This window comes from Nonomuraea sp. NPDC049269 (assembly GCF_043197155.1).
GTDB lineage: Bacteria > Actinomycetota > Actinomycetes > Streptosporangiales > Streptosporangiaceae > Nonomuraea.
The window spans coordinates 1-55,170 of the sequence record NZ_JBICSO010000001.1; the positions used below are offsets into that span (position 1 = coordinate 1).

Genomic DNA, 55,170 nt, shown 5'->3' on the forward strand with positions numbered 1-55,170 from the left:
GGGGGGGTTGTGCGGGGTCTCACCTTCGCTGCGCGTCGCCCCCCCCACTCTCTCGGCGGGGGGCGCGACCCCTCGCGGGGGGGCGGGGGCCCCCCCCCCCCCCCCCCCCCCGACGGTCTGCGGTGTCCCGTACCCGTCGTACGGCACCGAGCTTCTCCAGTTCGTCGAGCATGTCGACGACCACACTGGCGGTCACCCCGACGGCCTTGGCCAGTTCCAGTTGTGCCCGGGGCCCGCCGGACAGGAACTCCAGGACAGCACAGTGCCGCGGGCGCAGGCCGAGCGGGGCCAGGCGATCCGCGAACTGCCCATTTGCTTGCTGGCCCAGCTTGCCCAGCAAGAACCCCACCGTGTTGATCAGCGACCCTTCCACCGTCACACCACCAATGCTACCCTAACCATATGATTAGGCATCCGAATGATATGGCTACCTCACTAAATGCGCGTCGATTCAGCGCACTTGTCGCGCTCCTCACCGTGGTCACATCTGGCTACTTCGCGGTTTCCAGCCTGGCGGACCCGGGCGGGCTGGTGCCCGGAGGAGATCAGGCCGCTCCCAGGATCTATGCCGCCTACATGGCGGCCCGCAGCGTGGTGCTGCTCGGCGGAATGGTCTGGCTGCTGGCCCTACGCGCGTGGCGTTCCCTCGGCCTGCTGCTCGCGTTGAACGGCGCGGTCCAGGTCGGCGACGCGGCGATCGGCGCTGCTCACCATCAGGTCGCTCAGACGATCGGCCCCCTTGCGTTCGCCGCCGCCTTGCTAATGGCCGCCCGGCTGCTCGCCGGCCGCAATCCAACCCCGGGACGGATTCGACCGACCTCACGGTGAAACCGGCCGCCGAAGCGATGCCCTCCGCCTGAGGCATCGTCCGCCCAAGGAGAGCGACCAGACGGCCCGCAGGCTGAAGCGGGGCGTGTCAGGCAGGCGCAGAGCCTGCAGACCACCGAACTGCCTACCCTCGTGACCAGGAAAGAGGATCGTGCGTGCCTGCGCTTCCGGCTCTGCTCATAGACCCGTTGTGGGCTCAGTTCGCGGCCCTTCTTCCAGCTCGCCCGGTGTATGCCCCCTCGCATCCGCTGTACTGCCACCGGCGGCGCGTCGCCGACCGGGTCGTGTCCGACAAACTGATCCAGCTGCTGCGGTTCGGCTGCTCGTATGAGGCGATCGCCGACTCAACCTGCTCGGCGACCAGGATCCGTAACCGCCGCGATGAGTGGATCAAAGCTGGAGTATTCGCGCAGCTCAAGCAGATCACCCTGGAAGCCTACGACCGGATCGTCGGTCTGCTGCTGGAGCACATCACGGTAGACGGCTGCATCGCCAAGGCGCCCAGCGGAGGCGAGCTGGCCGGACGGTCCCCAGTGGACCGGGGCAAGCAGGGGATGAAACGTTCGCTGCTGGTGGACGGCTACGGCATCCCGCTCGGCCGAGTACTGGCACCGGCCAACCGCAACGACTCGCCCCTGCTGGCGCCCACCCTGGACAAGCTCGACGACCTCGGCCCGCTGCCTGACGACATCACAGTGCACCTGGACGCCGGCTACGACCCCGGCAAGACCCGCGACGAACTGGACCGCCGCGGCCTGACCGGCGAGATCGCCCGCTGCCACGAACGCCAAACGGTCATCGTCGATGCGTTCTTCGACCTCGCCGACGCCATCATCACGATCCGTAGCCTGATCCGCCGAGCCTGGATCACCCACCGCTGGACCAACCGCCCCGAATGACGCCGCTGACGATCACCTATCGGCGCGACCTCTAGGTCAGGTTAGCAACGTCAATCCTGGTGGTCACGGGGTCCCGGTAGTAACGGCCGCGGAAACAACGGACACCGCTGACCAGCAGGGATGTGGTCTGGGCTGTGGTCAGCCTTCCTGACTGACATGTTCACGGCTGGTGCTCTCGCGGTGTTTGCGTAGTTCCCGATATAGCGTGGAGCGGCTTACCCCGAGTTCGGCGGCGACCGGTTCGGGGATCGCGCCCTCCTTGATCCGCTGGGCGGCTCCGACGCGGGTGGTCGCGTTGAGCTTCGCCGACCGCCCGGTCGGCAGCCCGCGGGCCTGCTTGGCGGCGCGGGCACCAGCGGCGCACTCCAGCATGTAGATCCGTTCCATTTGCGTGAACATCGCCAGTCGGGGACGGGCTTACGACACAGTGGTCACGCTGGTCGGCGCCATCGCGCATTCGGTGATGGGGGCATTGAGGAGAAGGGTTATGCGACCGGAACCCGGTGGGCCAGTTGGTCGCCGAGAGAGCTACGGCGGTACAGGACCTGTCGTCCTTGGCGCGCCCGGGTGACCAGGCCCGTGGCGTACAGCACGCGAAGGTGCTGGGACACGGCGCTTGGGGTGACGCCGATGCGGCGGGCGATCTCGGTCGTCGCCAGTGGTTCCTGGAGGATGCGAAGCAGTGTGGCTCTGGGCGCGCCGAGCAGGGAGGCGAGAGCCGTTGCGTCAGGGGGCGATGCCGGGGCCCAGAGCGTCGCTACTGCACGGCTGGGGTATGCCAGCACCGGTGGATCGTCCGGGTGGATGGGGGGCGCCAGCCTGTGTGCGAAGACGGACGGTATCAGCAGTAGCCCTCGACCGGAGGCCGTGATGCGGTGCTCGCCGGTCACTTCGTCGATGTGCAGTACTCCGTCATGCCAGCGCAGGTTTGGGTGCACGTCGCTGAAGAGCAGGCGCGCGCCTCCTTTGGCCAGTTGCCGCGCGCGGTAGGTCATGTCGGCTTCCAGCGTGAGCCGTATCTGCGGCCACATCGGTTTGATGGCGCGTTCCCAGTACCGGCCCAGAACTTCACAGAGGGTGGCCGTGAGCCTGACGACCTTCGCGTCGGTGGCAGTGGCGTCGCGAAGAGCTTCGGGGAGCGGTCCTGGCGCGTGTGGGGCCAGCAGGTCGTGGCGGACCAGATCGAGGGAGGTTTGGCGGGCGATGGCCAGTTCGTCGTCGAAGGCCGGGGCGAAGCGTTCTGGTCGTGGGGTCAGGAAGTCGGGAAGGAGGTGGCGCCTGCCGACCAGGGACGTCAGCAGTTCCGTGTCGAGCGTGCCGAGTCTGGGGAGTACGGACCTGTGCCACGGCAGATGCCGGGCGGACAGGGCCCGGATCACGTAGCACCCGCAGGATGAGCACGGTCTCCTGCAAGGGCGAGACGGCAAACCGGGTGTCGGCGAGGTCCTCGACACCGAGCACGAAGCTGATCATTAAGCCGTAGGCTACATCTTTTGCCCCGTACGCGGCGCTGCCGTGGACTTAACCAATGACACGCGAAACCCAAGAGCAACACATCGCGATGGCCCACGGGCAACCGATCGTCACGGGCGCGGCACGTGGCGTCGATGCCGTGACAGTCGGTGATCGACCCGCCCTTCCCCCTGGCATGCGGGCCCAACTCAATGCGGGCTCGTTGATGGGCGTGCCGACGTTCGGCCTGCGGCCCCACCTGACCGAACCGGAGCAACTCGACGCGTGGAAGCCTGACGTCGCTGTGATCGGCGCGCCATGGGACGACAACACGACCAACCGCCCTGGCGCTCGTTTTGGCCCCGGGCGCTGAGCGCCAACGCCTACGATGCGGGCAGCTACCACCTCGATCTGCAGGTCGAGATCTTCGACCACCATCACGTCGTCTGGAGTTGGCACCGCGACTTCGTGTCGCACCGTCCTTGTTGAGCTGCCGGGCGATCTTCCTGCGATATGTCTCATCCGCCAGATAGCGGGCGGCGTAGACGGTACGGCGAAGTGCCCCGTACCCCTTCAGCGCCGCCGCCAGGGTGTTCTGCCGGGAGGAGGCGGACAACTTGCCGACGATCAGGGAGGCCGTGGCGTGCCCGAATTTCCGGTAGAGGGCGATCTTCCCCAGGTCCCGGATGCGTGGCGAGAGCTGCATCCCGACGAGGTCGAACAGCGCGAAGTTGACCAACAACGCCGTGCGTATCGGTCGCGTGTTCGGTGATGGGCAGGTCGGTCTTGTTGCCCATGATCTCGTCCAGCACGTAGTGCGCCTCCCGGCGGTTCACCACGATCACCTTCGTGCCGAATGTCGTGTGCCGGTCCGAGACGTGAGTGTACGTGGACAAACCCTGGCCGACGAAGTACTTCTTCATAGCCCGCGCGGTCGTCGACTTGCCCTTGACTGGGAACCGCTGCCTTATGTGGAATCTGGCGTGGCGACTTTGTTGGGCCCTGGATGTCAAGTGGGAGAAGTACCCGCGGGTCGCTTAGCATGGGCGAAGCCCGCCGATGGCTGAAGTTCACCGCGAACATCGGGCGTGCCCCGAACACGATCGACGCTTACGGGCAGGGCGCTTGAGGACCACCTTCGCTTCTGTTCTGTGGTCGGCGCCGACCCGCTGACCATCAGGGCTGATGGGGTGGCGGCCTGGATCGGCAACATGCGACAAACGCCCGGGCGCGAGGGGCTCCAACGTGGTTCGCCTGGACACCGCGGCCGGGCTGTCGAATGCGACGATCCAGCAACGCGTCGTCGTGGTCCGTCCCTTCTACGAGTTCCTCGTCGAGGATGGGCTGCGCGAGCGCAACCCGGTCCGGCGCGGGCACTCCTCCCGGCACGACGGTCGAGCCCGGCAGGGTCTGGTGCGCCGCATCGAGCAGGCACCGTGGATTACCAGTGAGGCCGCGTGGCGATCCATCCTGATCGCCGCCACAGCCCAGCCGCTCCGCAACCGGCTGATGGTCGCGTTGGCCTACGACGGCGCACTGCGCCGTGAGGAACTAATCCAGCTGGAACTCGGTGACTTCGAGCCGGCAGTTCGGCCTCGCCGGAGCCGAAGTCCTTCAGCCCGAACGCCTGGACGATCTCCCAGGTGTGTTCCGTCCGGGCAGACGATCCTCGCGGGCACGGTGGTGCTGCCCAGCCCGTACTTCGCCAACCATAGGTGCTGCCCTGGCCCGTATGGAGCTCCAGGAGAGCATCCGCGCGCTGGTTGAGCGGCTACCCGGACGGCGGTCGGCGTAGGGGTGATGAGAATCGGAGCCCCGGCCCTCATCACCAGGGGTGAATTCTTCATGATCGAAAGTGAAGATCTCCCGGGATGGTAGAAATGGGGCGAAAGTGGGGGTGTTGATGCTTGGGGGCGATGGATGATCCGGGTTCTGCTCGCCGAGGACATGCACATGGTCCGAGGGGCACTGGTCGCGCTGCTGGACCTCGAACCCGACATTACGGTGGTCGCGGAGGCGGCGACAGGCGACGAGATCGTGCCCAGGGCGCTGGAACACGCGCCGGACGTGGCGGTGATCGACGTCGAGCTGCCCGGCGTCGACGGGCTCACCGCCGCGGCCGAGCTGCGCAGGCGGTTGCCTCGATGCCGGGTGCTGGTCGTGACGAGTTACGGCCGCCCGGGAAACGTCCGCAGGGCCTTCGCCGCCCAGGCGTCCGGGTTCGTGGTCAAGGACGCCCCGCCGCACCGGCTGGCCGACGCCATCAGGAGGGTCGCGGCGGGTGAGCGGGTGATCGATCCCCAGCTCGCCGTGGCCGCGCTGGAGGTGGTGGAGAGCCCGCTCACCGAACGCGAGCTCGATGTGCTGCGCCGCTTCGCCGAAGGGACCGAGCTGGCGGAGATCGCCCAGCAGCTGTACCTGTCCCTGGGGACCGTACGCAACTACCTGACCACGATCGTCACCAAGCTGAACGCCCGCAACCGGCTGCACGCCGTACGGATCGCCACGGACGCCGGGTGGCTCTGAACCCTGCCGGCGTGCTCGTCTGGTTCGTGTGCGTCTCCTGGGTGATCCGGGTGACGTCGCACCTCGACCGGGGCACGGACGCCACTCTGGTCATCGCCTGCATCACGCTGGTCGCCCTCCTCCAGCTCCCGATCTCCGTGCCGGGCAGACGGCGACTTCCCCGGTGGGCGCTCCTGGCCACTCAAGCGGTATGCAACTACCTGCCGTTGTTGATCACCCCGCAAGCCTGGTGGACAGGCGCATCCGCCTTCGTCGCGGGCTCGGTGCTCCTGGTCGTCAGGGGCCCTCTCGCCTGGCCCCTCTTCACGCTGATCGCGGCCCTGGAGGGCGTCGTCGGAGTCCTGCTGGGCCGCGAGCCCGTCGACATCTACCACATGACCGTCGCGCCGATCACCCTGGGCCTGATGCTGTACGGGCTCAGCAACCTCGCGGACCTGCTCGGCAGGGTGCGGCAGGAGCGCGGCGAGCTCGCCGCCCGGGTCGAAGAGGTTGAACGACTCCGGCTGTGGCGCCACACCCGCGACCTGCTGCTGACCGGCCTTTCGACGATCGAAGAGCTGGCCGAACGGGCCCGGCGCCACAATGGACCAGACAACGGGCATGCTGCCAGGGGGCTGGTTGCGCAGGCGCTCACCATCGCACGACAGACGCTCGATCAGGTGCGCTCCCCGCCCGCCACCCATGCCCCCGCCCGGCTCCCCGCCCACGACTGGCCGATCGTGCGGCTGGCCACGCCGATGCTCGTCGTGGTGCACCTCATCTTTATGGGGCAGGCGGTGTTCAACGCCACCGCCGGCACCGTCGATGGGTCCGGCGGCAACAGGGCTGGCCTCTTCCTGTTGCCAGTGACCTTCGGCCTGCAACTGTGGCATCTGGTTGCGGCACGCTCCGGCGGTCGCACGCGAGGCTGGGCATGGACGCTGGCGCTGCAGGCCGTGGCGACCTACCTGCCCGTGGCGCTCGGCGGGGAGTCCGGCCTCATCGTGTCGGGCTTCCTCAGCGGGCTGGTGCTGCTCTACGTGGCGGCACCGGTCTCCTGGGCACTGTGCGCGGTCATCACTGGGGGCAGCGTCGTGAGCGGTGTGCTGGGCTGGAACCCGGTCACCGCTGTGTACTTCGGCTGCAGCACGCTCTCAATGGCTCTGGCGGTCGACGGGCTGACCCGGCTCACCGCGCTCGTCGCCGAACTCGGACGGACGCGCGCGCAGCTCGTCGAGATGGCCGCGCTCCAGGAACGGCTCAAGGTTGGCAGAGACGTCCATGACCTGCTTGGGCGCGGCCTGACCGCGATCACGCTGCACGGGGAGCTGGTGCTGCGGCTGCTCGGCACCGACCCGCCCCGGGCGGCCGAGCAGCTCACTCTGCTGGCCGAGGCCGCACGCGCCTCGGGCGCCGAAGTGACCCGTTTGAGCGGTCCGCAGGCACACCTGTCGCTGGCGGGCGAGCTGGCCTCGGCGAGGGACGCGCTGGAGTCGGCGGGTGCGCGCGTCCGCGTCGCGGCCGATCCCGTCCCCGCCGCGGTGGACGCACTGCTGGCGGTGGTGCTGCGCGAGGCGATCACCAACGTGCTCAGGCACAGCACGCCCGCCGAATGCCTCATCGAGGCGGCTGCCGAGGGCGGGAGGGTACGGCTGCGCGTCGTCAACGACGGAGTGCCCGACGACCCACAGGCGGCCGGCCCCCGGGGGGACGGCCCGCAGGGAGGCGGCAGTGGCCTGCACAATCTGCGCGTCCGCCTTGACACCGCTGCCGGGGCGCTCGTCACCACGCGCACGCCGGGCCGATTCGAGCTCCGCGCGGAAGTGCCGGCCGATCATGAAATCCTCATTCCGTAAGGTGAATGCGGCGACTGTCCCTTTACCCCGCCCGGCGTCCACACTGCTCAGCGACGACAAAGATCGACTGAATCGGACTGATGCACGTGGACGGCATGAAGCGCCGACAATTCCTCACGCTGGCCGCCCTCTCGGGTGTCACCGTGGCCTGCGGCGCGGACTCGCGACCCGACGCCGTCCGGCCAGCTGGCAAGCCGGCCTTCCGCAACGCCCTGCTCGTCCCACCGCTGCTGAAGCCGAAGGTGGGCAAGGACGGAGTGCGACGGTTCGACCTGGCCATGCAGCGCGGCCGGACCGCGATCCTGCCCGGCGCACCGGCCGAAACCTGGGGGTTCAACGGTTCCTACCTCGGGCCGACCCTCCGGGCGTCCCGAGGCGACAAGATCCAGGTCGCAATCACCAACCGGCTCGAGGAGACCAGCACCGTACACTGGCACGGCATGCGGCTGCCGGCGAAGATGGACGGCGGACCGCACCAGCCGATCGAGCCGGGCACCACGTGGACGCCGCACTGGGCTCTCGACCAGCCCGCCACCACCTCCTGGTACCACCCGCACCCGCACGGCACGACGGCCATGCACACCTATCGCGGGCTCGCGGGCATGTTCATCATCGACGACGACGCCACCACGGGATTGCCGGCGACGTACGGGGTCGACGACATCCCGCTCATCCTGCAGGACAAGAAGTTCGCTCCGGACGGCTCTCAAGCAGGCGACCCACTCAAGGGCACCTTCGGCATCCTGGGCGACCACATGCTCGTCAACGGCACCTACGACCCGTACCTCAACGTCACCACCGAACGGGTGCGCTTCCGGCTCCTCAACGGCTCCAACGCCCGCATGTACCACCTTTCCTTCTCCGACCGCCGCACCTTCCACGTCGTCGGCAACGACCAGGGGTTGCTCGCCGCACCCGTACCAGTCGACCAGATCTCCCTGACACCGGGCGAGCGCATGGAGGCCGTCGTCGCCTTCGCCGCCGGCGAGCAGGTCGTCCTGCGCACGCTCTCCGGGCCCGACGACATCGACGAGGGCGACTTCGACCTCCTGAAGATCGTCGCGGCACCGCGACTGCCCACCTCCCGGCCCCTGCCGGCGCGTCTGGCGGACATCACCCCGATCACCGTGCCCCGGGGCGCCAAGGTCCGCCAATTCCGGCTCAACGGCCACGACGCCATCAACGGCAAGGAAATGGACCTGTCGCGCATCGACGAGGTGGTCCCCGCCGGAGCCACCGAGATCTGGGAGATCGAGAACACCGTCTACGCCCACAACTTCCACATCCACGAGGTGGCGTTCCAGGTGCTCGACGTGGACGGGAACAAGCCACCCGCCTACGCGCAGGGCCGCAAGGACACCGTGTACGTGCCACCCAAGAGCACGGTACGGCTCGCCGTCCAGTTCGGCCGCTTCACCGATCCGGCCACGCCGTACATGTACCACTGCCACATCCTCCGGCACGAGGACTCCGGCATGATGGGACAGTTCGTGATCGTGAAACCCGGCACCGAGAACCAGGTGCCCCGCACGATCGCCGCCCACCACACGATGTAGCACCCTCAGGCACTGCGGAACACAAGGGTGGTGCCCGAACCGGCCTCACCGTGCCGGTCAAACGAGGCCTCGGCCAGCACACGGCCGAGGCCCTGCACCCCACAGGAGGCACAAGAGCGCCTGCACCAAGGCGCCAGTCAGGCGGTACGCCAGCACGACGACCAGCCACCCATATCGGTTCCGCGCTCGCTCGACATCGAGGTCGACCTGCATCAGCCGCGCTCGTGTAGGATCCGCAGTTCCGTGTCGGATGGCAACGTCTGGACCTGCGCTTGGTGGACAGTCCGCGTGATCTGTCGACCGTGCTTGTCCGCGTGGACGTGTCGGATCCGCTCGCCATGTCGGCCCGGCAGGGACCTTGATGGCGATCGTTGGCAGCTGCGTCCCGGCCCGATCGCAGGTGACCACCCGGAGCGTCAGCCTCCTGACTCGCCGGTCCGCGCGGCCTGTCGAAATTCGAGGGACTGTACGGTTTTCGGCTCTGTCCCGTAATCGGTGGTAGCGCTGAGTGCTCACCTGCCAGGCTGGGCCGTGCTGAAGATCGACGATCTTATGGGTGTGGTGTTTGCGGGGCTGTCTGCCCTGGTCATCGAGGATGTAAGGGACGAGTACGGCCTCATTCGAGTAATGGCCCGTACTCGCAACAAGCCGGTGCCATGCCCGGTGTGCGGGGTGCCGACGGGTCGGGTGCACGGCTACTGCAGCCGGACGGCCACGGATGTTCCGGTCGACGGGCGGCCGGTTCATCTCATCGATCGGGCACTCGATCACCCGGCCGGTCATCTGATGGATCTCGGCCTGGTGCCTCAGCTCGATGAACTGGAAGAAGGTCTTGAGCGCCTGCGCGCGGGCCAACCTGGTGCCCTTGGCCGCGGTGCGCAGCACCTTGCCGAAGTACACATCCACGTCGGCCGGCTCCATCTCCCACAACGACCGGCCGAACCACACCCGACTTTGCTCGAGTTGCACCACCTCACCGCTGATCGTCGCGGCGGCAAGACCAGCAGCGGCCCGGGCGAGCACCAGCCCGGCCAGCACGTCAGTCTCAAACCCCGCGATCTCTTCTGGACCCGCAGGGGTGCGGACCTCACGCAGATCTCGTACGACTGCCAGGCTCAACTCGTGTCCCCTCGCCTTCACCGAATCAGTAAGACGAACAACCGAGACGATAGAACCTCAGAAATCCCGAGGCTCCTTCAGATGACAGAACCAGCATGAATGGAACAAGAAAGCCCAGGTCCTGGGACTACAACGCTGACAGTGACCCCCAGAGAACTCCGGGGTTGTTTCATATTCTTGACGATGTCGGGCATCGGGGTGCCCTTGTCGCGCAGCGCGCGGGCGAAGAGCATGGAGCCCATGCCGTGCGGATCGTAGATCCCGGTCAAGGGTCCGCTCAGCAACTCCAGCTGAATCCCCGTGGCCTGCAATAGCTGGCTTTGCAGCTCCTGGGTGACCGTGGAGCAGCGTGCGTAGCCGATCCGGATCGGCACCCTGTTCGTCTCCGGCGGCGCCTGAGCGACCTCCAGCCTTTGCGTCCATTTCTTGCCCGGTCCGCGGTCGGCCGGAACGGGCACGGTGAGTTCGTCGCGCAGTGACGGCACGAGGATGAACGGCGCGGTGTGGTACTTCGCGGCGCGGGTGCGGCAGGCACTGCCGGCGGGGACATCGCATTGCGGGCAGGGGTGTCGCTCGACCGCGGCCGCGGCGTCCTCGGGTCCGAGTTGCATGCCGCCAGCCCCGCAGGACTCTGTCAAAAGCAGGGTAGTTCTGCAAGGTGTTGTGCGAATCGCGACCTGGGGATCTTCGGCCCGGATCAAGTGGTTCGCAGAACTGTCACAACTGGTCATTTATGAGAATCCGGATCGTCAAGTTCACCTTGACGGTTCCTTCTGCCGGCGACGACCCGTCAACTTGGCTAACCTGTGCCCGTTCTCGGCGGACTTGCCGAGTCTCGCGGCTCCCACGACCTGGTGTGTAGTACTGGCAGGGCCAGCTATGCCCTTGGTGATTCGGCTGGGTGAAGAGCAGACTTAGGGCATGGGCAATAACGACTTGGGCGACTTCCTGCGGGCCCGCCGTGCTGGGCTCACGCCGGATGAGATCGGTCTGCCGGTCGAGTTCGGCGCCGGTCGCCGGGTCGCCGGTCTGCGGCGCGGTGAGGTCGCGCAACTGGCCGGGGTGAGTATCGAGTACTACACCCGTCTGGAGCAAGGCCGCGCCCGGCAACCGTCCGAACAGGTACTGCATGCCCTCTGCGACGCGCTGCGGTTCGATGACATCGAGCGGCGGCATCTGTTCGCCCTCGCGGGCACCACAGCCGGGCACAAGGACCGGGCCGAGCACTCGTCACGGCTACGACCGGCGCTGCGACAGGTGCTGGAGTCGATGGATCTGGCTTCTGCTTTTGTCAGCGACCGGAACCTCACTGTCGTCGGAGGGAACACGTTGTGGGCGTTGCTGTTTCCCGATGTGGCCGAGCTGCCGCGCCGGGAACGCAGCATGGCGCGCTGGACGCTGCTGGATCCACGTGCTCGCCTGGTGTGGTGTGACTGGGAACGCGTCGCCCGCGGCTACGTGCATGGGTTGCGGCTGGCCGCCGCCGCCCAGCCGCGAAACCAGCGCATCGCCAATCTGATCGGTGAGCTGATGATGCGCTCACCCGAGTTCCCGGCGTGGTGGTCAGAACACCGCGTCCAGGAACGCAGCACCGGCCTCAAACGCCTCCACCACCCTGTCGCCGGTGACCTGGAACTGCAGTACGAGATCTTCACCTCGGTCGCCGACCCGGGCCAATCGCTCGTCGTCTACTGCGCGCCGTCCGGCTCGCCATCTCAGGAGCGCCTGCGACTGCTGGCCGGCTGGGGCAGCGAACCCGCCACCGCGACTACCCGGGACACCGCCGCCGAGTCCTGACCACCGCCCGAACCGGGCGATCCAGCACCAACACCACCCAGACACGACCCCGCCATACCCGCGGGGTCGATGCCGCCGTGCCCACGCACGCCCCGCGGCCTGACTCTCATCCACGAAAGGACACCCGTAGTGAGCAAGACATTCCTGATCACCGGCGTCAGCACCGGCCTCGGACTGGCCGTCGCCCGACGAGCCCTGGCGGCGGGGCACCGGGTCGCGGGCACCGTGCGCGCCGAGCAGCACGCGGCCACCTTCCAGGCACTGGACCCCGACCGCGCCCGGGCCTTCATCCTCGACCTGTCCGACGCGGACCGGATCGACCCCACGGTGCGGGCCGCCGAAGCGGAACTGGGCCCGATCGAAGTGCTCGTGGCCAACGCCGGCTACGGGCTCGAAGGCACCTTCGAAGAGTCATCGATGGCCGATCTGCGCCGCCAGTTCGAGGTCAACGTATTCGGCACGGTAGCGACCGTGAAAGCGGTCCTACCCGGCATGCGGGAACGGCGCGGCGGCCACATCTTCGTCATCACCTCGATGGGCGGGCACACCACCTTCCCCGGACTGGCGTTCTACGAAGGCAGCAAACACGCCCTGGAAGGCATCACCGACACCCTCGCCCAGGAGGTCACCCAGTTCGGCGTGCGGGTCACCGCCGTAGCTCCCGGCGCGTTCAAAACCGACTGGGCAGGAAGGTCACTGGTCCGCGCACCACGCAGCATCGCCGACTACGACGCACTGTTCGACCCGATCCGAACCCGCCGCCAGGCCCTCGCGGGTCAGGGCGTCGGTGACCCCGATCGCGCGGGCGACGCCATCCTCACCCTCCTGGACGTGGAGAAGCCTCCCGTGCATATCCTGCTCGGCTCGGACGCGCTACGCCTGGTCACCGCCGGGCGCCAACGCGTCCAGGACGACTTCGACGCCTGGGAGAAACTCAGCCGCTCCACCGACTCCACTGAAGGCGGAGTAACAGTCGCCTGACACTGGACAATTCACCAAGACAGCGGCCGGTAACGGCGCTGTGGCTACCGACCCACCCGGAGACAGCGACAGCGCCACATCCGACACATGATCAACGAAACGCCACACGTCGTCGACCCGCACGTCGGCGTTGTCGGCCAGGCGCCCGCTGACGTACCTCAGCGCCTCATCCAGGGTGGCGGCATGGCAGGCGAGCAGCGCATCGGGCTCTTCGGGCAAGCCCAACGTCGGTCTTGGCCGCCGCCCACACAGCACCGTCCAGCAGCCCGGCCTGCGGGTTGCGGTAACGGGTAGAGGACTGGGCGTAGATCTCCCGGTTCTTCAGATGCCGGCGGAACTGCTCCAGCGCCACGAACATGTAGGCGCCGCTCGCACCGGCCCCGCCGCCCGGCTCGGCGAGCGCCCCGCCCAGGTGCCTGATCTGCACGTTGATGAGCGGTTCGACCGGCTTGGCCAGCAGGAGCTCCACCGCGTCCGCGTCCAGGCCGGTGAGCAGCTCCGCACGAGCGATGGATGGGGCCGGATCGGTGGGCTCGGCGGTGATGTCACCCAGGTCGGCCAGATCCAGCGTCACCATCGGCGACGCGCCGGGTGGCTGGACCCGTACTCCAGTCCACACCATGAGGAGGTGGAGCGCAGCCGCCGTGGCACTGTCGTGCTGTCGGATCGATGACGACCGGCGTCCCGGAAAGTTCTTCAAGGAAGTCCGGGAGGAAGTGTCGGATCGGGGCGGTGGTGTTCGTAGCAGGGGTGAGGCTGTCCGCAAGGGGGCGGCGCCAAGGCGAAGGAACCGCGATCATGAAGCTGACGACCGTGACTGAGGTCACCATCGATGGAGTGATGCAGGGAAACGGCGGTGCGTCGGATGAGAATCGCAGGAACGGATTCGAGCGCGGCGGATGGGCCCCGGGGGCGGGTGACGCGTGACGATCCAGGTCTACCGGCCGGCCGGGCGCCCGCGGTATGCAACGGCCTGAAGTCCCTACTACCGAACCACGCGGTCTTGACACCACAGGAGATGATCTTCAGATGCAGTATCTGGTTTCCGTGATCGACGACAAGAGCAATCCCGGCAGCACGGACAGGCAGCCTGCCATCAGCGCGTTCAACGAACGGCTGATCGCCGAGGGCTACTGGGTTTTCGCGGGCGGACTCGCGGACACCGACACGGCCACGGTCATCGACAACCGGGGCGAGCAGGCGGTGGTCAGCGACGGGCCTTTCGTGGAGTCGAAGGAGTACCTCGCCGGCGTCTGGGTGTGGGAGGCCCCCGATCTGGATGTGGCGCTCAAGCTCGCCGCCGAGGCGTCGAAGGTCTGCGATCGGAAGATCGAGGTGCGACCGTTCCTGTGAGCGACGTCGAGCAGGCGATCACCCGGGCCCACCACGACGAGTGGGCACGGGTGGTGGCCGCCCTGACCAGGCGTTTCGGCGACCTCGGCATCGCCGAGGAGGCGGCTGCCGAGGCGTTCGCGACCGCCGTGGAGCGATGGCGGGCCGACGGCCTGCCGCCCAACCCGGGCGCGTGGCTGACCACCACGGCAAACCGCAAGGCCATCGACCGGATCCGGCGGGAGAACAAACGCGACGACAAGCACAAGGAGGCTCAGATGCTGCACGACAACACCCCACCCGAGCCGCTGGGCGCCATCGACGACGACCGGCTCCGGCTGATCTTCACCTGCTGTCACCCGGCGCTGGCGGTGGAAGCGCGCGTGGCGTTGACGCTGCGCATGGTCGGCGGTCTGACCGTGCCCGAGATCGCCCGTGCCTTCCTTGTGCGGGGGACCACCATAGAGCAGCGCATCACCCGCGCGAAGGCCAAGATCAAGGCAGCTCGCATTCCCTATCGGATGCCGTCCGCCGACGATCTGCCGGCTCGTGTCTCCGGCGTCCTGGCCGTCCTGTTCCTCGTCTTCAACGAAGGCTACCTGGCCAGCGGTCCCGACACCGATCCCGTACGACACGACCTGACCACCGAGGCGGTCCGGCTCACCCGCCTGATCCGCGCGCTCCTGCCGCAGGACGGAGAAGTGGCCGGCCTGCTGGCGCTGATGCTGCTCATCGAGGCCCGCCGCCCCGCCCGGGTCTCCGCCGGCGGCGAACTGGTCCCCCTGGCCGAGCAGGACCGCGGCGCCTGGGACGTGGAACTGATCGCCGAAGGTCATCGGCTGGTGCGCGAGCGCCTGGCCGCTGCCGCTGCCGGGGTGGCTCCGGGTCGCTATCAGATCCTCGCCGCGATCAACGCGGTGCACACCTCCGCCCGCGACATCCGCGACACCGACTGGTCGCAGGTCCTCGCCCTCTACGACCAGCTCGTCCGCCTCGACCCCTCGCCGATCATCGCCCTCAACCGGGCCATCGCCGTCGCCGAGCTCGACGGGCCGGAGGTGGCACTGGCCATCGTTGACCGCCTCGCCGAGGCGTTGGCCGGCTATCACGCCTACCACGCCACCCGCGCCGACCTGCTGCGCCGGCTGGGCCGAAGTCAGCAGTCACGCGCGGCCTACGATCGGGCCATCGAGCTGGCCGGCAACACCGGCGAGACCGCCTACCTCACCCGCCGCCGCGACCAACTGCAGTAGCGCCCGCGTTTGAAGAGCGCACTTGATACAGCATCGGCCCCTTCGCGGGCGCCGTCAGTACCCCGGAGAGCCTCTCCGCCCGACGCGAGGTGAACGACTGGATCCGTACCACCGACACGACGGCATGCACCTCAACGACAAAGGCGCTCAAGCCATGGCCGACGCCGTAAACCTGGAAGCGCTCGCGGTGCGGGTCCACGTGCCGACGCCGCTCACAGGCCACATCTCCCGGCGGCGAGTGCGGTGATCGCGCACTCGGCGGCGTGCCATGCCGCCAGCGCGGAGGGGAAGGGCCGGGCCGCTTCCCAGCGTCGGGCTGCTTCCCAATGTCGGGCCGCTTCCCAGTGTCGGGCTGCTTCCCAATGTCGGGCCGCTTCCCAATGCCCACAGCCGTGGGAAGCACGGTCGCCCGGACCGCTCACGATCCGCCACTGCCAGGCGGTGCGTGCGGCGGGGAGCGAGGGGTGGAACCAGACGGGCTCGGCGGCCGAGGGCGCGTTCTCCGCCACCTGGACCAGTACGCCGTATGCCATCCCGTCGATCACCGCGGTGGCGTACCTCTCGCCGTTGTCGTCGACAGTCCAGTCCAGGGGTGTCGGAGTCGACTCCGACACCTCCAGAAGGGCATCCGCGAGGTCGGCCAGACTCCGGTACAACGCGGCACGTACCGCATCGGCGTGGTGACGGCCCCAGTGGCACGGGGCCCGTTCGGCGATCTCCTCCGCGAGGATGCGCGCGGCGAGTTCGTCCAGAAGGTCGCCGTTCACGAGACGTCCCTCCGCCAGGGTCGCGGCAGCACCCCACATGAGATCGTCGCAGGTCATGGCGGTGCTGCGCGCCAGCTCCCACAGGTCGGCCGATCCCAGGTCGTCGACCGTGCGCCGGATGCAGAGTGCGGCCGTGTCCGACGGGGCCGGGACTTCCGCGGTCAAGAAGCCCGCGCGCACGTCCGTGGCCGCGCTCACATCGCCTGGCTGCAGCACCCCCAACGGCAACGACCCCACCGCTTGGAGCACCTGCCCATAGACACGGCGTACGAGACGAGGCCCGGAGGAGGGTGCCGGTCGTCCCGCCAGTGCGCACAGGGCGTCCAGCAGTTCCGCCGGCGGAACCCTCAGGCTGGTGCGCGCCCTCGTCAGACGGCCGGCCATCCTGGTCAGTCGTCCAGCACTGCCAGGGCGTCGACCTCCACGAGCAGCCTCGGCGGAAGCCGCATGTAGACGGTGGTGCGGGCGGGGAAGGGCTCACCGACGGCCGCCGCGTACGCCTCGTTCATCTCGGCCAGGTGGGCGGGATCGGTGAGATAGACGCGGAACATCACGACGTCCTCCAAGCCTGCGCCGCCCGCCTTGAGTACGGCGGTGACGTTGCGCAGGGTCTGCGCGGTCTGCTCGGCGACCGTGGTGCCGACGACCTCGCCCGTGTCCGGATCGAGCGGGAGCTGCCCGGAGACCTGCAGGACGGGGCCCTTGCGGATGCCTTGGGACAGCGGGGCTGCCAGGGCGGGTGCGTTCTCGGTGGTGATGACGGTCCTGGTCATGGTGTGTCCTTAACGGGTCTGCTCCAGGCCTGTCGTTCCTGGCTGCGGGGATCCTCGACCTGGGTCCACTCCGTGTCGATGCGCATCGTGGCCCGGCGCTCGTCGTCGTAGGAGTCCCAGCCGGGATTGCCGGTCCTGGCGAACCGGACCCAGGTCTCGTGCATGCGGGCGGCGAGATCCGCGGGCGGCTGGTCGGGGCCGAGCAGGGCGGCGGATCCGTGCAGCTGGGGGAGATTCGCGAGATCGAAGACGAAGGGCAGCTCGACCGCGTGGGTGGCGCCGAGCTCTCCGTCCAGGGCATGGGAGCGCCAGGCGAACTCGTAGGCGTAGGTGGCCGACTCGGGGTGGGCGGCATGCGCGCCGGCCAGGGCCCAACTGCCCGCGCCGAACAGCGCGTCGCCCATGATGGCGGAGCGCAGCTCGCCGAAGGACGCCTCGGGGCGTGCCTTCCGGTACGTCTCGACGAGTCGCGCCGGATCCGGGTGCGAGCGCGCCGCCGCGTCGTCGACGTCCCCGGCAGTCGAGGTGGAGTACTTGTCCACGGGGACCAAGTAGAGGTTTCCCTCTTCGGTGTTGGTCCCGATGAGCAGGTCCACGTCGTTGCCGAGGCCGGCGGCGACGGATTCGGCGGGCTGCGTGTCGAGGACGAGGCTGAAAGGGCTGAGCCCGATCAGCGGGTCGCCGTGGCTCTCGGTCCGCAGGTCGATACCCCCGAGCCGGGAGGCGGCCTCGACCAGGCGGTCGTCGGAGATGCCCGCGAAGGCGTCCACGTGGGGCTCGATGCCCAGGGCCTCGGCTGCCGCCTTGGTGACGCGGGCGGCCTGCTCGGTGGTGAACGCCCCCAGGCCGCTGCCGCTTTGGACGATCGCCCGGCGGAAGAGGCCCGCGGCTTCGGTGGTGGCGAGGACGCCGCCGACGATGGTCGCCCCGGCCGACTGGCCGAAGAGGGTGACGTTGTGCGGGTCACCGCCGAAGGCGGCGATGTTCTCCCGCACCCAGCGCAGTGCGGCGACGACGTCGAGCAGGCCGCGGTTGGCGGGCGCGCCGGGGATGTCGAGGAACCCGGCGATACCGAGCCGGTAGTTGAGGGTCACGAGGACGACGCCGTCGCGGGCGAAGGCGGAGCCGTCGTACATCGAGGACCGCGTCGATCCGGCGACGAATCCGCCGCCGTGGACGAACACCATGACGGGCAGGTCGCCGCCGTCGGCGGCGGGCGTCCAGACGTTCACGGTGAGGTAGTCCTCCCCACGGCTCCAGCCGGTGCCGAAGTAGGGGGACATGTCCACGCTGCCGAGCCTGCGCTCGGACTGCGGCGCGTTGGGCCCCGGCACGGTGGCGTCCCGTACGCCGTCCCACGGCTCGTGCGGCCGGGGCGGCGCGAACCGGTCGGCGCCGCGGGGCAGGGCGGCGTAGGGGAGGTTGCGGAAAGCGGCGGTGTCGCCCTGGCGCAGGCCGCGGACGGCCCCCTGCGCCGTGGTCACGATGGGGTCGGGGTGGTGGTTCACAGTGGTGCCTCTCCGCGGGCCTCAGCCCTGCTCGGTATACGGGGCGAAGGGAGCCCAGCCCTTGATGGCGAACTTGTCTCCCTCGCGCGCCACTTCCGCGGCGCCGTGGCCGCCGAGGTGCGCGGGGATCAGGAGTGCGTTGTTGTCGGCCGCCCAGCCAAGAACCTTGCGGCGGCTGGCGCGGGCGCCCGCGGGGTCCTCGCAGAAGCAGCTGTTGGTGTCCGGTTCGAGGATCTGCACGGGGCTGTGGAGCAGGTCGCCGACGAACACCGCGCGGTCCGTCCCGGAGGTGAGGGTCAGCACGGAGGAGCCGGGGGTGTGTCCGGGAGCCGCATCCAGGCGCAGGTCATCGTCGATCTGGTGGCTGTGCTCCCACAGCAGCGTCTGGCCGGCCTGGTGCACCGGGGCCACGCTGTCCTCGAAGACGTTCTGGTTGCCGCGGCCGAGCAGCGGTTTGTGACCGTTCTCGGGATTCCAGAAGTCGAAGTCGTCCTTCGGCATCAGATAGGTGGCGTTGGGGAAAGTGGGCACCCAACGCCGGCCGTCCAGGTAGGTGTTCCAGCCGACGTGATCGATATGGAGATGTGTGTTGATCACGATGTCGACGTCCTCCGGTCGGACGCCGGCCCGGGCGAGATTGGCCAGGAAATCCGTTTCCAAACGACTCCAGACCGGGGCGTACGGGCGCTCCTTGTGATTTCCCACGCCGGTGTCGACAAGGATGGTCTTGCCCCCGCTGCGCAGCAGCCAGGTCTGGATCGCGGAATTCACGATATTGGTCGCGGAATCCAGGAAATGCGGGGTCAGCCAGGAGGCGCCGTCGTTCCACACTTCCTTGGTGCTTTCGGGGAAGAAGGTGTCGGTCGTCATTTCGACGGGGCCGAAGTATTCCCATACCCGGGTGATGGTGACATTGCCGAGCGTGATTTGTTCCATGAGACTTCCTTAGGAATGCGAAGGATTCCCTGAAACCGTACGAGCGACCCCGGCGCGCGCGGTATCCGTAACGTGACTGCACCTGCGGACATGGCCCGGGGCGCCGGTCTCGGCGGCTTGTAGCCTGGGTGGGCAAAGGCAAGGCGGCTCCGATCGAAGAGCCACAATTCCTGGAGACTCCGTGGACGAGCGCGCAGGCGGCCTCGGTGCGGTCATGGGACCGGATCCGGGGGAGCTGATCGTCGGCCGGGACGCGGAACTGGCACGCCTCTTCCACCCGGTGGACTCGGTGCTGATGCTGGTCGGTGACCTGGGCACGGGGAAGAGCGCGCTGCTGGATCGCGCGGTGCGCCGGGCTGAGGCCGAGGGCGCTCTGGTGCTGCGTGCCGAGGGAAGCGAGTCGGAGTCGAGCCTGGCGTTCTCCGCACTGCATCAGTTGTTGCGGCCGGTGCCGGTCGAGGTGAACGGGCTGCCGGACAGGCAGCGTGCGGCGCTGCAGGGCGCCTTCGGAGTGGGCTCGGCCACGTCGGGACCCGATCTCATGCTGATCGGGGTCGCCGTCCTGAGCCTGCTGTCGGCTCTGGGTGATCACCATCCCGTGCTCGTGGTGCTGGACGACGCGCAGTGGTTCGATCGTGCTTCCCTGGACGCGCTGTCCTTTGCCGCCAGGCGTTTGGAAGGTGAACCGGTCACGATGCTGATCGGAGCCCGTGGCGGTGATCATGTGCCGGGATTCGACCGTCACCTGCCGACGCTCACCCTGGGACCGCTTGACAAGGTCGCCGCCAATCGGCTCCTTGACCTGCAGCCTGACAGCCCCACCGGCCGCACCAGGACGCGGATCCTCGACCAGGCAGGCGGCAATCCGCTGGCACTGGTAGAGCTGACGAGGGCGGCCACCGCCCACGACGCGGCGACGGGGCTGCCGTCCGCAGGTCCGCTCCCGCTCACCGATCACCTGGAGCGGATCTTCGCCGCCCGCCTGAACGGCCTCCCCGCCTCCACCACGCGGGCCCTGCTGCTCCTGGCCGCCATGGACAGCGCCGACTCCGTGATCGCCGTCTCAGCCGGGCTGCCGCGCGCCGAGGACGAGGCCTGGCTACCCGCCGAGCAGGCCGGACTGGTCCGGCGGACCGGTCGCGACGTCCGGTTCCGCCACCCACTGGTCCGGTCCGCCGTCTATCACGCGGCGTCCTTGGGCGCCCAGCGCGAGGCTCACCTGGCGCTCGCCGAGCTGCTGCTGAACGAACCGGACCGGCGTGCCTGGCATCTGGCCGCCGCCTGCCCGGGACCCGACGCGGCCGTGTCGGCGGAACTGGAGCGGACCGCCGCCCGGGCCCGCCGGCGCGGCGGCCATGCGGCGGCGGCCAAGGCCCTGCAGCGCGCCGCGGAACTCGCACCGCGGCGCGCGGACGGCGCCCGGCTGCTGGTCGAAGCCGCTTCAGCGGCCGTGTTCACCGGAGACATCGCCTGGGTCGAGGAACTGGCCGCCCAGGCACGCGCACGCACGGATGACGCGACCCTGCTGGCCTCCGCCGCCGTGCAGGCCGGACGGCTGGCGGTCCTGACCGGACGCCACAGCGTGGTCTTCTCCCGGCTGGCCGACGCCGCCGAGGCGCTGGCGGTCTCCCAGCCCGCCATCGCGCTGGACCTGCTGGCCGGCGCCGCTGTGGTCGGCTTCTACTCCGGAGAGGACACCCAGCGGCACCGCGTCCAGGACATCCTGCGGCGCCTTCCCGAGGACGCAGGCTTGCGCACCTGGGTGAGGGCCGTAGCGGACCCCTTCGACGACCGGGCCGGACTCGTCCGCCTGCTCCCGCGGTTGGCCGCCGAGGCGGAAGCCCGGCCGGAGCAGCTCACCACCGTGGGGATCATGGCGTGGCTCCTGGACGAGACTCCGCAGGCCGTCCGCGCCTTCGACGAGGCCTTCCACCGCTGGGAGCTGCAGGGACCGCTGCCGGAGGGTCTGGGCGGCGCGGTCGCCTGGGCCCAGGTGGAACGGGGGAGGTGGGGACAGGCCCGTGAGGCCTGCGCCCGTACCACCGCGGTCGGCCGGGCGGCCGGCCTCGATCACGCCGTGGCCTGCGCGGCCACCGTGGACGCCACCGTGCTGGCCTTCCAGGGTGACACGGCGACGGCCCGCGTACAGGCCGAGGACGCGCTCACCCTGATCGATCCGCTGGAGAGCCGCTCGGTCCGCGTCTATGCCCGTCGTGCGCTCGGTGCCGCGGCAGCCGCGGAAGGCGCCTACGAGACCGCGTACGACCAACTCCGCATGATCTTCACGGCGGACGGCGCGCCCGTGCACTACCACGCCTCCTACCCGGCCCTCGCGGATCTGGCCGCCGCCGCTGTGCGCTGCGGCCGTCGTGAGGAGGCTGTCGAGATCGTCGAACGTTCGGCAGGTGAGCTGGCGGACAACGCTTCACCTCGTCTGCGTGCGCTGATCAGCCGAGCCCGTGGCCTGCTGGCGGACCCCGAGGCCGCCGAGCCGCACTTCCGGGCGGCCCTGGCGGATCCGGTACTGGAGTACTGGCCCTTCGAACGCGCACAGACCCTGCTCGACCTCGCCGAATGGCTACGGCGCCGTCGGCGCATCGCAGAGGCGCGCGGGCCGCTCACCGAGGCCCTGGAGGCCTTCCGGCGCCTGGGCGCACGCCCGTGGATCGAGCGCGCCCGGGCCGAATCGCGCGCCGCCGGCCTCGACGTCACGGACTCGACCCCCGACGCGCTCGCCGAACTCTCCCCGCAACAGCAGCAGATCATCAGGCTCGCGGCCCGCGGGCTGACCAACCGTGAGATCGGCGAAAAGCTCTTCCTCTCCCCGCGCACGGTCAGCTCGCATCTCTATCGCAGCTTCCCCAAGCTGGGCATCACCGCCCGATCCCAGCTGCGCGACCTCATCGAGGGCACCCTCTCGGGGGCCGGCCACCAGGAATAAGGGCACGTCCGGGCCATGGAAGCAGTCACCTGACGCATACCGCACGCCATCCCGACCGGACCAGACTGGGTAACCCGCAAGGTGACCCCTTCGCCCCGGTTGTTCCTGTGAGCTCTGCGGAAAGCAGGGTGAAGGCCAGTGGCCGGACGGGGACGGCCGACCACGACGAAGGAACGGAAATCCATGGTGGCTGCGAAGACAGTGTCGCTGTGGGAGCGATTCGCCGCAGCCGACCCGGGGCTGCTGCGTCTGACCGCCGGGCTGCGCGCCATCCTCGGCCTCGCTCTCACCCTGGCCACGCTGACGGTACTGGACCAGCCCTCTGTCGTGCTTCTGACCGGCGGCTTCACAGCGGTGGTCACCTCGTTGGCGATCAGCGACCCGCATCCCCGCAACCAGTTCCGCACTCTGCTCGCGGGTGCTCCTGTGACCCTTGCCGCCCTGACGGCCGGGGGCCTGCTGGCACCTTTCCCCTTCGCGTCCCACCTGGCCTTCCTGCTGCTGATCTTCGCCGCGGTCTATGCGCGCCGTTTCGGACGACGGGGCCTGGACCTCGGGATCTTCGCCTTCATGGCCTACTTCCTGTCGCAGTTCGCCAGGATCCAGCCCCACCAACTTCCGCAGCTGACCGGAGCGTTGACCGTCGCCTTCGCGGCAGCCGCGGTCACGCGCTTCTGTCTGGTGCCCACAACGTCCTACGGCATCCTGAGGCGCCTGAGGGCGGCGTTCGACAGACGGCTTCGTGATGCGCGGCAGGCCATGTCGGAAGTACTCGCGGACGGGGGAGCCGGCGTCGGCAGACTCGAACGACGTCTCGACCGGCTGCACACCTCCGCGCTGCTGCTTCAGGAATTCCTGTACGAGGCTCCCGAGGGGCTGCTCCGCGACACGACGGCGGAGCTGGATCGGACGGCACATGCGGACGCGACCGCGCAGCGCCTCGGGCTACTCGCGATCCGCGCATCGACGGCCTCCTCCGCCAACACGGAGACGGGGGACCTGGCAGAGCGTTACCGTGTGGCACTCCGTCCTGGGGCGACTCAGCCTTCAGGCCCGTGGCGGCACACGACGCGGCAGGCGTTCCAGGTGACCGCCGCGGCCGCACTCGCCGTACTCGGCGGACAGCTGGTCTCCCCGCACCTGTGGTACTGGGCCGTGGTCACGGCATGGGTCGTCTTCATCAATGCCGAGCACACCGGGGACGTCCTGCTGCAGAGCGGCCGGCGGCTGATCGGCACCATCGCCGGGGTGCCGTTCGGATACGGCCTCGCCGTCCTGGCCGACGGGCACACGACCTTGGCCCTGGCCTTTCTCCTCGCCTGCGTCTTCGGGATGTTCTACACCCCATCCGGCAGCTACTGGGCGGTGACCTTCTTCATCACCGGCTCGCTCAGTATGGTGCTCGCAGTCCTGCGTACGCTCTCCCCGGAGCTGCTCGTCCTTCGCGTCCAGGAGACCGTTCTGGGGGCCGGGTGCGGGATTCTGGCAGCCGTGCTGATCGTCCCCACGACTGTCCGCACGGCCGCCGACATGCGTCTGAGGGAGCTGCTTCTCGTGCTCGACCACCTCATGCGCTGTGCGCCGCAGGCCGGCGTCCCGAAGCCCGTACTCGATGCGCATGATCTTGATCAGGCGCTGGAGGCCTTCCGCAAGGCCTGCCGCCCCCTGCTGCATCCGCTCAATCCCGGCCGCGCCGAGCGCGCCCGGGTCCGCCGCGTTCTCGACCGCGTGGAAGCCATGTCCTTCCACGCGCGAAGCCGGACGAGCCAAGGCCTCTTGCCCCCACAGCCTTGTACGCGCCGATCGACATCGGCGGTGTGTCATCAGGGTGATGGAAGGTAAGAGAGGGTCATAGCTGGGTGGCCGTGCGGATCAGCCTCGCGAGGGCGGGGGAGCGGCTGTGCGCGGGCCAGGCGATGTGGGTGACGACCGGGGGCGCGTCGGTCAGGGGGACGGCGGTGTGCTCGGCCCATAGCCAGGCGCGGGCGGAGTCGGGGATGACGGCCACGGTGCGTCCGAGGGCGATCAGCTGGGCCAGCTGCGTCTGGTCGTGGACCTCGGGGCCCGGGCCGGGTGGGTACGTGCCGTGGCAGGGCCAGCGGGCGAGCGGAAGATCGGGGACGTCGCTGACGTCGGCCAGGGACAAAGTCTTGCGCGCGGCGAGGGGGTGCCTGGCGGGCAGGACGGCGATCTGCCCCTCGGTCATCAGTTCCTCGCTGTCGAACCCGGCGAAGGAGTTGAACGGCTTGTGCATCAGCGCCACATCAGCGCGGCCATCGCGCAGCAGCCCTTCCTGCTCACCAATGCCGCACGGCAGCACCTCGATCTCGGCGGCGTCGGGCTCGGCCGCGTAGGCGTCGAGGAGCTTGTGCAGCAGCTCGTGAGACGCGGCGGCCTTCACCGCCAGCACCAGGCGATTGCGGGGGCCACCCGGACTATCAGCGCCACCGGCGCGACGGGTGCGGCGAGCGGCGGCGGTGGTCGCGTCGAGGGCTGCGCGGCCCTCGTGCAGCAGCACCTCCCCAGCGCCGGTCAGGGAGACACCGCGGCGGTTACGTTTCAGCAGGGAGACGCCGAGGCGCCGCTCAAGCTGCTGGATCGCCCGCGACAGCGGCGGCTGGGCCATGCCGAGGCGCTCGGCGGCGCGGCCGAAGTGCAGCTCCTCGGCGACGGCCATGAAGTACCTCAACTCGCGGGTCTCCAAGGTGTCCACGGCCACACCTTACTTCAGTGATACCTACCAGGTATGACAGTGCACCGTATCGGTGTTGGATGCGCCGCTCGTCCGTGAGCGAACATCAACGGCATGAGCGAAACGAAGATCGCACTGGTGACCGGCGCGAACAAGGGAATCGGGTACGAAATCGCGGCCGGGCTGGGCGCCCTCGGGTACCGCGTGGGTGTGGGAGCCCGTGACGAGGCCCGGCGCGAAACCGCCGTTGAGAAGCTGCGCGCCGGCGGGGTGGACGCGTTCGGGGTGCCGCTGGACGTGACCGGCGACCAGAGCGTCACCGATGCCGCGGAACTGGTCGAACGGCAGACCGGGCGCCTGGACGTCCTGGTCAACAACGCCGGTATCTCAGGAGAGATGGGGCCGGGGTGGGTGCAGGACCCGACCACGCTCGACCTCGACGTGGTCCGCACGGTCGTGGAGACCAACGTCATCGGTGTCATCCGGGTGACCAACGCGATGCTGCCGCTGCTGCGGCGCTCGGCGTCGCCACGCATCGTCAACCTCTCCAGTGCCGTCTCCTCCCTGACCCGGCAGGCGGACCCGGACATCGAGATCGGCCCCATCATGGCGGCCTACGCGCCGTCGAAGTCGTTCCTCAACGCCGTCACCGTGCAGTACGCCCGGCACTTCGCCGGTACGAACATCCTGATCAACGCCGCCTGCCCCGGCCTGGTCGCGACCGACTTCACCGGCTTCCATGGACCCCGCACTCCTGAGCAGGGCGCGGCCACGGCGATCCGGCTCGCCACGCTGCCCGACGGCGGCCCGACCGGTTCGTTCTTCGAGGACGACGGCGTCATCCCCTGGTGACCCCGAACCTGTCGTGCAGCGTGCGGCACCTACATCAAACCCGGTCCTGGGACCATCGCCGCCGTCACCGACGGCTGCCGGACTGATCCGCCGACGTCCACGGCCTCGGAACGGATGGCGGTCGCCCCTGGCTCCGGGCCGCGGTGGGGTGCGCCCGGGTGTTCGTCAGTCGGTGATGCCGCTGTATGCGATGACCTTGGTGGGGTGCAGGCGGACCACGAGTTCGCCGGGGACGGCATTGCGTCTGCCGAATTCCGCGCCCTTGTCCGCGCCCATGTAGCGGGCGCCGGCCCGGCCGGCGACGTCGAGGAGCTCGTCCAGGTCCTCGCTGAGCGTCACATGGCCGCGCGCTTCGACATAGGCGAAGGGCGGGGCGTCGTCAGCGACAGAGAGGGCCGCGCGGGGGCTGCGTCGCAGGTTGCGGGCCTTGGCCGTGGTGCCGCCCGTGGTGAACAGGAAGTCCTCGCCGTCGAAGATGTACCAGACGGGGGTGATGTTCGGGGTGCCGTCGGCCCCGATGGTGGCAAGCCGTCCGGTGGGCGCCCCGCGGCTGACGAAAGCGTGCCATTCCTCGGTCGACATCTTGTGCATCGGTGATCCTTTGCCTGTGGCTGGTCTGTGGTCATCCGGGACTGCGGTTGCGCGGAACCGTCTCCAGGGCGAGGTGACAGGAGTGGTCGACGACCTCGGCAACCAGGTCAGACGCAGGTTAACCTCGGCGGCCACAGGTGTGCGGGTCGACAGGCCGCCGGGACCTGAGGGACATTTGTCCAATCCACCGGCAGGCGAGGGCGGTGACACTCTGGCCATGACCATGCGGATTCTCATCTCCGGCGCCAGCGTCGCCGGTCCGGTGCTGGCGTACTGGCTCACCAGGCACGGCTTCTCCGTCACCGTCGTCGAACGCGCGCCGACTCTGCGCAAGACCGGCGGCCACGCGGTCGACCTGTTCCGGCCCGCAGTGGACATCACGGAGAAGATGGGCGTGCTCCCGCGCGTCATGGAGCGGGCCACCGGCACGAGCCGGATGACCATCTACCGGGAGGGCTCACGGCGTCCCGTCCGGGTGGACCTCTCCAAGATCTTCAGCGGCGCCTCCGAACGGCACGTCGAGATCATGCGCGACGACCTGAGCGAGATCTACTACGACGCCGCGCGTGACGACGTCGAGTATGTCTTCGGCGACTCGATCACCGCGATCTCGCCCGACGGCGAGGTGCGGTTCGAGAACGCCGCGCCGCGCCGCTTCGACCTCGTCGTCGGCGCGGACGGGCTGCACTCCAACGTGCGCCACCTCGTCTTCGGCGACGAGTCCCGCCTCAGCGCCTTCATCGGGGCCTACCTCGGGGTGCTGACCCTGCCCAACACCTCCGGCCTCGACGGCGAAGTCCTCATCCACGTCGGCGTCGGCCGCACAGCCGGCATGTACGGCGCGCGGCATCTCGGCGAGGCGCGGGCGTTGTTCCTCTTCCGTAGCGAGCGCGAGCTCGACTACCACCACCGGGACGTGCCCCGGCAGAAGGAGCTGCTGCGCGGTGCGTTCGAGGGCGCCCACGCCGACGTGGACCGCTGGCTGGACGAGCTCGACCGCACCCCGGCGTTCTACTTCGACTCGATCACCCAGCTCCACATGGACACCTGGTCGCGCGGGAGGGTGACGCTCGTCGGCGACGCGGGCTACTGCCCGGGCCCGGCCGTCGGCGGCAGCACCAGCCTGGCCGTCGTCGGCGCGTACGTCCTCGCCGGGGAGCTGGCGCGAGCGGGCGGCGATCACGAGCGCGCCTTCCCCGCCTACGAGCGCGCGATGGCGGAGCACGTGCGCGGCAGCCGCGCGGTCGCGCTGAGCGCGGCGAACACCCTGATCCCCACCTCCCGCCTGGGCGTGTGGGGACTGGCCCAGGGCGCCCGCCTGCTCTCCGCCCTGCCCGCGGGGCCCAGCCGGGCCCTCATGCGCCTCACGACCAAGAGCGCACGCCTCTACAACTCGATGACAGTCGACGACTACCCGCCCGCATCAGGAGGCCGGGTCGGCCTCGCGGGCGACCTGGGATCCCGGTAGTGGTGGCTGGAAAAGCGCACGCCTCTGGTCATGACCGTTCCGCCGGGCAGTTTCGGGGGCCGACGCTCTGCCCCGCACCGATGACGGTGACCTGGGCAGCGCCTCCCGGCGTGGCGGCGACCGTACACACGATCTGGTCGACGGCCAGCGTGGACAGTTTGCCGGCCGGAGTGGACACGGTCACCACCAAGTGGCCGACCGGCGCGGCGGTCACCGAGAACGGGCCGGTTTCGGGCGGGATGGCGGTGGTGAATCCGCGCGCCTGTTCCCTCGCGGTGGGTCCAGCTGCCAGCAGGGCGAGCGTGTCCGCTTTGAACATCGGACGACCACTGGGCGGGCGCGTCACGGCACTGAGTCGGCCGTTCTTCACCAGGTAGAGGGTGATCGTCGTGTTTGGTGCGACGGCTCCGCTCGGCGGGTCGGCGCCGGTGATGACGTCGGTGGGTCGCACGCCGCAGCCGGCCACGGCGAGGAGCGATACGAGGCCCGCGGCGAGCACGCGGCGGGCGAGCCCGGTCCTCACTCGGGGCCTCCGTCCGGATCGTGTGTCCGGCGTGGCAGGCGCAGCGTGAAGATGGCGCCGCCGTCCGGGGCGTTGGTGACGGTGAGGTCGCCTCGGTGCAGGCGCGCGTTCTCCCGCGCGATGGCGAGGCCGAGACCGCTGCCCTCGGACCTGGCCCTGGCCGCGTTGGCCTTGTAGAACCGGTCGAACACGTGCGGCAGCACCGCTTCGTCCAGTCCCGGCCCGTGGTCGCGGACCTCGAGAGCGATCCAGTGCGGGTCGGCGGAGAGCTGTACCGACACCGGTGGCTCGCCGTGCCGCAGGGCGTTGCCGACCAGGTTCGCGAGGATGACGTCCACTCGGCGCGGGTCCAGCCGCGCCGTCACCGCGGGTGGAAGCTCGGTGCGCACCTGCTCCGACCAGCCCCGGGTACGCAGGGTCGCGCACACCAGCTCGGCCACGTCGACCTCGTTCAGCGCGAGGGCCGCGACGCCGGAGTCGAACCTGCTGATCTCGATGAGGTCGTTCACCAGCCCGGTGAGGTTGAGCGTCTCCTGGCTGACCAGCCTGGCGGCCCGGCCGGCGTGCTCGGGCAGCCCGGCCGCTTCCTCGTCGAGGACGTCGGCGACCGCGGTGAGCGCGGCCAGCGGGGTGCGCAGCTCATGGGACACGTCGGCCACGAACCGGCGGGCGTCGGCCTCCATCTCGCGCAGCTGCTTGACGTGCCGTTCCAGCTCCGCGGCGGTGTTGTTGAACGTACGTGCCACCTCGGCCAGCTCGTCGGAGCCGCGGACCGCGATCCTGGCCCGCATCTCGCCCTCACCCAGCAGGCGTGCCGCCCGGCCGAGCTCGCGCACCGGGCCCAGCACGCCACGGGTGGCCAGCAACGCGAGGGCGACCGCGAACGCCAGGGCCGCCCCGCCGGTGAGCCAGGCGAGTGTCGCGAGCTCGTCGATGCTGGCCTGTTCGGCATGGAGGCTGCGCGCGGTGTAGACCTCGATGCCGGAGATCCGCGCCGGCTGGTCCCGCTCGGCGATCAGCAACGGCGTACCGATGATCAGGATGGGCTCGCCCTGCAACATCACGCGTTGCCACACGATGTCGCCGTCGGCCACCGCCTGTCGCAACGCCGGTGGAATCACCTCGAGATCCGGGATCTGCGCGTTCCCGGCCGGCCTCCAGCGCCCCGGCGTCAGGCCGGCCGACGAGCGCAACTCGTGGTAGACGGCGACCGCATAGCTGTTCCCGTCATTCGCGGCACGGGCGATCTCGTCGAGCTCGTCCGGGCCCGGCGCCGCACTCCGCAACGGGAAGACCGTCTCCAGGCGGCTTTTCATCGCCTGGACCGCCGCATCCTGGGCCCGCACGAGGATGGCGTTGCGGGCCTGGACATAGATCCCGCCGGCCACCGACGCCGCGGTGACCACACACAGCAGCGCGAACGCGAACAACAGCCGGGCGCGCAGCCCCAGGCTCGGCCAAGATGCCACTGGCGGCTCACACCGGCCCGAACCGGTACCCGAACCCACGCACCGTCTGCACGTAGACGGGCGCCGCCGAGTCGTCCTCGATCTTCGCGCGCAACCGCTGCACGCATGCGTCCACGAGACGTGAGTCGCCGAAATACCCGTGCTCCCACACCGACTCCAGCAACTGCTGGCGGCTGTGCACCCGGCCCGGCGTGCCGGAGAGCTCGAGCAGCAGGCGCAGCTCGGTCGGGGGGAGGCTGACCGGCACGCCGCGGTTGGTGACCACCAGCCCGGCCCGATCGATGGTCAGGTCCCCGTGCCGCTCCAGCTCCGCCTGGTCGCGGCCGATCCGCCGGAGCACCGCGCGAATGCGTGCCTCGAGCACCCTGGGCTGCACCGGCTTGACCACGTAGTCGTCGGCGCCCGCCTCCAACCCGGCCACCACGTCCATGTCGTCGCTGCGCGCGGTCAGCATGATGATCGGTACCTCCCTGGCGGCCCGGATGCGGCGGCAGACCTCGAACCCGTCCATGCCAGGCAACATCAGATCGAGCACGACGACGTCGGGAAGGTCCGTACGCAGCCGGTCCAGCCCCTGCTCGCCGGTCTCCACCGCGCGCACCCGGTGCCCATGCCGGGTCAGGGCCAGCTCAAGACCCTCCCGCACGGCCGGGTCATCCTCGATCAACAACACTCGCGACACGCCGCCGAGGTTCACAGCACGCTCCGTAACTTGCCCGCCGGTCAACGCCATCCACTGTGGGCCGGCCGTGTCCCCGCCTCGTCCGCGCCGTGTCATGGTTGTGTCACGGTCGCGGCTACGGTGACCGCCGTCGAGAAACGATGACATACGGCGGACAACGCGCGCACATTTGGCGCCAATCGTAGCCGTCATGGACGAACCACGCACCATCCCACCTCGGCCCCGTGACCGGCTGTACGCCCTGGTCACGCTGGTGCTGGCCGTGCTCCTGCTGCCCGCGGCATTCGTTCGCCATCCCGGCCGCGCCCGCGAACTGGCCTGCCGCTGGGCGTTACGGATGCGATTCCCCGCCGAGGACCTCAGCGGGCTCACCGGCGGCGCCATGGCGGCGTTCAACGCGGCGCGCACCGAGGCGCTCTGGCGGCACGGCCAGCTCATCGGCCTCACCTCGGGATACCGCGATCCCCTTGTCCAGCAACGGATGTTCGACGAGGAGGTGCGCCGCTCCGGCTCCCCGGCCTCGGCCCGCATGCTCGTGCTGCCACCGGCGGAATCCAGTCACGTCAAGGGCATCGCGCTGGACGTGCGCCCCCACGAAGGCGCGCGCTGGCTCGAGGAACACGGCGCCCGCTACGACCTCTACCGCATGTACGACAACGAGTGGTGGCACTTCGAGCACTGCCCGGACAGCGGCGACACGCCACCACGACGACGACCCCACCCCGGCGTGGGCTACGTCATCGAGAACGGAGACCAGACGTAGCCCAGATCCGCATCTACCCAGGTACAGGCGTTCGAAGAGGGGTCAGGGGCATGTCGTCGGGGAGTAACAACAAGCCCGGATCGCTGGGATCGCGCCTGCAGGCGGCGCGCGAGACGGCGTTCGTGGGGCGAGAAGAAGAGCTCGCGGTTTTCAACGCGGCGTTGTACGGCGGCGGCTGCAGCGTTCTGTACGTACATGGTCCCGGCGGCATCGGGAAGTCGGCCTTGTTGCGGCGGTTCGCTCAGGAGGCCGCGGTGGCGGGGCGGCCGGTGTCCATGGTGGACGGGCACATGCTGGAGTCGGCGGCATCCGAGGCCGAGCTGGTGCTTCGCGATGCGGACGCGGTGCTGCTGGTCGACGACTTCGAACGCATTCAAGGCTTGGAGGGATGGCTGCGCGAGTGGTGCCTGCCGCGGGTGCCCCTGGGGGCGCTGGTGGTGATCGCGGGGCGAAATCCGCCGGATATGCGGTGGCAGGCGGATCCGGGATGGGCTGGGGCGCTGGAGGTGCTGCCACTGCGTGACCTGCGAGCCGGAGATGCGCGGGCCCTGATGGACTCCTCCGGGGTGCCGGCCGAGTTGCGCGAGCCGCTGCTGGCCTTCGCCGGTGGTCATCCGCTGGCGCTCCTGCTGGGGGCGGCCGTGGCGGTGAAGGACGGCAGGGCCGGCAGGCGGTGGATGCCGAATCAGGTCGTGGTGGCCACGTTGCTGGATCAGCTGGTGGGCGAGCCGCCTTCGGCGGCGCATCGGCATGCTCTGGAGATCTGCGCGCATGCGTACATGACGACGGAGGACCTGCTGCGGGCGGCCTTGCCGGAGGACGCCGGGACGTTGTTCCGGTGGTTGCGGCGGTTGCCGTTCGTGGAGTCGGGCGGTCTCGGGCTGTTTCCGCATGCCGTGGTACGGGCGCTGCTGGAGGCGGACCTACGATGGCGAGATCCCGAGGGGTACGCGGTGATGCACGACCGCATTCACGCCCATCTGGCGGAGAGGGTGCGCACGGCGAGCGATGTGGACCTGGTCGGCGCGGTTGCGGCACTGCTCTACCCGCATCGCGGCAACGGAGCGCCGGCCGATTTCCACGGTCGCCACGACGAGGGCGAGTTCCAGGAAGAGGTGTTGCGGGAGGAGGACATCGGCGCCTTGCTCCGGGTGGCGACGGCAGCGGAGGGTGCGGCGTCCGCGAGCCGCGCCGCCTTCTGGGCGGAACGTCAGCCGGCGGCGTTCCGGGTGTATCGACGGATCGAAACCGGCGAGCCCGTGGCGTTCTCCGCATGGTTGCGGTTGGCGGAACTCGATGAGGAGGAGCTGACGGCCGACCCCCTCGTGGCCAGGGCGTGGGCGCATGCGCGTGCCACCACGCCGTTGCGCGCCGGTGAACATGTGGCGGTCAGCCGAGTGTGGGTGCTGCCGCCGTACCGCGGAAACTCACCGGTGATGGATTTGATCCAGTGGCGAGTGATCGGCAATTGTCTGCGGGCCGAGCGGATGGCATGGTCATATATCGAGATACGGCATCTACGGTGGCACAACGGGATGCGTGCCATTTCCGGGGAGCCGGGGGATGAGGCGTACACCCTGTTCGTTCATGACTGGCGCGCGGTGCCGGCGCGGGCGTGGCTGGAGCGGATGAATCACCTGCTCGTCGCGGGGCCCGCCGGCGGCCCGAGTGCCGCGACGGCGAAACTGGCGGTGCTGTCCCAGGCGGAGTTCGCCGAGGCGGTTCGCAAGGCGTTGCGCCAGTTGGGGCGGCTGGACGCGCTGGCCGCCTCCCCACTGACCCGCACCAGGCTGATCGCCGATCGGGCCGGGCAGAACCCGGCCACGGCACTGGGTGACCTGCTACGCCAGGCGATCGACGACCTGCGTGAGGATCCGCGCTCGGTCAAGTTCCACCGGGCGCTGTCCGTCACGTTCGTCCGCGGCGCGCCCACCCAGGAGCTGGCCGCGGAACGACTCGGCCTCCCTTTCACCACCTACCGCCGCCATCTGACGGCCGGCATCGAACGTGTCTGCGCCGACCTGTGGCACCGGGAGCTGTATGGCACCGACGCACCGGCGTACCGATCCGGCTGAGCCGCCACATCGTGCCAGCTCAGTCGGCGAGCGCGAGGCCGGCCGCCGCCTCCGCGTGCAGTCGAGCGCTCGGCAGCACCGGGATGGCGCTGTCCTTCTCACTGATCAGCAGCTCGATCTCCGTGCAGCCGAGGATGACGCCTTCAGCGCCGTCGTCCGCGAGGTCTTCGATGATCTGGGCGTACGCGTCTCTGGACGATTCCCGGAGCTCCCCGCGCACCAGTTCGTCGAAGATCACGCGATGGACCAGCTCCCGCTGCGCACGCCGCGGGACGACCACGTCGAAGCCGTGGGCGGCCAGCCGATCCCGGTAGAAGGGCTGCTCCATGGTGAACTGAGTGCCCAGCAGACCGACCTTGCGCATGCCCCTGGCGCGGACCTCGGCGCCCAGGACGTCGGCGACGTGCAGCACGGGCCCGCTCACGGCCCGCGCCACGTCGTCGCTCACCCGGCTGAAGGTGTTGCTGCAGATGAGCAGGAGGTCGGCGCCGAGATCCTCCAGTTTCCGGCCCGCACCGGTCAGCAACGTACTCACCTCGTCCCAGCGGTCGGCGAAGATGAGGTCCTCGACGGTCGTGTAGTCGACCGACCAGATGAGGCTGTTGGCGGAATGGCTGCCGCCGAGCCGCTCGCGTACCCGCTGGTTGATGATCTGGTAGTAGATCACCGTTGATTCCCAGCTCAACCCGCCGATAAGACCGATAGTGCGCATGGAACTCCGTTTCGCCAGCTTGTAGAACTTGGTCAGGCGTCGGCCAGCGCGCGGGCGCAGGCACCGAGCCCGATCTCGCTGGAGGCCTTGACGAACACCACGTCTCCCGGTTCGAGCAGCGCGATGGCCAGATTCAGGGCCCCGGCCACGTCCTCGACGGTATGGACGGCCATGCCCTGGTTCGAGGACGCCGCTGCCCACGCCATCGCGAGCGGATCCCCTGCTCCGACCGCGATCAGCACGTCGAAGCGGAGGTCGGCGACGAGCCGGCCCATCTCCGCGTGCCGGGCGCGGGAGGCGTCCGCCTGCTGCCCCATCGCGCCGAGCACGGCGACGGTACGACGAGTGCCGGCCAGGGCCTTCACCGCTCGCAGCCCGGCCCGCATGGATTCGGGGCTGGCGTTGTAGGCGTCGTTGACGATGGTGATGCCGTCAGGTCGTTCGACGATCTCCAGCCGGCCCGCGGAGCGCCGCCGTGCGGCGTTCAGCCCATCGGCGATCTCGGCGACGCCCAGGCCGAGCGCGGTGGCGACGGCGGCGGCGGCCAGCGCGTTGCTCACCTGGTGCTCGCCTATGAGGTCGAGCTCGACCGAGGCCCGGCCGGAGGGCGTCACCATCTCGAACGCGGTCCGCGCGCGGTCGATCATCCGCACGTCTTCGGCTCGCACCTGCGCCTCCGCCGACCCGCCGTACAACAGGATCTGGGCCTTGGTGCGGCCGGCCATGCCCATGACGTACGGGTCGTCGGCGTTGAGCAGGGCGAACCCGTCCGCCGGAAGTGCCGCGACCAGTTCGCCTTTGGCCTCGGCGATGTCGGCCGGCCCGGCTCCCATACGCTCCACATGTGCGGTGCCGACATTGAGCACCAGCCCGACCTGGGGCGGTGCGAGCCCGGTCAGGTACGTCAGGTCGCCCTTCCGGCCGGCACCCATCTCCAGCACCAGGTATCGGGTGGTGGCATCGGCACGCAGCACGGTGAGCGGCAGGCCGAGCTCGTTGTTGAACGACTTGTCGGTGGCGACCGTCGCGGCGTGCCGTTCGAGCACCTGGGCCAGCAGGTCCTTGGTCGTGGTCTTGCCCACGGAGCCGGTCAGGCCGATCACGGTCGGGCTGATGCGTTCGAGCAGGTGCCTGGCCAGCAGGCCGATCGCGAGCTGGACGTCCTCGACCACGAGGGCGGGCACGCCGGCGGGCCTTGAGGCCAGCACGGCGACGGCGCCGTCGGCGATGGCACCGGCCGCGTAGTCGTGACCGTCGACGCGGGCGCCGACCGTCGCGACGAACAGGCCGCCGGGCACCACCTCGCGGGAGTCGACCGCCGAGGGCGCCGTCACCAGCGCCTGCGGGTCGCGCACGTCGGACAGGCTCGCGCCGACGACCTGCGCGATCTCGTTCAGCGTCATGGGGATCACGAGCCGCTCCTGGCGAACGCGAGGTCGATGAGGCGGCGCAGCAGATCCGGGTACGGGACACCGCTCGCGGCCCAGGCCCTGGCGTAGACGGAACGGGAGGTGAAGCCTGGCATGGTGTTGATCTCCAGCACGTGCAGGCGTCCCGTGTCCTCCTCATAGAGGAAGTCGACACGGGACAGGCCGTAGCCGCCGATCGCCCGGAAGGCGCGCAGGGCCAGCTCGCGAACGTCCTCGGCCACCCGTTCCGGCAGCACGGCGGGGATGATGGCCAGCTCGGCCTGGCTGAGGTACTTGGCCTCGTAGTCCAGCCAGTCGCCGGGCACGATGAGCTCGCCGGGCACCGAAGCATCCGGCGTGTCATAGCCGCCGAGCACGCCGCAGATGATCTCGCGCGCGGTCACACCCTGCTCGACGATGACCACCCGGTCGTGAGCCAGCGCCAGCTCCACGCCCGCGCGCAGCTCCTCCATGGAGGTGACACGTGAGATGCCGATGGAGGAGCCCATGCTGGCCGGTTTGACGTACATCGGCCAGTCGAGCGACTTCACCAGGCCCCAGTAGTCGGTGGTGGTGCGCCATTCGTGCTCGGTGAACGACACATGCGGGGTGACCGGAATGTCCTCCGCCAGGAACGTGCGCCGCATCGCGACCTTGTTCATGGCCACGGCCGATGCCAGGACGCCGCAGCCCACGTACGGGATGCCCAGCGTCTCCAGGTGACCCTGGACGACGCCGTCCTCTCCGAACGGCCCGTGCAGCGCGGGGAAGACCACGTCCGCCAGATCGCGTCGCAGCTCAACCGGCCACCTGCCCTGCCGGTCGATGATGACGGCGACGGGCTCGTACAGATCCCTCGGCAGAGCGTCGAGCACAGCCTGCGCCGACTGCAGCGACACCTCATGCTCGGCGGACGGCCCACCCGCCAGCACAGCCACGCGCACGCGTTCAGTCACGATCAACCTTCCTCAGGGGAACGGAGACAGCACCGCCGCCGCCGCATGACCAGCGCGCCGAGTGTCGGCTCTTCGCCTGACCAGTTCCCAGACCATTCGCTGTCCAGTTCCAGACCAAGGCTTGCCAGCTATTCTGTGTTGCTAAGTACTGGTAGTCGGTGTTACTGTCTACTGGTAGTCAGCAACACCAAGTAGCTGAAGGGGGTGTTCCATGGGCAAGCAGGTGACGGAGCTGCTCAAGGGAACGCTGGAGGGCATCGTCCTGGCGATCCTGTCCAGCCGGCCCGCGTACGGCTACGAGATCACGGCGTGGCTGCGGGATCAGGGCTTCTCCGACATCGCCGAGGGCACCATCTACGCGCTGCTGGTCAGGATCGAGCAGCGCGGCTTCGTCGACGTGCAGAAGGTCCCGTCGGAGAAGGGACCGCCGCGCAAGGTGTACACCCTCAACGCCCAGGGCCAGGAATATCTCGCCGAATTCTGGAGGACCTGGAGCTTCCTCGCAGAACGGCTCGAACAGCTCCGCAAAGGAGGCAGCTGACCATGTCCGACGCTGAAAAGAGCGGCTTTCTCACAAAGGTGATCGGCCCCAAGCGGCAGTGGCGGCAGTACAAGGCGCGCGTGCGTCAACTTCCGCCGAACTACCGCACGGCGGTCGAAGCGATCGAGCGGTACCTGATGCACTTCGTGCCGACCGACGGCGAGAGCAACGCGTCGATGTTCGAAGACCTCGCTGACCTGTTCGACCAGGCCGCGGCGGACGGAACGCCGATCCGCGAGATCGTCGGGGAGGAGCCGGTGGAGTTCGCCGAGGCGTTCGTCCATAACTACTCCGAGGGTGGCTACGTCCCCGCCCGTGAGCGGAAGCGGCTCACCGACGCCATCACGCGCGCCGCCGGAACACTGTAGGTAAGGAGATTGATGATGGGAACTGGCAAGAGCGGCTTCTCCGTAACGGGGCTGCGCAGACTGCGTGAGGTGCTGGCCCGGCATGTCGAGTCCGGGAAGATTCCCGGGCTCGTCGCCCTGGTCAGCCGGGGCGAGGAGACCCACGTCGAAGCGATCGGGACGATGCGCCATGACGGTGGCGCGCCGATGAGCCGCGACACCATCTTCCGGATGGCCTCGACGACCAAGCCGGTCGCGGTGGCGGCGACGATGGTCCTGCTGGATGAGTGCCGGCTGCGGCTGGATGACCCGGTGGATCCGTGGCTGCCCGAACTCGCCGACAGGAAGGTGCTGAAGCGCGCCGACGGCCCGCTGGACGACACCGTGCCGGCCCGGCGGCCGATCACCGTACGGGACCTGCTCACCTCCACGTGCGGGCTCGGACTGGATATGACGGCGCGGACCGCTCCGATGATGAGCGCGTTCTTCGAGCAGGGGGTTTACGGCCAGGAGGACGGATGGATGTTGCCCGAACCGGGACCGGATGAGTGGATGCGCCGCCTGGGCACGCTCCCGCTGATGTACCAGCCTGGAGAGCGGTGGCTGTACAACGTCAGCGACGACGTGCTCGGCGTGCTGGTGGCCAGGGTCACCGGCCAGTCGTTCGAGACGTTCCTGCGCGAACGCGTCTTCGATCCGCTGGGGATGAAGGACACCGCCTTCCACGTGCCCGCCGACAAGATCGACCGGCTGCCGCCCCTGTACGCTCCCGACTGGCAGACCGGAGAGTTCCGCGTGGAGGACGAGGCCGAAGGGGGACACCACAGCCGGCCTCCGGCCTTCCAGTCAGGCGGCGGCGGACTCGACTCGACCGTCGACGACTATCACGCCTACTTCCGGATGCTGCTGAACCACGGGATGAACGGCACCCAACGGATCCTGTCGCGGCCCGCCGTCGAGCTGATGACCACCAACCGCCTCACGCCCGAGCAGACCGCCGCCCTGCAGGCCTGGGCCCGCAGCGTCGTCCATCTCTCGCACGGGCAGGGGCAGCAGGGCGGCTGGGGCTTCGGGATGACGGTGCGCACCTACCGTGGCGACTACGCGCCCATCGGCCAGTTCGGCTGGGACGGCGGAGCCGGCACCACTACCTACGCCGACCCGGACAACCAGCTCGTCGGCCTCCTGCTCACCCAGACCGGGATGTCCACCCCGGATTCGGCGCGGGTCATCCACGACTTCTGGACCACCCTCTACCAGGCGATCGACGACTGACTCCCGCATAACCGTAGGCCTTACAGTGGGTTCGTCGGTTTCCCAAGTTGGAGGGCAGGATGACCTCCGTCCCATCGGCCGCCATGGCTTCTCCCCGTTCGGTGCTTGCCAGGGACAAGCTGATGCGCACCGCGGAGCGGCTCTACGCCGAGCACGGGTTCGCGAGCGTGTCGGTCGCGAAGATCGGGGAGGCGGCCGGCCAGCGCAACAAGTCGGCGGTCCAGTACCACTTCAACAACCGCGACGAGCTCATCATCGCGATCCTGGAACGGCACATGGCCAGGATCGAGAAGCACCGGGTCGCGCTGGTGGAGGCGCTGGGCGAGCCGGGGGAGGTGCCGCTGGAGGAGCGGATCCGCTGCCACATCCTGCCGAACATCGAGCACCACATCGAACTGGGCACGCCGTCCTGGTACGGGCGGTTCCTGGCTCAGGTGATCGTGGAGCCCAATCTGCGGGAGTACGCGATCCAGGCGCACGGGAACCTGCCGTCCGTTCGCCGGCTGGACGAGTTCGGCCGGGCGCAGTGGCGGAATGACGATCGCGCGCTGATCGCCCAACATCACGAGATGATTCGCCAGCTCACTGTGCACATGTGCGCCGAAGTGGAATACGACTTGGCGCATGGGCGCATCGATCCGGCGGCCGCGGAAGAGTCCTGGCGTCGCTTGGGCGAGAACCTGATCCAGGCGATCTGCGGGCTCAGCGTCTCCTTGCTGGGAAATCGCTAGCGGAGGTACGTGCGGACATCTGCTACAACAGCCACCTGATCGGATTCCATCACGGCCGCTCGTTCAATGTCGAAAAGTATCGATCGCACGCCGCCGGCTGGAACCCGTTGCCGCCGTGGCAGCAGCCTGTCCTCCATGCCTACTCACGACCTCGACAGGGCCTGTCCTCCTCCGGAGTGCTGCCGCTCCCGCTGGGGAGGGTGGAGATCGTCGCGGTCTCCGCCTTCCGGGAGATGTTGCCCGAAGAGCCGGTGCCCGCGCTGCCGTACATGGCCGGTCAGACTGTAGCGGTCAGGGACGTGAACGCGGCCCGCTCCCCGGCCTCAGGCACGTCACGCTAATCTGACCACGGTGGCTGCCCCGGTCCTGGACGAGCTCGATCGTGCCATCATCCACGCGCTGCACGTGGATGGACGCGCGCCCTTCAGCCGCATCGCATCGGTGCTGCACGTGTCCGACCAGACGGTCGCGCGCCGCTACCGCCGGCTGCGCTCCGACGGATTGCTCAACGTGGTCGGCCAGTTGGAGGCACGGCGGCTGGGCTGGGTGCAGTGGTTCGTGCGGATCCAGGTCACGCCCGACGCGGCCGTCCCCATCGCCGACGCCCTGGCCCGCCGCCCGGACACCTCCTGGGTCAGCCTCACCTCAGGCGGAACGCAGATCGTCAGTGTCATCCAGGCACGCAGCCCGCACGAGCGTGATGCGCTGCTCCTCGGGCAATTGCCCCGTACGCCAAGAGTGGTCGGGGTAACGGCTCACTGCCTGCTGCGGGTCTTCGCCGGCGGTCCCACCGGCTGGCACGGCCGAGCCAACTCTCTCGGACCGGAACAGATCGCCGCGCTCAGCCCGCGGCACCCGCAACGGGAACAGCACGGGCGGGTCCTCCTGGAAGAAGGCGACGAACAGCTGGCGGCGGCTCTGGCCCGCGACGGCCGCGCCGGCTATCCGGAGCTGGCCCGGGCCACCGGCTGGTCGGAGATGACGGCCAAGCGCAGGCTGGAACAGCTGCGCGGCCGCGGCGCGCTGTTCTTCGACGTGGACATCGATCCTCTTCTCCTGGGCTTCGAGATGGTCGCGATGCTCTGGCTGACGGTCGAGCCGTCCGCGCTCCGCCGCGCTGCCGAGGCGATCGCCGCCCATCCCGAGGTCGCCTTCGCCGCCGCCACCACCGGCCCGACCAACCTGCTGGTCTTCGTCGCCTGCCACGACGCCGAAGCACTGTACGACTACCTCGAGGGCGGCATCGGAAGCCTGCCGGGGGTCCGGCAGATCGAAAGCGCTCCCGTCATCCGAGACAGCAAGCGGGCCGGCACAGCTATGAAGGCGGCCCGCGGGTCGGGTGGTTCGCCGAACGTCGCGAGGTAGATCCGGTGCCGGTGGCAGCCAGAAAAAGATTCTCAAACTCGGCACGCTTTCGATGTCGAGATTGTGGATCGGGCTCCGTCCCAGGGACATCAGCGGCCACGACGGGCCCGCGCGACGAAGAAGGAGAACCATCATGACGCTCCAGCGGATGGACAACGTCGGCATTGTCGTCGACGACCTTGAGGCTGCCATTGCGTTCTTCGTGGAAGTCGGCATGGAGCTGGAGGGCAAGGCGCAGATCGAGGGCCTCTTTGCGGACCGTACGGTCGGTCTCGACGGCGTCCGCTGCGACATCGCGATGATGCGGACCCCGGATGGCCACGGCCGGCTGGAACTGGCGAAGTACCGCAGCCCCGCGGTGATCGCCGCCGGACCGCACAACCCGCCGCACAACACGCTGGGCATGCATCGCGTCATGTTCGCCGTCGACGACATCGAGGACGTCGTCGCCCGTCTACGCGCTCACGGCGCCGAACTCGTCGGTGAGCTGGCCCGGTACGAGGACAGCTACCGGCTCTGCTATGTCCGCGGCCCCGAGGGGATCATCATCGCGCTGGCCGAGCAGCTCAGCTGACAACCCGTCGCGGCCGACCAAGAAAACGACAAGGGATAGGAACAACCGTGCGACCGAACGAGATCACCGAGATTCTGAACCGGCCGATCAGCCAGGAACTGCTGGCCCGCGACCTGACCCGCTTGGCCTATGTCGCCAAGGACGGCACACCGCGCAATGTCCCGATCGCGTTCACCTGGAACGGCTCGGAGGTCGTCATGTGCACGTCGAAGAACGCTCCGAAGCTCCAGTCCTTGAGCGAGAACCCGATGGTCGCCCTGACGATCGACACCGAGGTACACCCGCCGAAGATCTTGCTCATCCGCGGCCGGGCCGAGCTGGACGTCGTCGACGGCATCCCGGCCGAGTATCTGCAGATGAACGGCAGCTACCAGATGACGCCCGAGCAACGGGTCGAGTGGGAGGCGGAGGTGCGTTCCCTCTACGACGGCATGGTCCGGATCGTCGTGACTCCGACCTGGGCGAAGCTGATCGACTTCGAGACGACCCTGCCCAGCGCGGTCGAGGAGCTGATCCAGCAGCGGGAGGAGCGTCAGCGCGCCTGAGCGCCGTACGTGGAAGGTCGAAAACTCGCAATGAACACGGCCACAATGGGCCGTACCGCACAGAGGAGAAGATGATGGCCAAGTATCTGCTGCTCAAGCACTACCGAGGCGCGCCGGCAGCGGTCAACGACGTGCCGATGGACCAGTGGACGCAGGACGAGATCGACGCGCACGTGCAGTACATGCGTGACTTCGCCGCTCGGCTTGAGGGCACCGGAGAGTTCGTCGACAGTCAGGCGCTCTCCCCGGAGGGCACCTTCGTCCGCTATGACGGCGAGGGGCGGCCGCCGGTCACCGACGGCCCGTTCGCGGAGACCAAGGACCTGATCGCCGGCTGGATGGTGATCGACGTCGAGACCTACGAGCGGGCGCTCGAGCTGGCCGGCGAGTTGTCCGCGGCGCCGGGTGCGGGTGGGAAGCCGATCCACGAGTGGCTGGAGGTGCGCCCGTTCTACGGCGTGCCGCCCACGGTGACCGAGTGAACGAGTCGCTGCTGCGGGAGCTGGTGCCCGCGGTGATCGGTGTCCTCGTCCGTCGCGGAGCCGACTTCGCGGCGGCCGAGGACGCCGTGCAGGACGCCCTGGTCGAGGCCGTGCGGGTGTGGCCGGACGACCCGCCGCGGGACCCCAAGGGCTGGCTGGTCACCGTGGCCTGGCGTAAGTTCCTCGACGCCGCCCGCGCCGATACCTCCCGGCAGCACCGCGAGGTACGCGTCGAGACCGAGCCCGTGCCCGGCCCGGGCGAGGCGGTGGACGACACGCTCCGGCTGTACTTCCTGTGCGCGCACCCATCCCTGACACCGGCCTCGGCCGTCGCGCTCACGCTGCGCGCGGTCGGTGGCCTGACCACCCGCCAGATCGCGCAGGCCTACCTCGTGCCGGAGGCGACCATGGCCCAGCGGATCAGCAGGGCCAAGCGGACCGTCTCGGGCGTCCGGTTCAACCAGGCCGGTGACCTCGCCACGGTGCTGCGCGTGCTCTACCTGGTCTTCAACGAGGGCTACTCCGGCGACGTCGACCTCGCCGGCGAGGCGATCCGGCTCACTCGCCAACTGGCGGCCAAGACCCACCATGAGGAGGCCGCGGGCCTGCTCGCGCTCATGCTGCTCCACCACGCCCGGCGCCCGGCGCGGACCGGCCCCGACGGCAGACTCGTACCCCTTGCCGAGCAGGACCGCGGCCTGTGGAACACCCGCCTGATCGCCGAGGGCGTCGACGTGCTCCAGACGGCCCTCGCCCGCGACCGCCTGGGCGAGTTCCAGGCCCAGGCCGCCATCGCCGCGCTCCACGCCGACGCCCAGGCGGCCGAGGAGACCGACTGGGTGCAGATCGTCGAGTGGTACGACGAACTGGTGCGCCTCACCGACAGCCCGGTGGCCCGCCTCAACCGGGCCGTCGCGGTCGGCGAGGCCGACGGCCCGCGCGCCGGCCTGGCCGCCCTGGCGGAGCTCGACCCCGCCCTGCCCCGTTACACCGCCGTCGCGGCGTACCTGCACGAACGTGACGGTGACCCGGTGACCGCGGCACGGCTCTACGCCGAAGCCGCCCGATCGGCGCCCAGCCTGCCCGAACGCGACCACCTCACGCGACAGGCCGCACGGCTCAACGCGCAGCTGCGCGGTTGAGCGGAACATACGTAGCTGCCGCAGGCTCTCCGCCGAGCCGAACCCGCACCGTGCCCCCATCTCCGCCGCGGGCAACGACGACGGTGGTCACGCGGGCGATGTCGGGTAACTCCACTAAAGCAGGGTGCGCTGCGAGGGCCTGCAGCACACCCCGCCCCAGCGGAACTACGGCTTCCGCGCTTCTAGAGGAGCGGAAGGCGGCGCACCCCGCTCATGGTCGGCGTGGGGATGAACTCCACGGGGTCCGCCGGATCGGTGCGCAGGGGATCGAACCGGTCGAGCAGGATGTTCAGCGCGACCCGCCCCTCCAGCCGGGCCAAGGGGGCGCCGATGCAGAAGTGGATGCCGCGGCCGAACGCGAGATGCGGGTTGGGATCGCGATCGGGATCGAACGTCTCCGGGTTCGGGAACTGCCGGGGGTCCCGGTTGCCCGCCGCGACCCAGCACATGACCATCTGATCGGCCGGGATGGTCACCCCGCCGAGCTCGACCTCGCGCATGGTGGCGCGGCCGAGGGCGGCGAACGGGGTGAGGAGCCGGAGTGACTCCTCGATGACGGCCGGGACCGAGTCGCGGTTGGCGCGTACCCTGTCCTGCTGGGCGGGGAAGGCGTCCAGGCACAGCACCGTGTTGCCGAGCAGCATCGTCGTGGTGATGTGCCCGGCCAGCAGGAGCACGATCGCGAAGTTGACCACCTGATCGTCGGGCAGGTGCTCCCCGTCCACCTCGGCCTCGACCAGCCTGCTGAGCAGGTCGCCGCGCGGCTGCCGGCGGCGTTCGGCCGCGTGGTCGGCGAGATAGTCGCTCATCTCCCGCCACGGCTTCATCGTGGCTGCGAGGTCCGCGCTCCGCTCTTCGGCGGACCGGTTGAGCGAGACCTTGGCGTCTCGCTGGAACAGTCCGTCCGCCCACCGCTTGAACAGATCGCGATCACTGCTGGGCACCCCCAGCAACTCGGCGATGACGATGACCGGCAGCGGGTAGGCCAGATCGCGCACCAGCTCGAACCGCTCGCGCTCCCGTGCCGCGTCGAGCAGTTCGTGGGTGATCGCGGCGATCCGCGGTTCGAGATCCGCGACGACCTTGCGGGTGAACGCGCTGCTGACCAGCTTGCGCAGCTTGCCGTGCTCCGGCGGGTCGATCTGGGTGATGAACCCGTCCAGCGAAAAGCCCTCCTCCGGCAGCATGCCCTTGGGGACTATCCGCATCGTGTCGGAGGAGAAGGTCGCGGGGTCGCCGATGACCTCCTGCAGCTCCGGGTAACCGTAGACGTTCCACATCCCGGCTTGCGCGTCGAACTCGACGGGCGGGCCCGATCGGGGCCCGTGCAGCCAGAAGTGTTGCTTCGGGACGTCGTACCGCTCGACGAAGTCGGCCATTGCCTCTCCTTGGTTGAGGATCTCTCTGTCGAGATGTACGTCAGGACGATTTCTTGCGGTATTCCGCCCAGCGCTCGAGCATCTCCTCGGAGTCGCGCAGGATGAAGTCGAAGAACTCGCGGGTGTCCTCCACCCGGGCGCGCCGCTCGGGTGGGCCTTCGCCGAGGATGGACAGCCCGAAGTCCAGCGTTTCCAGGCTCCTCCGAACGCCGTCGAGCTGAACCTGCATGACCTGCGCCCATCCGCCGCCGATGATCCGGTAGCGGTGCTCGCGGGCGGCTGTGGGCACGCGCTCGATCATCCCGCTCACCTCCAGTTGCCTGGCGACCGTACTGACCGCGGTCTTGCTCACACCGAGCTCGGCCGCCAGGTCGGTGAGCGAACGGTCGGGCGGGTCGCAGATCATGAGCCACGCGTGCAGGCGGCCCATCGTGCGCGTCCCGCCCAGACGCTCCATGACCAGCCCCATCCGGTCGACGAACTCACTCTCCTGAGGCTCCACTGGCGCCAACTCCGCAATTATCGTCAAGTACGTACTTTACGAAGTGTACATCGCGGCGCCGGGACGCGTGAAGAGCCGTGCGGGGACCCGCAGACCGTGACGCCCGCGGGCGGCGGGTCAGTGGGAGTCTGGTCTGGGGATATGGACGCCGGCGGCGCGCAGCTTGGTCTCGAAAAGCGCGGCCAGCCGTGCCGCGGCCGGCGTCCGCTCTTCGCCGTGGTGGGCGATCAGCGTGTACCGGGTCGCGGCCTCGGTGCGGGCTTGCAGGCCGGTCACGGTCTTCAGCAGTGCGGGGTTGGCGAGGTAGTGGTCGGCCGCGACGGTGGCGAGTTCGGCGATGCGGGGGTCGTCCGGGTCCCAGGCCGCGGCTTCGGCTGTGCGCTTGCCCAAGGCGACGAGCCCGGTGTCTTCGAGGGCGTCCTCGAAATGGGTGAGGTAGTCGTCGAAGCCTTCTGGGACCAGGGCCTTGGCCAGCACCCAGCCCTCCCTGGTGGCCGCCACCTCGTCGGCGGAGAATCCGCGGCCCCGCATCCGCTCCAGCAGCGCCACAGCGCGGTCGGGCAGCAGAGCCCGGTCACCGTCGGCGAGCCGATGCAGCGTGTCACGCCGCGCGGTCAACTCCTCGATCCGTTCGGTGAGCTGCCGCTCGACGTCGGCGAGCGCGGCCGCGAACAGCGCGGCGTCGGCGTCGAGCAGGGGCCCGATCTCGGCCAGCGGCACCCCGGCGGCGGCCAGCGTCCGGGCCTGCACCAGCCGCAGCAGATCGGCCGATCCGTACCGCCGGTAGCCGGAGCTGTCGCGTTCCGGCTCCTTGACCAGGCCGAGCTTGTGGTAATGCCGCACCGTCTTCACCGTGACGCCGACGAATGCCGCCGCCTGCCCGATCGTGACTCCGTTCCTCATCTGCCCAGCCTGCCTTGTGCTCGAGGTGTACGGGTCGCAGGTGCTCAGTCCTGCCTACGGCAGAACACCTCGTTGACGAGCCTTTGCTGGGCGCTCTGGAATGCTGTCGCGATGGACAGGTCGGCGTCGTCCACGCAGTTCAGCGCGGCGGTCAGAGTCTTGCTGCCGTCGGGTGTGCTGTACATCAGCGCCGCGTGGCCCACGGCGGCGCCGTTGTGGGAGATGACGGTACCCCCGCCGTCCGTTTTCACCACGAACACTCCCAGGCCATAGGCCATGTTCGGGATGCCCGTGGGGTGCGGGGTGCACATCTCGGCCAGGAGCGGGGCGGGCAGGAGCTTGCCGCCCAGCAGGGCGGAGATGAAGGTGTGGAGGTCCTGGGTGGTGGAGATCATGTCGCCGCCGGTGGAGATCCAGGACGGGTTCTGGCGGGTGACGTCGACCGTCTTGTCCTGGTAGCGGTAATAGGCGTGGGCGTACGGCTCGGGGATCTCCGGCGAGGCGTCCGGCACCACAGTGCCCGACAGGCCGAGCGGCCCCAGGATCAGCCGCCGCATCTCCTCGGCGAGCGAGCGGCCGGTGACCTTCTCGATCAGCAGTCTGGCCAGCACGTAGTTGGTGTTGGAGTAGCTCCAGCCCGTCCCCGGCTCGAACCGCGCCGGCTTGGACAACGCCAGCTCCACCAGCTCCTGCGGCCGGTAGGCCTTGAACCGGTTGTCCAGCCACTCTTCGCCCGTGGTGCCGTAGGGGATGGGGATCCCCGTCACGATCGTCCCGTCGTCATAGACCTCGCCGGTGAAGTTGAACACCCCGCTGGTGTGCTGCAACAGCATCCGCACGGTGATCCGCTCGTCCAGCCCGAACTCGGGCAGGTAGTCCGCCGCCGGGGTGTCCAGCCCGATCTTGCCCTCGGCCACCAGCTGCAGCACCAGGGTCGCGGTGAAGGTCTTGGTGTTGCTGCCGATCCGGGCATGCCCGTTCGTCGGCGGCTTGGCGGCCCCGCCCAGCTCGGCCGCCCCGGCGCTGCCGGCCCATTCGCCCCGCTCATCATGTACGCGCAGCTGCACCCCGACGAAACCGGAATCGACGATCTCCTCGATCGCCTTCTGCAGTTCCGGGCGATCCTGCCCCGCAGTGGCCACCCCAGCGGCGTCGAGGGCGGCGGTGATCTTGCGGGCCATCTCGGCCTTGGTGGGGCTGGGCTTGTCCGGGTGGACCTGGGCGGCTTCGATGGCGAGGAGGATGGTGCCGCGGAAGTTGTCGGCTTCCGCCGGAGCTTGCTCGCCGAGCAGGCTCATGGCCGCGGTCAGGGCCGGCAGCACCTGGTCGGCGAGTTCGGCGACGGTCTTGCCCGTCAGTTCGATGTCCTTTGCCTTCGCGGCGAGCACGTGCCCGACCAGACCGGTCGCCGACGTCAGGGCGATGGTGGCATTCGTGGCGGTCTTCTGGGGCGAGCCGGTGGCGGCGGCCATCAGCGACACTACGCCGTACGCGGCGGTCCGCAGAGTGCTCTTGTCCTGGTCGGAAAGGGTGATGGACATGGTGGTTTGCTCCTTCAAATCTTTTATGTCCGGTCGGCGTCGCGCCGCTGCGAGGAGCTTCCACCCTGACCTAAGGTCAACCTCAACCGTGATCTGGCTCACTGAAAGGCTCACACATAATGATCTTCACCCAAGCCGAACTCGACTATCTGACCACGCAGCCCATCGGGCGGCTGGCCACCGTGTCGCCCGACGGGCAGGTGCAGAACAACCCGACCAATTTCTTCCTCGATGCCGACACCGGCACGATCGTGATCGGCGGAGGCGCGCTGGGCGGGACGAAGAAGTTCCGGAACGTCCAGCAGGGCAGCACGGTCGCGTTCGTCGTGGACGACCTGGCGGCGGTCGATCCGTGGACGCCGCGCGGCATCGAGATCCGGGGTTCGGCGGTGGCGCTGACGGACCACGAGCCGCCGGTGCCTGGCTTGTCCCGGCAGATCATCACGATCACTCCCAGTCGGATCATTACTTGGGGGTTGGACGGACCCAGGACGAGCCGCAAGGTATGAAAACGCGTGGCCCCTTACGAGAGCTTCGTCTCGTAAGGGGCCACAAACCGGGACGCGTCAGCCCATGATGATCGTGAGGCCGAATGCGCCCTGGTGAGGGATGCGGAGGGCGTGGAAGCGGCGGGCGCCGTCGCGGAAGTAGCGCACGCTGCCGGCCGCGATGGTCGCCTGCAGGGGGGTGTCCCAGCGGAAGCGGATCGTGGTGCGGCCCCGGCGCACATCGAAGCCGTCGGCGGTGGCGGTGGTCGAGCCGCCGAACGTGGCTCGCGTGCCGTCGGTGAAGGTGAGGACGTCCTCGGGCTGGAGGATGAGAGGGATCTGCTCGGTGGCCGCGGCGTTGGCCGTGACCGTACGCCGGATCGTCTGGCGAGTGACCAGGATGTCCGTGGTGACGTTCGCGTTGCCGTACCGGATGCCGAAGGCGCCGGGGACCCGGCCGCCGGTCCACTCGCTGCCACCGGGGGCGCCGCGGAAGTAGGCGGCCGGGAGGTCGCCGTTGGAGTCGGGCACCTGACCGGGGAAGACGGTGGACCAGCAGGCGTAGTTGTTGTCGTTGAGCCCGCAGATGATCGTGCCGGCCTCGGGATGCCACAGGAAGGTCAGGCCGGTGCGGGCGCGGGAGGCGCGGTCGCCGAAGTAGCCGCCCAGGTACAGGCCGGGCTTGCGGACGTACAGGAAGTCCTGGCCCCTGTCCCTGCGCAGTTCGACGAAGTCCTGCGAGCGCAGGTAGGGCAGGTCCGCGATGGCGGCGGTCCGCTGCCGCCGGGTGGGGAAGCCCTCGCCGTACAGGCCGTGGGTGAGGATGCGCGGTGAGGTGTCCTGCTTGGCGAGCGGTGTCACCGGTTCGGTGGACGCGGCCCAGGAGGTGCGGGCGTCGGCCAGGTCCTCGCGGGCGGTCATGAACGCCGACAGCAGCGGCACCTGACGGGTGAACGTCCAGTTGAGCGCGGTCCGGTCGGGGTCGGGCCGGACCTCGTCGTACCAGCGCGCGCTGGTACGGGTGGACGGCGCGACGTTGACCATGTACCCGGCGCCGTCGGGCTCGCGCAGCAGGTTGTAGGACAGGAAGCCGGTGAATCTGCGGGCCATGTCCACCAGGTGCGGGTCCTGGCTGTGGAGGTAGGCGTCGGCCAGCTCGGGCAGCATGACCTCGAAGTTGTAGTTCATGTCGTGGCCGCCCTCCTCGTGGAAGAAGCCCGCGGAGCTCACGCCGGTCGCGGCGATCCTGGCGAACGCCTCGCGCAGGCTCGTGGCGAGCGCGGGGTCGGGGTCGAGCTTGAGCGCGTGCGTGGCCCCGGCAAGGCCGGAGCTGGTCTGGTTGGCGTAGTTGAGCGGCTCCTGCCAGACGGTGCGGTTGGCGGGGTCGAGGAACCACGTCATCGTCGTCCGTAATGCCGCGGTGATCTGGGACTGCCGGGTGGGCAGCGCCCCGGCCGCGCGCAGGATCCGCAGGGTCTTGGCGAGGTAGCCGAGGCCGAATCCGGTGGGGGCCAGGCCGTGCTCATTGCGGCTGTACTCGGGGAAGGACCCGTCGGCGTGCTGGAGCGACAGGTAGTGGCCGAGCGCCGCGTCGAGGGCGGCCAGCAGGTTCGCGTCCCCGGCGTACGGGTTCCACGGGCGGGCGTTGGCGTAGAACCAGGCCAGCGTGAAGACGTGCTCCTGCACGCGGGCGTTGTACGGCGCGGCCGGCGAGCGCCACCAGCCGCCGGCGAAGAAGCCGGTGTCGTCCATGTCGTTGACCATGGGCGCGAGGGTGGCCAGGTACGGCGCGAACCGCTGCTCGTGGGGGGCGAACAACCTGCGGTCCAGACCGGGCGGCGGCGGCAGGTCGGGGACGGCGGCGAAGGCGGTGCCGGGCGCGAGCATGGGGACTGCCGGGAGCAGGGCGGCGGCGCGGAGGAGGGTGCGGCGAGAGAGGGTTCGGCGAGAGAGCGTTCGGCGAGAGAGCATGGTCAGCCTTTCAGACCGGTGTGCGCGAGCCCCTCGATGAACTGCCGCTGGGCCAGTACGAAGACGACCAGGATGGGCAGGGCGGTCATCGTGGCGGCGGAGAGCTGCACGTTCCACAGGGGCGAGCCGTAGGCGTCGACGAACTGGGTGAGCGCCTGCGGGAGGGTGAACTTCGACGGAGTGGACAGGAAGACGATGGGTTCGAGGTAGAGGTTCCACGAGTGCAGGAACGTGAAGATGGCGACGGCGCCGAGCGCGGGCCTGGCCAGCGGCAGTGCCACCCGGTAGAAGGTGCCGAAGCGGCCGAGCCCGTCGACCCTGGCGGCCTCCTCCAGCTCGCCGGGCAGCGTGATGAAGAACTGCCGCATGATGAAGGTCGCCAGCACGCTGGGCGCGCCCAGGATCGGCACCAGGATCAGCGGCCAGTGCGTGTCGGTCAGCCCCGCCGTGTGGAACATCTGGAACAGCGGGACGATCGTCACCTCGCTGGGGATCAGCAGGCCGACGAGCACGACCAGGAAGAGCACGTTCTGGCCGGGGAAGCGGATGCGGGCGAAGGCGTAGCCGGCCATCGCGGCCACCGCCATCGTGCCGACGGTCACCACCGCCGCGATGTAGAGGCTGTTGAGGTACTGCTGCCCGAACGGCTGCAGCTCGAAGACCCGGCCGTAGGTGGAGAAGTCGAACCGGGAGGGCACCAGCGCGGGCGGGAAGGCGAAGATGTCGCTGATCGGCTTCACCGACGAGGTGACCATCCACCAGGTCGGGAACACGAACGGCACGCACAACACGCACAGCAGCGCGTACAGCGCGAGCTTGACCCTACGACTCATGGAAGACCCACTTCCGGCGCAGCCGCCACTGCAGCAGTGTCAGCGCCGCGACGATCAGGAACAGCAGGACCGACAGGGTGGCGCCGTAGCCGAGGTGCCGGAACTGGAAGGCCTGCTGGTACAGGTAGTAGACGAGAACCGTGGTGGACATGCCGGGCCCGCCCTGGGTGAGCACGGCGATCTGGGCGAACACCTGCAGCGACCCGACCACGGTGATGATCGAGGTGAGCAGGATCGTCGGGCTGATCAGCGGCACCGTGATGCGGCGGAAGCGGGTCCAGGCGCCGGCGCCGTCGAGCTCCGCGGCCTCGTACAACTGGCGCGGCACGCCCTGGAGCGCCGCCAGGAACAGGACCATGTTCAGCCCCACGTTCTTGACGACCTGGACGACGACGACCGACAGCAGGGCGGTGCTCTCGCCGCGCAGCCAGTTGGGTCCCTCGACGCCCGCCACGCCGAGCACGCCGTTGACGCCGCCGTCCTGCTGGAGCAGGAACTGCCAGACGATCGTCCAGGCGACCAGCGACACCAGCACCGGCGAGAAGAACAGCGTGCGGAAGAACGTGGTGCCGCGCAACCGCTGGTTGAGCAGGATGGCCAGAGCGAGGGCGAGGGTGAGGTTGAGCACGACCAGACCGACCGAGAAGAGCACGGTGCTGGTCAGCACCTGACCCATTTTCGGGTCGGCGAGCAGCTTGGCGTAGTTCTCGCCGCCGATGTACTCGAACGTGCCCGCCAGCACGTTCCACTCCTGGAGGCTGTAGTAGACGACCAGGCCGAGCGGCACCAGGACGAACAGCACGCTGCCCACGAGTTGCGGCGAGATCAGCAGATAGCCGACCAGTGCGTCGCGCCGGGGGATGGTCCAGAAGGGGCGGCGCCGGGTGGCGGCACGCGCCGCCACCCGTTCGCCGAGGTCCGAAGCCACCACGTCATCCGCCCAGCAGCGGTTGGATCTTCGCGCACACGCCGTCCAGCACCGCCTTGACGTCGGCGTCCGGCTTCCACAGCGGGTCGAGGGCGGCCCTGGCGGTCTGCGCGAGCTCGGCCTGACCGGTGTGGCTGGGCTTGACCACGCCCTTCTGGATGCCGTCGATCACCACCTCCTGGAGCTGGTCGCCGCTCAGCATGGGGCTGGTCTTGGCCATGGTGTCGGCGGTCAGCAGCGAACTGCGCGCGGGTGGGAAGTACGCGGCGAGCTTGGCGGCGTTGGCGGCATTGGCGAAGTAGGCGAGGAAGTCGGTGGCCTGCTGAGCCCGCGGCGACTTCTTCAGCACGCCGATCCCGGCCTGGCCGATGACCGCGTACTTGCCCTTCGGCCCGGCGGGCAGCGGGACCAGGTCCCACTTGAACGTCGCGTCCTTCAGCATGGCGGCGCGGGAGATCTGGGCGACGGCCATCGCGGTGTCACCGGAGAAGAAGTCGACGGCGGTGCCCGGCCCCGGCATGGACTTGTCGGTGAAGATCGCCTTGTGCACGAACGTCATGGCCTCGACCATCTCGGGCGCGTTGAACTGGCAGGTGCCGCCGTCGTCGCTCCACGCCTTGGCGCCCCAGCCCTGCCAGATGGTGGCGAGGTTGTCCCAGGCCTTGTAGTCGAAGTTGAGGATGGTCAGGCCGTTCTTGCCCTTCGCCGCGATGGCCTTGTTGATCTGGTTGGCGTGCTCCCAGTCCCACTGGCCGGCCTTCATCAGCTCGCGCGGCGGCTTCTGGCCCGCGGCCTTGACCAGGTCGGTGTTGACGAAGACGCCGAAGGGCGAGGTGGAGAACGGGTAGGCGTACAGCTCTCCCTCACGCTCCCACAACCGGGTGGCGGCCGGGACCAGCTCGCCCACGTTCTCGATCTTGCTCTTGAGCGGGACGAGGGCGCCGGAGCCGACGAAGTCCGGGGCGGAGTTCTCCAGGATCCACGCCATGTCGGGGGGATTGCCGCCGGCGATCTGCGTGGTCAGCGTGGTCGTGTAGTTCTCGAACGGGATGGGATCAAAGGTGATCTTGCCGACTTGCGGGTGGGACTTGCGGTACTCGGCGGCGATGTCGTTGAACAGCTTCAGGTGGGCCTCGTTGGAGGTCCAGATCGACATGCGCAGCGGCTGCGGGCCCTGCGCGGCCGGCGCGGTGCCGCCGTTGCCGCAGGCGGTGGCCACGAGGAGGGCGGTCAGCGAAAGGGCCGCCAGCTTCCCGGGAGCTTTCATGGGGGTTTCTCCTTCTGGCGTTGATGACGGCGTCAGTAGCCGGTGACGTCGGGCCAGCGCGGCTCCACGCCGTCGCGGACGAGCCGCTGCTGGAAGTCGGCCAGGAGCCGGTCGTCCGCGCGCACGGCGTGCGGCGTGGTGGCCTGGTCCAGGCAGAAGGCGGCGAGCGCGCCGGCCGCCTCGCCGACGTTCCACTCCACCGGATGCAGGCGGTAGGCGCCGTTGGTGATGTGGGTGGTGCCGATGTTCTTGCCGGCGGGCAGCAGGTTGGTCATCCGCTGCGGGACCAGCGCCCCGAGGGGGATCTCGAACGGGGAGCAGGCGACGTCGATGTAGTTGTCGCCGCCGGTCGACGGGTGCAGGTCGATGCGGTACATGCCCACGCCCACGGAGTCGTGATAGGAGACGGCGCCCTTGTCGCCGCGTATCGCCACGGACAGGTCCTGTTCGGTGACGGTGGTCAGGGCCCGGATGCGCCGGGACTCGCGGATGTAGGCGGCCTGGGCGAGCCCGTCGGCGCTGCCGGTGACGTCGCCGCGCAGCCGCAGGCCCCGGTATCCGGTGCCGCCGTCGTGGCGGGGGGCCTCGGTCTGCAGCCAGTACATCACCGACAGGGACAGCTCACGGGCGGCCGCCAGGTGCCGGTCGGCGTCCGGCACGTCGATGACCGGCCCCTCCAGGTAGTCGATCATCGGCCAGTTGACGAGGGTGATGTCACTGGCGTAGGCGCCCGGCGTGAAGTTGCGGCGCGCGGCGATCCTGCGAAAGGTCCACAGGTTGGCGTCGCCCGGGTTGACGCGCTGGTCGGCCTCGACGAGCTGGGGGTCGTCGTCGGGATTGGGGGTGAAGGAACGTTCCATGATCGCGAGGGTGCGCGGGTTCGGGCACCGCCACGACAGCAGCTTGTCGCCCCAGAAGGGCGGCTCGTATGTTCGCCAGAAGTCGTAGGAGGCGGGCCGATCGATCGTGTGGTCACCGTCGACGTGGTCGACCGCGAAGCAGAAGGAGACGGCCTGCATGTTCAGCGGTTGCGCCTCGGCGGGCGCGCTCGGCTCGCCTGTCTCCGATTGTGCCTCGAATCCGGTGACGTACTCGGTGCCGGTCAGGGGCAGCAGTTCGCCGGTCTCGGTCGCGTCCAGCACGTACGGCGCGACCAGCACGATCTGCTCGGCGTCATTGTCGCGGTGTGCCAGCCGTACCGACGTGACGCGGTCGCCATCCACCTCCGCGCCCACCGGCCGGTACGGCTGCAGCACTCGTAACCGGCCCGAGCCCCGATAGGGGGCGAGCATCGCCTCGATCACCGCGACCGCGACCCTGGGCTCGTGGCACAGGCGGCTCACATGACCGGCTCCCGGGTTGAACTCCCGCTGCGCCCGCGCCCGTTCGGTGAGCGGGTAGTGGTCGCGGTAGTAGCGCCGGATGCCTTCGCGCAGGGTCCGGTAGCTCGCCGTGACGCCGAACCGCTCCACCCAGGAGTGCTCGTCGGGCGGGACGGCCTGGCTGGTGAGCTGGCCGCCGAGCCAGTCGTGTTCCTCCGTGAGGACCACCGTGCGGCCGGCCCGCAGCAGGGCCAGCGCGGCGGCGACGCCGCCCAACCCGCCGCCGACGATGACCGCGTCTGCTGATATCTCAACCACGTAGGGATCTCCTGTCACTTT

57 protein-coding genes and 2 pseudogenes (1 of these 59 only partly in view) are annotated in these 55,170 nt (G+C 69.2%); 30 read left to right on the forward strand and 29 right to left on the reverse strand.

Going from position 1 to position 55,170, the window contains the following annotated elements:
- Positions 1 to 19: 19 nt before the first annotated feature.
- On the reverse strand, positions 20 to 379 hold the full coding sequence (locus tag ACGFNP_RS00005) for a MarR family winged helix-turn-helix transcriptional regulator (RefSeq protein ID WP_393312924.1): 360 nt from the start codon (positions 377 to 379) through the stop codon (positions 20 to 22).
- Between the two features lie 98 nt (positions 380 to 477).
- On the opposite strand from ACGFNP_RS00005, the gene ACGFNP_RS00010 reads away from it, so the two are divergent.
- Complete coding sequence (locus ACGFNP_RS00010) at positions 478 to 828, forward strand: hypothetical protein (RefSeq protein WP_393312927.1); 351 nt, start codon at positions 478 to 480, stop codon at positions 826 to 828.
- A 155-nt stretch (positions 829 to 983) separates the two neighbouring features.
- Complete coding sequence (locus ACGFNP_RS00015) at positions 984 to 1,727, forward strand: IS5 family transposase (protein ID WP_393312930.1); 744 nt, start codon at positions 984 to 986, stop codon at positions 1,725 to 1,727.
- Positions 1,728 to 1,865: 138 nt separating this feature from the next.
- On the opposite strand, the gene ACGFNP_RS00020 is transcribed toward ACGFNP_RS00015, so the two are convergent.
- Together ACGFNP_RS00020 and ACGFNP_RS00025 are read right to left on the reverse strand one after the other, a co-directional pair.
- Entirely contained in the window at positions 1,866 to 2,114 is a 249-nt protein-coding gene (locus tag ACGFNP_RS00020; protein WP_393312933.1) for a helix-turn-helix domain-containing protein, read from the reverse strand.
- A 98-nt stretch (positions 2,115 to 2,212) separates the two neighbouring features.
- Positions 2,213 to 3,106, reverse strand: coding sequence for an ArsR/SmtB family transcription factor (locus tag ACGFNP_RS00025; RefSeq protein ID WP_393312936.1), 894 nt, complete (start codon positions 3,104 to 3,106; stop codon positions 2,213 to 2,215).
- 149 nt (positions 3,107 to 3,255) lie between these two features.
- Between ACGFNP_RS00025 and ACGFNP_RS00030 the strand changes: the two genes are divergently transcribed.
- Positions 3,256 to 3,552, forward strand: coding sequence for an arginase family protein (locus ACGFNP_RS00030; RefSeq protein ID WP_393312939.1), 297 nt, complete (start codon positions 3,256 to 3,258; stop codon positions 3,550 to 3,552).
- A 168-nt stretch (positions 3,553 to 3,720) separates the two neighbouring features.
- Here the strand turns inward: ACGFNP_RS00030 and ACGFNP_RS00035 are convergent.
- Positions 3,721 to 3,885: pseudogene (locus tag ACGFNP_RS00035) on the reverse strand (Tn3 family transposase); the annotation flags it as partial.
- Positions 3,886 to 3,931: 46 nt separating this feature from the next.
- Positions 3,932 to 4,192 (reverse strand): annotated as a pseudogene (locus ACGFNP_RS00040) (Tn3 family transposase); the annotation flags it as partial.
- A gap of 232 nt (positions 4,193 to 4,424) precedes the next feature.
- Here ACGFNP_RS00040 and ACGFNP_RS00045 point away from each other — a divergent pair.
- From ACGFNP_RS00045 to ACGFNP_RS00065, 5 genes are all read left to right on the forward strand, one after another.
- The gene (locus ACGFNP_RS00045) at positions 4,425 to 4,946 is read left to right on the forward strand and encodes a hypothetical protein (protein ID WP_393312942.1); all 522 of its coding nucleotides are present in this window, start codon (positions 4,425 to 4,427) and stop codon (positions 4,944 to 4,946) included.
- 153 nt (positions 4,947 to 5,099) lie between these two features.
- Entirely contained in the window at positions 5,100 to 5,705 is a 606-nt protein-coding gene (locus tag ACGFNP_RS00050) for a response regulator transcription factor (protein WP_393312945.1), read from the forward strand.
- Positions 5,696 to 7,540, forward strand: a complete 1,845-nt coding sequence (locus ACGFNP_RS00055) for a sensor histidine kinase (protein ID WP_393312948.1) — start codon at positions 5,696 to 5,698, stop codon at positions 7,538 to 7,540. Before ACGFNP_RS00050 ends, ACGFNP_RS00055 begins: the two co-directional genes overlap by 10 nt.
- A gap of 95 nt (positions 7,541 to 7,635) precedes the next feature.
- Entirely contained in the window at positions 7,636 to 9,096 is a 1,461-nt protein-coding gene (locus ACGFNP_RS00060; protein WP_393312951.1) for a multicopper oxidase family protein, read from the forward strand.
- Between the two features lie 531 nt (positions 9,097 to 9,627).
- Positions 9,628 to 10,314, forward strand: a complete 687-nt coding sequence (locus tag ACGFNP_RS00065) for a hypothetical protein (RefSeq protein WP_393312954.1) — start codon at positions 9,628 to 9,630, stop codon at positions 10,312 to 10,314.
- Here ACGFNP_RS00065 and ACGFNP_RS00070 read toward each other — a convergent pair.
- Entirely contained in the window at positions 10,293 to 10,826 is a 534-nt protein-coding gene (locus ACGFNP_RS00070; protein WP_393312957.1) for a hypothetical protein, read from the reverse strand. The two genes, ACGFNP_RS00065 and ACGFNP_RS00070, sit on opposite strands and share 22 nt — an antisense overlap.
- 310 nt (positions 10,827 to 11,136) lie before the next feature.
- Here ACGFNP_RS00070 and ACGFNP_RS00075 point away from each other — a divergent pair, with 310 nt between their 5' ends.
- Together ACGFNP_RS00075 and ACGFNP_RS00080 are read left to right on the forward strand one after the other, a co-directional pair.
- Positions 11,137 to 12,012 carry a helix-turn-helix transcriptional regulator gene (locus ACGFNP_RS00075; RefSeq protein ID WP_393312960.1) on the forward strand — a complete coding sequence of 292 codons (876 nt, stop codon included), beginning with the start codon at positions 11,137 to 11,139 and terminating at the stop codon, positions 12,010 to 12,012.
- A 129-nt stretch (positions 12,013 to 12,141) separates the two neighbouring features.
- Positions 12,142 to 12,993, forward strand: a complete 852-nt coding sequence (locus ACGFNP_RS00080; protein ID WP_393312963.1) for an oxidoreductase — start codon at positions 12,142 to 12,144, stop codon at positions 12,991 to 12,993.
- A 166-nt stretch (positions 12,994 to 13,159) separates the two neighbouring features.
- Here ACGFNP_RS00080 and ACGFNP_RS00085 read toward each other — a convergent pair whose 3' ends face one another.
- The gene (locus ACGFNP_RS00085; RefSeq protein WP_393312966.1) at positions 13,160 to 13,615 is read right to left on the reverse strand and encodes a hypothetical protein; all 456 of its coding nucleotides are present in this window, start codon (positions 13,613 to 13,615) and stop codon (positions 13,160 to 13,162) included.
- A 176-nt stretch (positions 13,616 to 13,791) separates the two neighbouring features.
- On the opposite strand from ACGFNP_RS00085, the gene ACGFNP_RS00090 reads away from it, so the two are divergent.
- The 3 genes from ACGFNP_RS00090 to ACGFNP_RS00100 all read left to right on the forward strand — a co-directional run bounded on the left by ACGFNP_RS00090 (position 13,792) and on the right by ACGFNP_RS00100 (position 15,578).
- A complete protein-coding gene (locus ACGFNP_RS00090) occupies positions 13,792 to 13,920 on the forward strand; it encodes a hypothetical protein (RefSeq protein WP_393312969.1) in 129 nt (42 codons plus the stop codon).
- Positions 13,921 to 14,022: 102 nt separating this feature from the next.
- The gene (locus ACGFNP_RS00095) at positions 14,023 to 14,346 is read left to right on the forward strand and encodes a YciI family protein (protein ID WP_393312971.1); all 324 of its coding nucleotides are present in this window, start codon (positions 14,023 to 14,025) and stop codon (positions 14,344 to 14,346) included.
- The gene (locus ACGFNP_RS00100) at positions 14,343 to 15,578 is read left to right on the forward strand and encodes an RNA polymerase sigma factor (RefSeq protein ID WP_393312974.1); all 1,236 of its coding nucleotides are present in this window, start codon (positions 14,343 to 14,345) and stop codon (positions 15,576 to 15,578) included. Before ACGFNP_RS00095 ends, ACGFNP_RS00100 begins: the two co-directional genes overlap by 4 nt.
- Before the next feature lie 212 nt (positions 15,579 to 15,790).
- Here ACGFNP_RS00100 and ACGFNP_RS00105 read toward each other — a convergent pair whose 3' ends face one another.
- The 4 genes from ACGFNP_RS00105 to ACGFNP_RS00120 all read right to left on the reverse strand — a co-directional run bounded on the left by ACGFNP_RS00105 (position 15,791) and on the right by ACGFNP_RS00120 (position 19,562).
- Complete coding sequence (locus ACGFNP_RS00105) at positions 15,791 to 16,543, reverse strand: hypothetical protein (protein ID WP_393312977.1); 753 nt, start codon at positions 16,541 to 16,543, stop codon at positions 15,791 to 15,793.
- Between the two features lie 191 nt (positions 16,544 to 16,734).
- The gene (locus ACGFNP_RS00110) at positions 16,735 to 17,118 is read right to left on the reverse strand and encodes a Rid family detoxifying hydrolase (protein ID WP_358333540.1); all 384 of its coding nucleotides are present in this window, start codon (positions 17,116 to 17,118) and stop codon (positions 16,735 to 16,737) included.
- Positions 17,115 to 18,626: a carboxylesterase/lipase family protein gene (locus ACGFNP_RS00115; protein WP_393312981.1), complete on the reverse strand. Its 1,512-nt coding sequence runs from the start codon at positions 18,624 to 18,626 to the stop codon at positions 17,115 to 17,117. The genes ACGFNP_RS00110 and ACGFNP_RS00115 overlap by 4 nt, the downstream gene beginning before the upstream one ends.
- 21 nt (positions 18,627 to 18,647) lie before the next feature.
- Complete coding sequence (locus ACGFNP_RS00120) at positions 18,648 to 19,562, reverse strand: MBL fold metallo-hydrolase (RefSeq protein ID WP_358333534.1); 915 nt, start codon at positions 19,560 to 19,562, stop codon at positions 18,648 to 18,650.
- A 181-nt stretch (positions 19,563 to 19,743) separates the two neighbouring features.
- Between ACGFNP_RS00120 and ACGFNP_RS00125 the strand changes: the two genes are divergently transcribed.
- A complete protein-coding gene (locus ACGFNP_RS00125) occupies positions 19,744 to 22,503 on the forward strand; it encodes an AAA family ATPase (protein ID WP_393312984.1) in 2,760 nt (919 codons plus the stop codon).
- Between the two features lie 183 nt (positions 22,504 to 22,686).
- The gene (locus ACGFNP_RS00130; RefSeq protein ID WP_393312987.1) at positions 22,687 to 24,345 is read left to right on the forward strand and encodes an FUSC family protein; all 1,659 of its coding nucleotides are present in this window, start codon (positions 22,687 to 22,689) and stop codon (positions 24,343 to 24,345) included.
- Positions 24,346 to 24,352: 7 nt separating this feature from the next.
- On the opposite strand, the gene ACGFNP_RS00135 is transcribed toward ACGFNP_RS00130, so the two are convergent.
- Entirely contained in the window at positions 24,353 to 25,216 is an 864-nt protein-coding gene (locus ACGFNP_RS00135) for a LysR family transcriptional regulator (RefSeq protein WP_393312990.1), read from the reverse strand.
- Positions 25,217 to 25,309: 93 nt separating this feature from the next.
- Here ACGFNP_RS00135 and ACGFNP_RS00140 point away from each other — a divergent pair, with 93 nt between their 5' ends.
- Positions 25,310 to 26,047 carry an SDR family oxidoreductase gene (locus ACGFNP_RS00140; protein ID WP_393312993.1) on the forward strand — a complete coding sequence of 246 codons (738 nt, stop codon included), beginning with the start codon at positions 25,310 to 25,312 and terminating at the stop codon, positions 26,045 to 26,047.
- A gap of 165 nt (positions 26,048 to 26,212) precedes the next feature.
- On the opposite strand, the gene ACGFNP_RS00145 is transcribed toward ACGFNP_RS00140, so the two are convergent.
- The gene (locus ACGFNP_RS00145) at positions 26,213 to 26,638 is read right to left on the reverse strand and encodes a PPOX class F420-dependent oxidoreductase (RefSeq protein WP_358333520.1); all 426 of its coding nucleotides are present in this window, start codon (positions 26,636 to 26,638) and stop codon (positions 26,213 to 26,215) included.
- Between the two features lie 217 nt (positions 26,639 to 26,855).
- Here ACGFNP_RS00145 and ACGFNP_RS00150 point away from each other — a divergent pair, with 217 nt between their 5' ends.
- On the forward strand, positions 26,856 to 28,106 hold the full coding sequence (locus tag ACGFNP_RS00150; protein ID WP_393312996.1) for an FAD-dependent monooxygenase: 1,251 nt from the start codon (positions 26,856 to 26,858) through the stop codon (positions 28,104 to 28,106).
- Between the two features lie 28 nt (positions 28,107 to 28,134).
- On the opposite strand, the gene ACGFNP_RS00155 is transcribed toward ACGFNP_RS00150, so the two are convergent.
- Genes ACGFNP_RS00155 through ACGFNP_RS00165 form a run of 3 tightly spaced genes read right to left on the reverse strand, consistent with a single transcriptional unit; the run spans position 28,135 to position 30,780 of the window.
- The gene (locus ACGFNP_RS00155) at positions 28,135 to 28,629 is read right to left on the reverse strand and encodes a hypothetical protein (protein WP_393312999.1); all 495 of its coding nucleotides are present in this window, start codon (positions 28,627 to 28,629) and stop codon (positions 28,135 to 28,137) included.
- Positions 28,626 to 30,098 (reverse strand): ATP-binding protein, encoded by a 1,473-nt coding sequence (locus ACGFNP_RS00160; RefSeq protein ID WP_393313002.1) that lies wholly within the window; start codon positions 30,096 to 30,098, stop codon positions 28,626 to 28,628. Before ACGFNP_RS00160 ends, ACGFNP_RS00155 begins: the two co-directional genes overlap by 4 nt.
- Positions 30,099 to 30,105: 7 nt before the next feature.
- Positions 30,106 to 30,780, reverse strand: coding sequence for a response regulator transcription factor (locus ACGFNP_RS00165; protein ID WP_358333508.1), 675 nt, complete (start codon positions 30,778 to 30,780; stop codon positions 30,106 to 30,108).
- A 190-nt stretch (positions 30,781 to 30,970) separates the two neighbouring features.
- Between ACGFNP_RS00165 and vanY-N the strand changes: the two genes are divergently transcribed.
- Positions 30,971 to 31,543 (forward strand): D,D-peptidase/D,D-carboxypeptidase VanY-N, encoded by a 573-nt coding sequence (gene vanY-N / locus ACGFNP_RS00170; protein WP_393313005.1) that lies wholly within the window; start codon positions 30,971 to 30,973, stop codon positions 31,541 to 31,543.
- A gap of 50 nt (positions 31,544 to 31,593) precedes the next feature.
- Positions 31,594 to 33,618 carry an ATP-binding protein gene (locus ACGFNP_RS00175; protein WP_393313008.1) on the forward strand — a complete coding sequence of 675 codons (2,025 nt, stop codon included), beginning with the start codon at positions 31,594 to 31,596 and terminating at the stop codon, positions 33,616 to 33,618.
- A gap of 19 nt (positions 33,619 to 33,637) precedes the next feature.
- On the opposite strand, the gene ACGFNP_RS00180 is transcribed toward ACGFNP_RS00175, so the two are convergent.
- From ACGFNP_RS00180 to ACGFNP_RS00190, 3 genes are read right to left on the reverse strand one after another with little or no spacing between them, the layout of a single operon-like run.
- A complete protein-coding gene (locus tag ACGFNP_RS00180) occupies positions 33,638 to 34,330 on the reverse strand; it encodes an aspartate/glutamate racemase family protein (protein WP_358333499.1) in 693 nt (230 codons plus the stop codon).
- 32 nt (positions 34,331 to 34,362) lie between these two features.
- Positions 34,363 to 35,733, reverse strand: a complete 1,371-nt coding sequence (gene murF, locus ACGFNP_RS00185; protein ID WP_393316543.1) for a UDP-N-acetylmuramoyl-tripeptide--D-alanyl-D-alanine ligase — start codon at positions 35,731 to 35,733, stop codon at positions 34,363 to 34,365.
- A gap of 5 nt (positions 35,734 to 35,738) precedes the next feature.
- Positions 35,739 to 36,695 carry a D-alanine--D-alanine ligase family protein gene (locus tag ACGFNP_RS00190; protein ID WP_393313011.1) on the reverse strand — a complete coding sequence of 319 codons (957 nt, stop codon included), beginning with the start codon at positions 36,693 to 36,695 and terminating at the stop codon, positions 35,739 to 35,741.
- Positions 36,696 to 36,906: 211 nt separating this feature from the next.
- Here ACGFNP_RS00190 and ACGFNP_RS00195 point away from each other — a divergent pair, with 211 nt between their 5' ends.
- The 10 genes from ACGFNP_RS00195 to ACGFNP_RS00240 all read left to right on the forward strand — a co-directional run bounded on the left by ACGFNP_RS00195 (position 36,907) and on the right by ACGFNP_RS00240 (position 43,697).
- The gene (locus tag ACGFNP_RS00195; RefSeq protein ID WP_393313014.1) at positions 36,907 to 37,236 is read left to right on the forward strand and encodes a PadR family transcriptional regulator; all 330 of its coding nucleotides are present in this window, start codon (positions 36,907 to 36,909) and stop codon (positions 37,234 to 37,236) included.
- Between the two features lie 2 nt (positions 37,237 to 37,238).
- Positions 37,239 to 37,604: a DUF1048 domain-containing protein gene (locus tag ACGFNP_RS00200; RefSeq protein WP_358333490.1), complete on the forward strand. Its 366-nt coding sequence runs from the start codon at positions 37,239 to 37,241 to the stop codon at positions 37,602 to 37,604.
- A 15-nt stretch (positions 37,605 to 37,619) separates the two neighbouring features.
- The gene (locus ACGFNP_RS00205; RefSeq protein ID WP_393313018.1) at positions 37,620 to 38,858 is read left to right on the forward strand and encodes a serine hydrolase domain-containing protein; all 1,239 of its coding nucleotides are present in this window, start codon (positions 37,620 to 37,622) and stop codon (positions 38,856 to 38,858) included.
- A gap of 83 nt (positions 38,859 to 38,941) precedes the next feature.
- Positions 38,942 to 39,589: a helix-turn-helix domain-containing protein gene (locus ACGFNP_RS00210; RefSeq protein ID WP_358333485.1), complete on the forward strand. Its 648-nt coding sequence runs from the start codon at positions 38,942 to 38,944 to the stop codon at positions 39,587 to 39,589.
- A 176-nt stretch (positions 39,590 to 39,765) separates the two neighbouring features.
- Positions 39,766 to 39,930 carry a hypothetical protein gene (locus ACGFNP_RS00215; RefSeq protein ID WP_393313021.1) on the forward strand — a complete coding sequence of 55 codons (165 nt, stop codon included), beginning with the start codon at positions 39,766 to 39,768 and terminating at the stop codon, positions 39,928 to 39,930.
- Positions 39,931 to 39,940: 10 nt separating this feature from the next.
- Positions 39,941 to 40,954, forward strand: coding sequence for an Lrp/AsnC family transcriptional regulator (locus ACGFNP_RS00220; protein ID WP_358333479.1), 1,014 nt, complete (start codon positions 39,941 to 39,943; stop codon positions 40,952 to 40,954).
- A gap of 148 nt (positions 40,955 to 41,102) precedes the next feature.
- Positions 41,103 to 41,528 (forward strand): VOC family protein, encoded by a 426-nt coding sequence (locus ACGFNP_RS00225; RefSeq protein WP_393316546.1) that lies wholly within the window; start codon positions 41,103 to 41,105, stop codon positions 41,526 to 41,528.
- A 47-nt stretch (positions 41,529 to 41,575) separates the two neighbouring features.
- Positions 41,576 to 42,073 (forward strand): pyridoxamine 5'-phosphate oxidase family protein, encoded by a 498-nt coding sequence (locus tag ACGFNP_RS00230; protein ID WP_393313024.1) that lies wholly within the window; start codon positions 41,576 to 41,578, stop codon positions 42,071 to 42,073.
- A gap of 74 nt (positions 42,074 to 42,147) precedes the next feature.
- The gene (locus ACGFNP_RS00235) at positions 42,148 to 42,555 is read left to right on the forward strand and encodes a YciI family protein (RefSeq protein ID WP_358333473.1); all 408 of its coding nucleotides are present in this window, start codon (positions 42,148 to 42,150) and stop codon (positions 42,553 to 42,555) included.
- On the forward strand, positions 42,552 to 43,697 hold the full coding sequence (locus ACGFNP_RS00240; protein WP_358333470.1) for a DUF6596 domain-containing protein: 1,146 nt from the start codon (positions 42,552 to 42,554) through the stop codon (positions 43,695 to 43,697). Before ACGFNP_RS00235 ends, ACGFNP_RS00240 begins: the two co-directional genes overlap by 4 nt.
- Positions 43,698 to 43,879: 182 nt before the next feature.
- Here the strand turns inward: ACGFNP_RS00240 and ACGFNP_RS00245 are convergent, their stop codons facing one another.
- The 4 genes from ACGFNP_RS00245 to ACGFNP_RS00260 all read right to left on the reverse strand — a co-directional run bounded on the left by ACGFNP_RS00245 (position 43,880) and on the right by ACGFNP_RS00260 (position 48,022).
- Positions 43,880 to 45,076, reverse strand: a complete 1,197-nt coding sequence (locus ACGFNP_RS00245) for a cytochrome P450 (RefSeq protein ID WP_358333468.1) — start codon at positions 45,074 to 45,076, stop codon at positions 43,880 to 43,882.
- A 40-nt stretch (positions 45,077 to 45,116) separates the two neighbouring features.
- A complete protein-coding gene (locus tag ACGFNP_RS00250; RefSeq protein WP_393313029.1) occupies positions 45,117 to 45,605 on the reverse strand; it encodes a GbsR/MarR family transcriptional regulator in 489 nt (162 codons plus the stop codon).
- A gap of 90 nt (positions 45,606 to 45,695) precedes the next feature.
- Positions 45,696 to 46,481: a MerR family transcriptional regulator gene (locus ACGFNP_RS00255; protein ID WP_393313032.1), complete on the reverse strand. Its 786-nt coding sequence runs from the start codon at positions 46,479 to 46,481 to the stop codon at positions 45,696 to 45,698.
- 44 nt (positions 46,482 to 46,525) lie between these two features.
- Positions 46,526 to 48,022 (reverse strand): serine hydrolase domain-containing protein, encoded by a 1,497-nt coding sequence (locus ACGFNP_RS00260; protein WP_393313035.1) that lies wholly within the window; start codon positions 48,020 to 48,022, stop codon positions 46,526 to 46,528.
- 119 nt (positions 48,023 to 48,141) lie between these two features.
- Here ACGFNP_RS00260 and ACGFNP_RS00265 point away from each other — a divergent pair, with 119 nt between their 5' ends.
- Complete coding sequence (locus tag ACGFNP_RS00265; protein ID WP_358333459.1) at positions 48,142 to 48,531, forward strand: PPOX class F420-dependent oxidoreductase; 390 nt, start codon at positions 48,142 to 48,144, stop codon at positions 48,529 to 48,531.
- 57 nt (positions 48,532 to 48,588) lie between these two features.
- Here the strand turns inward: ACGFNP_RS00265 and ACGFNP_RS00270 are convergent, their stop codons facing one another.
- The 6 genes in view from ACGFNP_RS00270 to ACGFNP_RS00295 are tightly spaced (at most 32 nt apart) and all read right to left on the reverse strand, a layout consistent with a single transcriptional unit that may run on beyond the window.
- Entirely contained in the window at positions 48,589 to 50,481 is a 1,893-nt protein-coding gene (locus tag ACGFNP_RS00270) for a hypothetical protein (RefSeq protein WP_393313039.1), read from the reverse strand.
- 2 nt (positions 50,482 to 50,483) lie between these two features.
- The gene (locus ACGFNP_RS00275) at positions 50,484 to 51,314 is read right to left on the reverse strand and encodes a carbohydrate ABC transporter permease (protein WP_358333455.1); all 831 of its coding nucleotides are present in this window, start codon (positions 51,312 to 51,314) and stop codon (positions 50,484 to 50,486) included.
- Positions 51,304 to 52,242, reverse strand: a complete 939-nt coding sequence (locus ACGFNP_RS00280; protein WP_393313043.1) for a carbohydrate ABC transporter permease — start codon at positions 52,240 to 52,242, stop codon at positions 51,304 to 51,306. The genes ACGFNP_RS00275 and ACGFNP_RS00280 overlap by 11 nt, the downstream gene beginning before the upstream one ends.
- A gap of 4 nt (positions 52,243 to 52,246) precedes the next feature.
- Positions 52,247 to 53,509 (reverse strand): ABC transporter substrate-binding protein, encoded by a 1,263-nt coding sequence (locus ACGFNP_RS00285; RefSeq protein WP_393313046.1) that lies wholly within the window; start codon positions 53,507 to 53,509, stop codon positions 52,247 to 52,249.
- A 32-nt stretch (positions 53,510 to 53,541) separates the two neighbouring features.
- Positions 53,542 to 55,149, reverse strand: a complete 1,608-nt coding sequence (locus ACGFNP_RS00290) for an FAD-dependent oxidoreductase (RefSeq protein WP_393313049.1) — start codon at positions 55,147 to 55,149, stop codon at positions 53,542 to 53,544.
- A 14-nt stretch (positions 55,150 to 55,163) separates the two neighbouring features.
- Positions 55,164 to 55,170 carry the 3' portion of a LacI family DNA-binding transcriptional regulator gene (locus tag ACGFNP_RS00295; RefSeq protein ID WP_393313052.1) on the reverse strand. Its footprint extends 1,013 nt past the window's final position, so 7 of the gene's 1,020 nt are visible here — the last part of the coding sequence; the start codon falls outside the window, past its right edge — the gene reads right to left on this strand; the stop codon is at positions 55,164 to 55,166.

What these genes read in the sequence shown, in the direction of transcription:
- ACGFNP_RS00110 (WP_358333540.1), bottom strand. Translation starts at nt 17,118, where the DNA reads ATGACCAGGACCGTCATCACCACCGAGAACGCACCCGCCCTGGCAGCC.
- ACGFNP_RS00205 (WP_393313018.1), top strand. Translation starts at nt 37,620, where the DNA reads ATGGGAACTGGCAAGAGCGGCTTCTCCGTAACGGGGCTGCGCAGACTG.
- ACGFNP_RS00210 (WP_358333485.1), top strand. Translation starts at nt 38,942, where the DNA reads ATGGCTTCTCCCCGTTCGGTGCTTGCCAGGGACAAGCTGATGCGCACC.
- ACGFNP_RS00260 (WP_393313035.1), bottom strand. Translation starts at nt 48,022, where the DNA reads ATGTCCATCACCCTTTCCGACCAGGACAAGAGCACTCTGCGGACCGCC.
- ACGFNP_RS00095 (WP_393312971.1), top strand. Translation starts at nt 14,023, where the DNA reads ATGCAGTATCTGGTTTCCGTGATCGACGACAAGAGCAATCCCGGCAGC.
- ACGFNP_RS00030 (WP_393312939.1), top strand. Translation starts at nt 3,256, where the DNA reads ATGACACGCGAAACCCAAGAGCAACACATCGCGATGGCCCACGGGCAA.
- ACGFNP_RS00225 (WP_393316546.1), top strand. Translation starts at nt 41,103, where the DNA reads ATGGACAACGTCGGCATTGTCGTCGACGACCTTGAGGCTGCCATTGCG.
- ACGFNP_RS00270 (WP_393313039.1), bottom strand. Translation starts at nt 50,481, where the DNA reads ATGCTCTCTCGCCGAACGCTCTCTCGCCGAACCCTCTCTCGCCGCACC.
- ACGFNP_RS00060 (WP_393312951.1), top strand. Translation starts at nt 7,636, where the DNA reads ATGAAGCGCCGACAATTCCTCACGCTGGCCGCCCTCTCGGGTGTCACC.
- ACGFNP_RS00285 (WP_393313046.1), bottom strand. Translation starts at nt 53,509, where the DNA reads ATGAAAGCTCCCGGGAAGCTGGCGGCCCTTTCGCTGACCGCCCTCCTC.
- ACGFNP_RS00195 (WP_393313014.1), top strand. Translation starts at nt 36,907, where the DNA reads ATGGGCAAGCAGGTGACGGAGCTGCTCAAGGGAACGCTGGAGGGCATC.
- ACGFNP_RS00120 (WP_358333534.1), bottom strand. Translation starts at nt 19,562, where the DNA reads ATGGAACAAATCACGCTCGGCAATGTCACCATCACCCGGGTATGGGAA.
- ACGFNP_RS00070 (WP_393312957.1), bottom strand. Translation starts at nt 10,826, where the DNA reads ATGCAACTCGGACCCGAGGACGCCGCGGCCGCGGTCGAGCGACACCCC.
- ACGFNP_RS00235 (WP_358333473.1), top strand. Translation starts at nt 42,148, where the DNA reads ATGGCCAAGTATCTGCTGCTCAAGCACTACCGAGGCGCGCCGGCAGCG.
- murF (WP_393316543.1), bottom strand. Translation starts at nt 35,733, where the DNA reads ATGACGCTGAACGAGATCGCGCAGGTCGTCGGCGCGAGCCTGTCCGAC.
- ACGFNP_RS00075 (WP_393312960.1), top strand. Translation starts at nt 11,137, where the DNA reads ATGGGCAATAACGACTTGGGCGACTTCCTGCGGGCCCGCCGTGCTGGG.
- ACGFNP_RS00150 (WP_393312996.1), top strand. Translation starts at nt 26,856, where the DNA reads ATGACCATGCGGATTCTCATCTCCGGCGCCAGCGTCGCCGGTCCGGTG.
- ACGFNP_RS00275 (WP_358333455.1), bottom strand. Translation starts at nt 51,314, where the DNA reads ATGAGTCGTAGGGTCAAGCTCGCGCTGTACGCGCTGCTGTGCGTGTTG.
- ACGFNP_RS00145 (WP_358333520.1), bottom strand. Translation starts at nt 26,638, where the DNA reads ATGCACAAGATGTCGACCGAGGAATGGCACGCTTTCGTCAGCCGCGGG.
- ACGFNP_RS00245 (WP_358333468.1), bottom strand. Translation starts at nt 45,076, where the DNA reads ATGGCCGACTTCGTCGAGCGGTACGACGTCCCGAAGCAACACTTCTGG.
- ACGFNP_RS00050 (WP_393312945.1), top strand. Translation starts at nt 5,100, where the DNA reads ATGATCCGGGTTCTGCTCGCCGAGGACATGCACATGGTCCGAGGGGCA.
- ACGFNP_RS00090 (WP_393312969.1), top strand. Translation starts at nt 13,792, where the DNA reads ATGAAGCTGACGACCGTGACTGAGGTCACCATCGATGGAGTGATGCAG.
- ACGFNP_RS00140 (WP_393312993.1), top strand. Translation starts at nt 25,310, where the DNA reads ATGAGCGAAACGAAGATCGCACTGGTGACCGGCGCGAACAAGGGAATC.
- ACGFNP_RS00085 (WP_393312966.1), bottom strand. Translation starts at nt 13,615, where the DNA reads ATGGTGTGGACTGGAGTACGGGTCCAGCCACCCGGCGCGTCGCCGATG.
- ACGFNP_RS00200 (WP_358333490.1), top strand. Translation starts at nt 37,239, where the DNA reads ATGTCCGACGCTGAAAAGAGCGGCTTTCTCACAAAGGTGATCGGCCCC.
- ACGFNP_RS00130 (WP_393312987.1), top strand. Translation starts at nt 22,687, where the DNA reads ATGGTGGCTGCGAAGACAGTGTCGCTGTGGGAGCGATTCGCCGCAGCC.
- ACGFNP_RS00180 (WP_358333499.1), bottom strand. Translation starts at nt 34,330, where the DNA reads ATGCGCACTATCGGTCTTATCGGCGGGTTGAGCTGGGAATCAACGGTG.
- ACGFNP_RS00175 (WP_393313008.1), top strand. Translation starts at nt 31,594, where the DNA reads ATGTCGTCGGGGAGTAACAACAAGCCCGGATCGCTGGGATCGCGCCTG.
- ACGFNP_RS00255 (WP_393313032.1), bottom strand. Translation starts at nt 46,481, where the DNA reads ATGAGGAACGGAGTCACGATCGGGCAGGCGGCGGCATTCGTCGGCGTC.
- vanY-N (WP_393313005.1), top strand. Translation starts at nt 30,971, where the DNA reads ATGGACGAACCACGCACCATCCCACCTCGGCCCCGTGACCGGCTGTAC.
- ACGFNP_RS00020 (WP_393312933.1), bottom strand. Translation starts at nt 2,114, where the DNA reads ATGGAACGGATCTACATGCTGGAGTGCGCCGCTGGTGCCCGCGCCGCC.
- ACGFNP_RS00265 (WP_358333459.1), top strand. Translation starts at nt 48,142, where the DNA reads ATGATCTTCACCCAAGCCGAACTCGACTATCTGACCACGCAGCCCATC.